The organism is Methylorubrum sp. GM97, from assembly GCF_024347855.1.
GTDB lineage: Bacteria > Pseudomonadota > Alphaproteobacteria > Rhizobiales > Beijerinckiaceae > Methylobacterium > Methylobacterium extorquens.
Window position 1 is genome coordinate 1341052 of record NZ_AP025942.1, and the last position, 55503, is coordinate 1396554.

50 protein-coding genes, 1 tRNA gene and 1 pseudogene (2 of these 52 cut by a window edge) are annotated in these 55503 nt (G+C 68.5%); 25 read left to right on the forward strand and 27 right to left on the reverse strand.

Going from position 1 to position 55503, the window contains the following annotated elements:
* From MSPGM_RS06315 to MSPGM_RS06345, 7 genes are all read left to right on the forward strand, one after another.
* Window positions 1-211: the final stretch of a hypothetical protein gene (locus MSPGM_RS06315; protein ID WP_261926220.1), read on the forward strand. Its footprint begins 350 nt before the window's first position; the window shows 211 of its 561 coding nt (coding positions 351-561); its start codon lies off the left edge, out of view; it ends in the stop codon at window positions 209-211.
* Window positions 212-449: 238 nt separating this feature from the next.
* Entirely contained in the window at window positions 450-1292 is an 843-nt protein-coding gene (locus tag MSPGM_RS06320) for a hypothetical protein (protein WP_261926221.1), read from the forward strand.
* Window positions 1289-1873, forward strand: a complete 585-nt coding sequence (locus tag MSPGM_RS06325) for a hypothetical protein (RefSeq protein ID WP_261926222.1) — start codon at window positions 1289-1291, stop codon at window positions 1871-1873. The genes MSPGM_RS06320 and MSPGM_RS06325 overlap by 4 nt, the downstream gene beginning before the upstream one ends.
* 11 nt (window positions 1874-1884) lie before the next feature.
* Entirely contained in the window at window positions 1885-3612 is a 1728-nt protein-coding gene (locus MSPGM_RS06330; RefSeq protein ID WP_261926223.1) for a type IV secretion system DNA-binding domain-containing protein, read from the forward strand.
* A 206-nt stretch (window positions 3613-3818) separates the two neighbouring features.
* The gene (mobF, locus tag MSPGM_RS06335; RefSeq protein ID WP_261926224.1) at window positions 3819-6566 is read left to right on the forward strand and encodes a MobF family relaxase; all 2748 of its coding nucleotides are present in this window, start codon (window positions 3819-3821) and stop codon (window positions 6564-6566) included.
* 52 nt (window positions 6567-6618) lie between these two features.
* The gene (locus MSPGM_RS06340; protein WP_261926225.1) at window positions 6619-6774 is read left to right on the forward strand and encodes a hypothetical protein; all 156 of its coding nucleotides are present in this window, start codon (window positions 6619-6621) and stop codon (window positions 6772-6774) included.
* Window positions 6775-6916: 142 nt separating this feature from the next.
* A complete protein-coding gene (locus MSPGM_RS06345) occupies window positions 6917-8584 on the forward strand; it encodes a recombinase family protein (protein WP_261926226.1) in 1668 nt (555 codons plus the stop codon).
* On the opposite strand, the gene MSPGM_RS06350 is transcribed toward MSPGM_RS06345, so the two are convergent.
* Window positions 8555-8631 (reverse strand) — tRNA-Arg (locus MSPGM_RS06350). The two genes, MSPGM_RS06345 and MSPGM_RS06350, sit on opposite strands and share 30 nt — an antisense overlap.
* Before the next feature lie 276 nt (window positions 8632-8907).
* Between MSPGM_RS06350 and MSPGM_RS06355 the strand changes: the two genes are divergently transcribed.
* Entirely contained in the window at window positions 8908-9336 is a 429-nt protein-coding gene (locus tag MSPGM_RS06355; RefSeq protein ID WP_012752328.1) for an RNA polymerase sigma factor region1.1 domain-containing protein, read from the forward strand.
* 119 nt (window positions 9337-9455) lie between these two features.
* Here the strand turns inward: MSPGM_RS06355 and MSPGM_RS06360 are convergent, their stop codons facing one another.
* The 3 genes from MSPGM_RS06360 to MSPGM_RS06370 all read right to left on the reverse strand — a co-directional run bounded on the left by MSPGM_RS06360 (window position 9456) and on the right by MSPGM_RS06370 (window position 11281).
* Window positions 9456-10211, reverse strand: coding sequence for a DUF72 domain-containing protein (locus tag MSPGM_RS06360; protein ID WP_082289743.1), 756 nt, complete (start codon window positions 10209-10211; stop codon window positions 9456-9458).
* Window positions 10199-10531: a hypothetical protein gene (locus MSPGM_RS06365; RefSeq protein WP_003604823.1), complete on the reverse strand. Its 333-nt coding sequence runs from the start codon at window positions 10529-10531 to the stop codon at window positions 10199-10201. The genes MSPGM_RS06360 and MSPGM_RS06365 overlap by 13 nt, the downstream gene beginning before the upstream one ends.
* Before the next feature lie 543 nt (window positions 10532-11074).
* Window positions 11075-11281: a DUF6494 family protein gene (locus tag MSPGM_RS06370; protein ID WP_003604821.1), complete on the reverse strand. Its 207-nt coding sequence runs from the start codon at window positions 11279-11281 to the stop codon at window positions 11075-11077.
* A 479-nt stretch (window positions 11282-11760) separates the two neighbouring features.
* On the opposite strand from MSPGM_RS06370, the gene MSPGM_RS06375 reads away from it, so the two are divergent.
* The gene (locus MSPGM_RS06375; protein WP_261926227.1) at window positions 11761-12234 is read left to right on the forward strand and encodes a tripartite tricarboxylate transporter TctB family protein; all 474 of its coding nucleotides are present in this window, start codon (window positions 11761-11763) and stop codon (window positions 12232-12234) included.
* Here the strand turns inward: MSPGM_RS06375 and MSPGM_RS06380 are convergent.
* A protein-coding gene (locus MSPGM_RS06380) for an IS3-like element ISMex5 family transposase (protein ID WP_209688052.1) occupies window positions 12231-13414 on the reverse strand; the annotation gives its coding sequence in 2 pieces (ribosomal slippage) (window positions 12231-13150 and window positions 13150-13414; 1185 coding nt in all). The genes MSPGM_RS06375 and MSPGM_RS06380 overlap by 4 nt on opposite strands.
* A 176-nt stretch (window positions 13415-13590) precedes the next feature.
* On the opposite strand from MSPGM_RS06380, the gene MSPGM_RS06385 reads away from it, so the two are divergent.
* Window positions 13591-14562 carry a tripartite tricarboxylate transporter substrate-binding protein gene (locus MSPGM_RS06385; RefSeq protein ID WP_261926228.1) on the forward strand — a complete coding sequence of 324 codons (972 nt, stop codon included), beginning with the start codon at window positions 13591-13593 and terminating at the stop codon, window positions 14560-14562.
* A gap of 310 nt (window positions 14563-14872) precedes the next feature.
* Window positions 14873-15686, forward strand: a pseudogene (locus tag MSPGM_RS06390) (oxidoreductase).
* Window positions 15687-16482: 796 nt separating this feature from the next.
* Here the strand turns inward: MSPGM_RS06390 and MSPGM_RS06395 are convergent.
* Window positions 16483-17487, reverse strand: coding sequence for an IS481 family transposase (locus tag MSPGM_RS06395; protein ID WP_261925852.1), 1005 nt, complete (start codon window positions 17485-17487; stop codon window positions 16483-16485).
* Window positions 17488-17869: 382 nt separating this feature from the next.
* Entirely contained in the window at window positions 17870-18508 is a 639-nt protein-coding gene (locus MSPGM_RS06400) for a 2,3-bisphosphoglycerate-dependent phosphoglycerate mutase (RefSeq protein WP_003601935.1), read from the reverse strand.
* Between the two features lie 271 nt (window positions 18509-18779).
* Here MSPGM_RS06400 and MSPGM_RS06405 point away from each other — a divergent pair, with 271 nt between their 5' ends.
* Complete coding sequence (locus MSPGM_RS06405) at window positions 18780-19247, forward strand: 5' nucleotidase, NT5C type (protein ID WP_012752338.1); 468 nt, start codon at window positions 18780-18782, stop codon at window positions 19245-19247.
* A 223-nt stretch (window positions 19248-19470) separates the two neighbouring features.
* Here the strand turns inward: MSPGM_RS06405 and MSPGM_RS06410 are convergent, their stop codons facing one another.
* Window positions 19471-19716, reverse strand: coding sequence for a hypothetical protein (locus MSPGM_RS06410; RefSeq protein WP_012252957.1), 246 nt, complete (start codon window positions 19714-19716; stop codon window positions 19471-19473).
* 1069 nt (window positions 19717-20785) lie between these two features.
* Here MSPGM_RS06410 and MSPGM_RS06415 point away from each other — a divergent pair.
* From MSPGM_RS06415 to MSPGM_RS06430, 4 genes are all read left to right on the forward strand, one after another.
* On the forward strand, window positions 20786-21217 hold the full coding sequence (locus tag MSPGM_RS06415; RefSeq protein WP_003601940.1) for a hypothetical protein: 432 nt from the start codon (window positions 20786-20788) through the stop codon (window positions 21215-21217).
* A gap of 113 nt (window positions 21218-21330) precedes the next feature.
* Window positions 21331-22095: an SDR family NAD(P)-dependent oxidoreductase gene (locus tag MSPGM_RS06420; RefSeq protein ID WP_003601941.1), complete on the forward strand. Its 765-nt coding sequence runs from the start codon at window positions 21331-21333 to the stop codon at window positions 22093-22095.
* Window positions 22096-22179: 84 nt separating this feature from the next.
* Window positions 22180-22359, forward strand: a complete 180-nt coding sequence (locus tag MSPGM_RS06425; protein ID WP_003601942.1) for a hypothetical protein — start codon at window positions 22180-22182, stop codon at window positions 22357-22359.
* A 57-nt stretch (window positions 22360-22416) separates the two neighbouring features.
* Window positions 22417-22659 carry a hypothetical protein gene (locus MSPGM_RS06430; RefSeq protein ID WP_003601943.1) on the forward strand — a complete coding sequence of 81 codons (243 nt, stop codon included), beginning with the start codon at window positions 22417-22419 and terminating at the stop codon, window positions 22657-22659.
* Window positions 22660-22746: 87 nt separating this feature from the next.
* Here the strand turns inward: MSPGM_RS06430 and MSPGM_RS06435 are convergent, their stop codons facing one another.
* Together MSPGM_RS06435 and MSPGM_RS06440 are read right to left on the reverse strand one after the other, a co-directional pair.
* Complete coding sequence (locus tag MSPGM_RS06435; RefSeq protein WP_003601944.1) at window positions 22747-23637, reverse strand: alpha/beta hydrolase; 891 nt, start codon at window positions 23635-23637, stop codon at window positions 22747-22749.
* Between the two features lie 955 nt (window positions 23638-24592).
* Window positions 24593-28087 (reverse strand): PAS domain S-box protein, encoded by a 3495-nt coding sequence (locus MSPGM_RS06440; protein ID WP_261926229.1) that lies wholly within the window; start codon window positions 28085-28087, stop codon window positions 24593-24595.
* Between the two features lie 525 nt (window positions 28088-28612).
* On the opposite strand from MSPGM_RS06440, the gene MSPGM_RS06445 reads away from it, so the two are divergent.
* Together MSPGM_RS06445 and MSPGM_RS06450 are read left to right on the forward strand one after the other, a co-directional pair.
* Complete coding sequence (locus tag MSPGM_RS06445; protein ID WP_003601946.1) at window positions 28613-30028, forward strand: cytochrome P450; 1416 nt, start codon at window positions 28613-28615, stop codon at window positions 30026-30028.
* Window positions 30018-32453, forward strand: coding sequence for a putative bifunctional diguanylate cyclase/phosphodiesterase (locus MSPGM_RS06450; RefSeq protein ID WP_003601947.1), 2436 nt, complete (start codon window positions 30018-30020; stop codon window positions 32451-32453). Before MSPGM_RS06445 ends, MSPGM_RS06450 begins: the two co-directional genes overlap by 11 nt.
* Before the next feature lie 171 nt (window positions 32454-32624).
* Here MSPGM_RS06450 and MSPGM_RS06455 read toward each other — a convergent pair whose 3' ends face one another.
* Genes MSPGM_RS06455 through MSPGM_RS06475 form a run of 5 tightly spaced genes read right to left on the reverse strand, consistent with a single transcriptional unit; the run spans window position 32625 to window position 38863 of the window.
* Window positions 32625-33464, reverse strand: a complete 840-nt coding sequence (locus tag MSPGM_RS06455) for a DUF1194 domain-containing protein (protein ID WP_003601948.1) — start codon at window positions 33462-33464, stop codon at window positions 32625-32627.
* A gap of 12 nt (window positions 33465-33476) precedes the next feature.
* On the reverse strand, window positions 33477-34457 hold the full coding sequence (locus MSPGM_RS06460) for an FAD:protein FMN transferase (RefSeq protein ID WP_012752348.1): 981 nt from the start codon (window positions 34455-34457) through the stop codon (window positions 33477-33479).
* A gap of 4 nt (window positions 34458-34461) precedes the next feature.
* Window positions 34462-36579 carry a 4Fe-4S binding protein gene (locus MSPGM_RS06465; RefSeq protein WP_012752349.1) on the reverse strand — a complete coding sequence of 706 codons (2118 nt, stop codon included), beginning with the start codon at window positions 36577-36579 and terminating at the stop codon, window positions 34462-34464.
* Window positions 36576-37589, reverse strand: coding sequence for a YVTN family beta-propeller repeat protein (locus MSPGM_RS06470; protein WP_012752350.1), 1014 nt, complete (start codon window positions 37587-37589; stop codon window positions 36576-36578). The genes MSPGM_RS06465 and MSPGM_RS06470 overlap by 4 nt, the downstream gene beginning before the upstream one ends.
* 47 nt (window positions 37590-37636) lie before the next feature.
* The gene (locus MSPGM_RS06475) at window positions 37637-38863 is read right to left on the reverse strand and encodes an ABC transporter substrate-binding protein (RefSeq protein WP_003602760.1); all 1227 of its coding nucleotides are present in this window, start codon (window positions 38861-38863) and stop codon (window positions 37637-37639) included.
* A gap of 161 nt (window positions 38864-39024) precedes the next feature.
* Between MSPGM_RS06475 and pedF the strand changes: the two genes are divergently transcribed.
* The 3 genes from pedF (at window position 39025) to MSPGM_RS06490 (ending at window position 42386) form a co-directional block, all read left to right on the forward strand.
* The gene (gene pedF, locus MSPGM_RS06480; protein WP_003602763.1) at window positions 39025-39447 is read left to right on the forward strand and encodes a cytochrome c-550 PedF; all 423 of its coding nucleotides are present in this window, start codon (window positions 39025-39027) and stop codon (window positions 39445-39447) included.
* Between the two features lie 14 nt (window positions 39448-39461).
* Complete coding sequence (locus MSPGM_RS06485) at window positions 39462-40331, forward strand: substrate-binding periplasmic protein (protein ID WP_003602765.1); 870 nt, start codon at window positions 39462-39464, stop codon at window positions 40329-40331.
* Between the two features lie 291 nt (window positions 40332-40622).
* On the forward strand, window positions 40623-42386 hold the full coding sequence (locus MSPGM_RS06490; protein ID WP_003602767.1) for a PQQ-dependent methanol/ethanol family dehydrogenase: 1764 nt from the start codon (window positions 40623-40625) through the stop codon (window positions 42384-42386).
* Window positions 42387-42707: 321 nt separating this feature from the next.
* On the opposite strand, the gene MSPGM_RS06495 is transcribed toward MSPGM_RS06490, so the two are convergent.
* Entirely contained in the window at window positions 42708-44264 is a 1557-nt protein-coding gene (locus MSPGM_RS06495; RefSeq protein ID WP_410007711.1) for an MDR family MFS transporter, read from the reverse strand.
* 210 nt (window positions 44265-44474) lie between these two features.
* On the opposite strand from MSPGM_RS06495, the gene MSPGM_RS25475 reads away from it, so the two are divergent.
* Together MSPGM_RS25475 and MSPGM_RS06505 are read left to right on the forward strand one after the other, a co-directional pair.
* Window positions 44475-44612, forward strand: coding sequence for a hypothetical protein (locus MSPGM_RS25475; protein ID WP_375541392.1), 138 nt, complete (start codon window positions 44475-44477; stop codon window positions 44610-44612).
* Window positions 44613-44671: 59 nt separating this feature from the next.
* On the forward strand, window positions 44672-44914 hold the full coding sequence (locus MSPGM_RS06505) for a hypothetical protein (protein ID WP_003602770.1): 243 nt from the start codon (window positions 44672-44674) through the stop codon (window positions 44912-44914).
* A gap of 219 nt (window positions 44915-45133) precedes the next feature.
* Here MSPGM_RS06505 and MSPGM_RS06510 read toward each other — a convergent pair whose 3' ends face one another.
* The 5 genes from MSPGM_RS06510 to MSPGM_RS06530 form a co-directional block, all read right to left on the reverse strand.
* Window positions 45134-45790 (reverse strand): hypothetical protein, encoded by a 657-nt coding sequence (locus MSPGM_RS06510; protein ID WP_012752351.1) that lies wholly within the window; start codon window positions 45788-45790, stop codon window positions 45134-45136.
* Window positions 45791-45810: 20 nt separating this feature from the next.
* Window positions 45811-46104, reverse strand: a complete 294-nt coding sequence (locus MSPGM_RS06515; protein WP_003602774.1) for a hypothetical protein — start codon at window positions 46102-46104, stop codon at window positions 45811-45813.
* Between the two features lie 57 nt (window positions 46105-46161).
* On the reverse strand, window positions 46162-46290 hold the full coding sequence (locus tag MSPGM_RS06520; protein WP_003602775.1) for a hypothetical protein: 129 nt from the start codon (window positions 46288-46290) through the stop codon (window positions 46162-46164).
* 43 nt (window positions 46291-46333) lie between these two features.
* Window positions 46334-46834, reverse strand: a complete 501-nt coding sequence (locus MSPGM_RS06525) for a hypothetical protein (RefSeq protein WP_003602778.1) — start codon at window positions 46832-46834, stop codon at window positions 46334-46336.
* Between the two features lie 66 nt (window positions 46835-46900).
* Entirely contained in the window at window positions 46901-47644 is a 744-nt protein-coding gene (locus MSPGM_RS06530; protein ID WP_003602780.1) for a hypothetical protein, read from the reverse strand.
* A gap of 62 nt (window positions 47645-47706) precedes the next feature.
* On the opposite strand from MSPGM_RS06530, the gene MSPGM_RS06535 reads away from it, so the two are divergent.
* Window positions 47707-48030: a hypothetical protein gene (locus tag MSPGM_RS06535; protein ID WP_003602782.1), complete on the forward strand. Its 324-nt coding sequence runs from the start codon at window positions 47707-47709 to the stop codon at window positions 48028-48030.
* An 18-nt stretch (window positions 48031-48048) separates the two neighbouring features.
* Here the strand turns inward: MSPGM_RS06535 and MSPGM_RS06540 are convergent, their stop codons facing one another.
* From MSPGM_RS06540 to MSPGM_RS06565, 6 genes are all read right to left on the reverse strand, one after another.
* The gene (locus MSPGM_RS06540) at window positions 48049-48558 is read right to left on the reverse strand and encodes a hypothetical protein (RefSeq protein WP_003602785.1); all 510 of its coding nucleotides are present in this window, start codon (window positions 48556-48558) and stop codon (window positions 48049-48051) included.
* A complete protein-coding gene (locus MSPGM_RS06545; protein ID WP_012752352.1) occupies window positions 48555-50672 on the reverse strand; it encodes a M48 family metallopeptidase in 2118 nt (705 codons plus the stop codon). Before MSPGM_RS06545 ends, MSPGM_RS06540 begins: the two co-directional genes overlap by 4 nt.
* A 1038-nt stretch (window positions 50673-51710) precedes the next feature.
* Window positions 51711-52109: a cupin domain-containing protein gene (locus MSPGM_RS06550; RefSeq protein WP_003605512.1), complete on the reverse strand. Its 399-nt coding sequence runs from the start codon at window positions 52107-52109 to the stop codon at window positions 51711-51713.
* A 33-nt stretch (window positions 52110-52142) separates the two neighbouring features.
* On the reverse strand, window positions 52143-52889 hold the full coding sequence (locus MSPGM_RS06555; protein ID WP_003605511.1) for an SDR family NAD(P)-dependent oxidoreductase: 747 nt from the start codon (window positions 52887-52889) through the stop codon (window positions 52143-52145).
* Window positions 52890-53008: 119 nt separating this feature from the next.
* Window positions 53009-53923 carry a LysR family transcriptional regulator gene (locus MSPGM_RS06560; RefSeq protein WP_012752354.1) on the reverse strand — a complete coding sequence of 305 codons (915 nt, stop codon included), beginning with the start codon at window positions 53921-53923 and terminating at the stop codon, window positions 53009-53011.
* 173 nt (window positions 53924-54096) lie between these two features.
* Window positions 54097-54933 carry a 3-keto-5-aminohexanoate cleavage protein gene (locus MSPGM_RS06565; RefSeq protein ID WP_003605509.1) on the reverse strand — a complete coding sequence of 279 codons (837 nt, stop codon included), beginning with the start codon at window positions 54931-54933 and terminating at the stop codon, window positions 54097-54099.
* A 167-nt stretch (window positions 54934-55100) separates the two neighbouring features.
* Here MSPGM_RS06565 and MSPGM_RS06570 point away from each other — a divergent pair, with 167 nt between their 5' ends.
* A protein-coding gene (locus MSPGM_RS06570; protein ID WP_003605508.1) for a universal stress protein crosses the window boundary here: on the forward strand, window positions 55101-55503 show its 5' end (the start). 410 nt of this gene lie beyond the right edge of the window; 403 of the gene's 813 nt are visible here — the first part of the coding sequence; its start codon is at window positions 55101-55103; the stop codon falls past the right edge of the window.

Consider the following 55503-nt stretch of genomic DNA (forward strand, 5'->3'; position numbering starts at 1 on the left):
GGACGACCTGGAGCCGCTGTCGGCGCACCAGCGTCAGGCCATCCGCTGCGCGGCGATGGCAGCCTGCGAAGGGTACGGCCCCTTCATCGTCGCCATCGATATAGACGATGAGAGATCGTTCCTCAGGGTCGAGGCCGAGAGCCAATTCTTCCCGCTCGATCGCAGCTACTTCGTCTGGGCCGCCACACCGCCTGAGCAGCACGACCGGTAGGTCTCGCGATGAAGGGAGCCACCTCAGCTCCCGGGGATGGGGCGCGCCACCCGGCGAGCCGGCGGATCCCAACCCGGATCCGCCGAGGCATCCCCTACGCGATCCACACGCCCGAGGCGGATCCCCTTCCGAACAGACGGGCTGCGATTTGCCCCCCGGCGACCGCCTCAATTCATCCCCCACAATACTCTCACTGAGCCGGACGAGCCGGCTCGGACACCTGCCTCAGGAGGTCATCATGACCCTCAAGTCCAAGCTCAGGGCGGCGACGTCTCTGCTCCCGGTTCACGCACCCTGCCTCATCATCGTAGCCAACAAGCGCGGCGGTTGCGGCAAGACCACGACCACCACCACGGCGATCGATCTTCTGGCTCTGAACGGCATCGAAGCGGTCGCCTTCCAGGTCGACGATCAGCCCCAGCTCGCCAAGCTCCTCGGACGGCGCGTGATCAGCCTCATGCCGCGGCTCGGCGACGCCAGCCTGGCTCGGGCGCTGAGCTCACCCTTCTCCCCCCTATACGCCGCCTGCCAAGCGGCCGCCGCGAGCGGCGGCGTGGTGGTGGTCGATGTTGGCGCGAACATGGTCGAGCTGTTCGTGCGCTGGCTGCGCGATGTCACCCTGCAGGAGGATCTCGACGCTTGGAAGATGGCGGCCGTGCTATTGGTCCCGGCAGTGCGTGAGATCGCCGCCGTCGAGGGCGCGATCGAGACCCTGACCGACCTGCGCAAGGTCCTGCCGGGTGCGGTGCCCGTCTTCGTCGAGAACCAGCGCGACGAGACCTTCGCCACCGTCAAGCCGGCCTCCGACCTCGGCGCGCTCCTGCGCGAGCGCCTTCAGCCTGCACTCGACGGCTGCGTGCGGCTGACCATGCCAGTGATCGAAGGCGAGGCCTGGCAGGTGTTCGAGGCCGTGGGCCTGCGCTTCCTCAAGGTGCTGGCGCTGAGCCCGCCCGAAGTTGCCGCCCGCATCGAGGAGGACGTTGCCGACGCCAAGATCATGCGCAGCTACGTCGTGCGCTACCTCCGGGCGATGCATGCCGAATGCGCCAAGGTGCTCCACCTGCCGGAGGGCGGGGCATGAGCACCGACCGGGACGCCAATTCCGTGGCGCCCGAGGCCGGGGCTGATGGCGCAGCCGCGCCGTCGGCCCCGGTCGAAGCGCGGGTCGATCCCACGAGCTTCGCGGCCATCGAGGCCGAGGGCGCGCGGGAACGCTGGCTCCTGGCGCGGAGCACGGCCCGGTCGGTATTCACCGATCCGGCCCTGGTGACGCCGCGGCGCATGGCGCTGCTGGGCGAGCAGGGCCTCGCCACCTTCGTCGACGAGGTCAGGGCGGCGGCGCGGTACCTGATCCGGCGGGAACGGGAGAAGCGGGCGGCCGACGCGTATCCTGAGGAGCCCGCGTCAGACGAGGCCACCGGCGACCACAGCACCGAGCCCAAGCTGGGGACGACGGCCACTCGCCGACGCAGGCCGGCTGCCTTCCAGGCGCCCAAGCCGGGACCGCAAGTTGCGATCTTGCGAACGCTGGTCGCGCGCCTCCGTCCGGGCGCCGGCCTGCAGCGCTTCCTCGGCGACGCCCTGTTCTGGAGCGTGCTGCCCGCGGTGATCCTGGTCGGCGTCGTCATGGCCTACCGCTTCGCCTTCATTCTCCTCCGCTGAGGTTCATCCCGATGTCGATCCGCAACCAACCCCTGCTTCGTGCGAACCCGGTTCGTGCTTGGATCTGGGCGCTCCTCGTCGGGCTCTCCACCAGCCTCGCCCTGGCCGTCGCCCTGTTCGATCTCCTGCCGATGACGGGAGGGGTACCGCTGCAGGGCAGCGGACTCGTCGCGGCCGTGCATGCGCTGCCGAACCTGCTCGCGATCCTGCTCGGGTTCGAGTCGGCACCGACCGCTTTGGGGGCCGCTCGACCGGGCGTCGACCTCGCGACCCTGCTCGTGTCCGCCCGCTACCTCGCCGTGCTCTGCCTGCCGCTGGGCCTCGGTCTGGCCACGCATCGGCACGTCCTGTCGCGGCAGCCGCGGCGACTGAACGCGACCCTCATCGGCGGCGCGACCTACGCCGAAAAGCGGGACGCGCCGCGGCTGGCCGCCAGCCTTCTCGCCGCCGACATGCGCGCGACCGGGCCCGGCATCGAGCTCTGTCCCGACCTGCGCCTGCCGCGCAATCGCGAGATCCAGAGCATCCTGGTGGTCGGCCGTCCGCGCTACGGCAAGAGCACCGCCCTCCAGTTCATGCTCGACGGCATCCTGGCACGGCCCCGCGACAAGCTCGTCGTCTTCGACAGCAAGGGCGATGTCGCGGCCGGATGGCCGAGCGCCGACGTCATCTTCCTCGCCCCGCACGATACCCGCTCGTGGGCCTGGGCGGTAGGGCGGGACGTGCTCGGCGAGACCGGCGCGCGCGAGCTCGCCGCCGCCCTGATCTCGGTCTCGGACCGCGAGCCGAACTGGACGCTCGGCGGCCAAGAGATCCTGGTCGCCGCGATCCGGAAGCTTCAGGCCGAGCACGGCACCGGTTGGTCCTGGGCCGACCTCGACGAGGTGCTCGACCTGCCCGACGCGGCACTGCGGCAGGTCGCCCTCGATCACCATCGTCCGGCCCTGCGCTACCTGACGCTCGATCCGGACACCGAATGTTTCGACCGCACCGCGGCGAGCTACATCTCGACCGCGATGGCGCCGATCAACCGCTTGGTCCGCCCGCTCGCCCAGGCCTGGTCAGAGATCGGACCGCAGCATCAGATCTCCCTGCGGTCGTGGCTGCTCGACGAGGCCCCGCAGCGCCGGACCATCATCCTTCAAGCCGCTTCGCATCTTCCGTCGATCTCGGCGACCTGGATCACCGCGGCCCTGGAGATGATGGCCCGGCTCTGCGTCGGCCCGGCTCTGGCCGACAGCACCGAGCGCAGGCTGTGGTACATCCTCGACGAGTTCTCGACCGTCCCAAAGATTTCGGCGCTACCGGCCCTGCTGGCACAGGCTCCCTCCAAGGGCGTATGCGTCCTCCTCGCGTGCCAAAATCTCGAGCTGGTCGAGGAAAACTATGGGCCGACACTGACGCAGGCCATCATCCAGAACATGGATATCCAAGTCCTGTTCCGCCTCAACGCCGGACCGACTGCGCAGTACCTGACGGAGACCGGCATCCAGATGACGGATCTGCGGCGCTACGGTCAGCCAGGGGCGCAGGGCGAGTCGGATACGGGCGTGGACAAGCCCGAGACCGTCTGCCTCGTCACACCCCACGATCTGGCGACGCTGCCGCGCGGAGAGGCCTTCGTCACGGTCGAGGGCAGCATCCTGCGTCTGCGCTGGCCGAAGTCGACCTGGATCGAGCACCGTCCTGGCATGATCCAGGCGCCGTGGGTCACCGCGCAGGTCGCGAGCACACCCTGACGTCGCCGAAGCGGCGGACCGACTTGTCGCTCACCCTCGTCAAGACCCGCTCTTCGGTAGACCCGGCGCGGTGATCGTTCCGTGCTGGGTTCGCTCTCGCGTGCGAACCCGAGAGGGCTTGGCCGAATAGCCAGTCTGCCTGATTTGCCCCCGCCGCCGGCCGCGAGCCACGTGATCCCTAGGGAGCCTCTCTTCGGGAGGCTTCCGTGGTCGCAACCGTCGCCGCCGGCACATCGGCGTCATACTACCTCGCTCAGGTCGAGTACTACGCTGGCGGTCGCGAGCCCGAGGGCCGCTGGCTCCTGGCCGGGCCGGGCCTCGGAGTCGCCGCCGGCGCTCCGGTCCTTCGCGCAGATTTCGAGCGCCTGCATGCCGCCAAGGATCTGCACGGCCGACCGCTCCTCGGCAACGACGGCGGCCGGGCGGAGCGCGTCCGCGCCTACGACATCGCCTTCTCGGCCCCCAAGGAGGTCTCGATCCTCTGGGGGCTCGCTGATCCCGACCTGCGGCTCGCGATCGAGCGGGCCCAGGAGGAGGCGGTCGCGGCAGCCTTTCGGCTGCTCGACACGCAGGCCGCGTTCTGCCGCCGCGGCAAGGGCGGTCGCGTGCGCGAAGCGGTCCGGCTCACGGTCGCGCTGTTCCGGCACGGCGAGTCGCGCCCAGCCGAGCACGCGGACGGCCTCACCTTCGGTGACGCCAACCTACATCACCACGGATGCGTGATCGCACTCGCGCAGCGGGCCGACGGCAGTTTTGGGACACCGGACGGTAAGGCGTTCTTCGCCTGGAAGATGGCGGCCGGGGCCCAGTATCACCTCGAACTCTCGGCCCGGCTGCAGCGCCTCGGTTTCGCGATCGAGCCGGCCGGGTCTAATGGCGTGTTCCGGATCGTCGGCGTCGATCCCGCCCTATGCCGGTATTTCTCCGCCCGCCGCCACGAGGTCGAGGAGGAACTCGCCACCCTCGGCATCGCTCGCAGCGCCGACGCGCCGGCGCTGGCCGCGGCCAAGGCGCGGGCCACGCGAGCGGCCAAGCCCGCATCTGGCATGGGGGGCGACGCGGAGGATCGGCACGCCCTCTGGCGGGACCGGGCCACGGCGCGCGGCTTCGAGCCCGAGCGTATGATCGAGGCCGCGCTTCAGGCCGGTCTGGAGCCCGAGCGCGCGCTCACTCCGGAACAGTCCGAGGCCATGGTCCGCGCCCGCGTCGATGCGGTGCCGCGCGCGCTCACGGAAGCGCAGAGCCTGTTCGAGCACCGGCATCTCGTGGCCGGTGTCGCCGCAGCCCTGGTCGGGACCGGCGTCGACGCCGTCCGCGCCGAGGCGGAGGTCGCGCGGCTCGTGGCCGAGGGCGCGGTGGTCGAGCTCGGTCGCGACCGGCGCTGGCCCCACCCGATCTACTCCACGCCAGAAGTGATCGCCCTGGAGCGCGAGCTCCAGCGTATGGCGCGCGACCTGTCCGCGGTGTCGCTGCCGAACGTCCCCGATCCGACCCACGTCGCCGAACTCGTCCGGCAGTGTTGCCTCAACCCGGAACAGGCCAAGGCAGCGAGCCTGGCCACTGGCACTTCCGCCATCACCATCGCGGAAGGATCGCCGGGAAGCGGCAAGACCACGCTGCTGCGACCGGTCGCCGCCGCTTGGTCGGGGGCGGGCTGGCGGGTGATCGGCGCCGCCACGGCATGGAAGGTCGCGCACGCCCTGCGCGACGACCTCGGCATCGAGGCGCGAGCGGTCGATTCCTGGCTCGCGGGCGCCGAGCACGGCCGCCCGTTCCTCACCGACCGGACCTGCCTGATCGTCGACGAGGCCGGGCTGCTGTCGAGCCGGCAGCTCCACCGCATCCTCGCCGAGGTCGAGCGCGCCCGTGCCGCCGGTCTCGCCGTCGCCGTGCGGCTCGTCGGCGACCGCAAGCAGCTCCAGCCGATCGGCGGCCCCGGCCTGCGCATCGTCGCCGACGCGGTCGGCACCGCCCGCGTCGACACCATCGTGCGCCAGCGCGCGGCATGGGTGCGGGAGACGGTGACTTACCTCGGGCAGGGCCGCGCCGCGGAGGCGCTGGCGCTCCTCGACGCGCATGGCGCCGTCGCCGAATGCGCGCGGTCGCAGGATGTCGCCGCCGCGATGGTCGCGGCCTGGGGCGCGGCGCGGGCAGCCGATCCCGAAGCACCCGCACCGCTGCTGATCGCGCGCAGCAACGCGCAGGTGCTGGCGCTGAATGCCGGGGTCCGCGAGATCCTGCGTCGAGAGGGCGTTCTGGCGCCCGAGGATGCCGCGACGCTCACCGCGGTCACACCCTCCGGCCGGACCTACCGCCTCGGCCTCTCGGTCGGCGACCGCGTGCGCTTCCTGGCGCGCCTCGACGCGCTCGGCGTCGTCAACGGCACCGAGGCGGTTCTGACCCGGATCGACGCTGTCGGTGCCCCCGATCCGGACGCGGGCCTACGCCTGACTGCGCGGATCGGCGCGAGGGAGGTCACGTTCTCGCCGCGCGATCTCGCCGACGCGCGCGGATGCGTGCGGCTGGCCAGCGCGCATGCCACGACGATCTACGGCAGTCAGGGGGTGACGATCGAGTCGGCGCTGGTCTGGGTCGATGCCGGTCTCGACCGGCACGACGCTTTCGTGGCGATGAGCCGCGCCCGCGGCGCCACGCGGCTGTTCGTCGATCGCGCGGCCATCGACGCCCGGGTGCGCGACGAGCGCACCTTTTCCGATCGCGCGCGGCCGGTCGAGGCGGACGAGCGGCGCGCGACGCTCGCCCGACTGCTGGCGCGCTCGGGCGAGAAAGCCTCGACCCTCGACCTCTCAGACGGCGTGGCGAGCGAGGCCGAACCGGCATTCGAGGCCGGGCCGGTCGGCCGTCCGCCGGAGCCCGCAACCACTCCGAACGCCGGTGATGCGCGCAGAGCGCGGTCTCTGCGACTTGCGCGGGGGCTCGCGCGCGATGGCTGAGCGTGTCCCATCCTCGCGTCGATGGCGGCACGCGCCCCGGCCGCGTGCCGCCGTGACCGGGCCGCATCGCGGCGTACAGAAGCCCGAAGAGTGGACGGTCGTCGACGACCTGCCGCGGCCCGTGCCGGTCGGCCGCGCCGAACTGGAGGTGCTGGAGATGTATCTCGGCCCCGCCCTCGACGATCTCCTGCGCGCTCTGAAGCCATGACGGCACGGGAGACGATCCGGCAGGCGACGGGCGTGCGGATACCTGTGGAGGAGGGCCGGGCGCACTCTTGCTGCCGAGTCCCGCCCTCCTCAGCCTCCCTCCGTTCGATGACATCTGTTCCAGCAGCGCCGAGGCCCGCGCAATGACCCATCAGACCCGCAAGGCGCGCTTCGTGCCGGTGATCGAGGGGCCGCAGCGCGTCTGCTGCTACCTGCGCGTGTCCACCGGGCGGCAGGCCGAGGGCGACCTCTCGATCCCGGACCAGCGCAAGCAGGTGCACGCCTTCTGCATGGCCAAGGGCTGGCCGGTCGTCGGCGAGTACGTCGAGCCGGGCGCCTCGGCCACCGACGACAACCGCCCCGAGTTCCAGAGGATGATCGAGCGCGCGGGCGACGACGACCATCCCTTCGACGTCATCGTCGTGCACTCCTACTCGCGCTTCTTCCGCGACAGTTTCGGCCTGGAGATGTACGTGCGCCGCCTGGCCAGGGCCGGCGTGCGGCTGATCTCGATTACCCAGGAGCTGGGCGATGACCCCGCACAGGTGATGATGCGCCAGGTCATCGCCCTGTTCGACGAGTACCAGTCGAAGGAGAACGCCAAGCACGTGCTGCGGGCGATGAAGGAGAACGCGCGGCAGGGGTTCTACAATGGCTCGCCGGTCCCGCTCGGCTACACGGTCGCGGAGGTCGAGAAGCGCGGCACCCGGGTCAAGAAGCGCCTCGCCGTCGATCCGGTAGAGGCCGAGACGGTCAGGCTGATCTTCCGGCTGTACCGATTCGGCGACGGCGCCACCGGTCCGCTCGGTGTCAAGGCGATCACCTGCCACCTGAACGAGCGCGGCTTTCGTACCCGCGCCGGGGCGCGGTTCGGGGTCGCCACCGTGCACGGGATCTTGACCAACCGGGCCTACGTCGGCGAGGCTGTGTTCAACCGACGCTGCTCGAAGACGCTGGCCGAGAAGCCTGCGGCCGAACACATCCCGATCACCGTGCCGGCGCTGATCGAGCTACCCGAGTTCGAAGCAGTGCAGGCGACGCTGAAGGCGCATAACCCGCGCTCGACGCCGGCCCGCGTGGTCACCGGCCCGATCCTGCTGACGGGCCTGGCGACCTGCACGACCTGCAACGGACCGATGACGTTGCGCACCGGCACGTCGAAGTCCGGTAAGGTCCATCGCTACTACAGCTGTTCGAAGCATGGCCGGATGGGCAGGACCGGCTGCACCGGCCGTAGCATCCCGATGGACACGCTCGACACGCTGGTGACCGACCACCTCGTCACCGAGCTGCTGCAACCGGACCGGCTGCGGGCGACGCTGGCCTCACTGTGGGCGCTACGGGCCGAGAAGACGGCGCAGGTCGACGGCCGCGTGGCGGCTCTGCGCGGCGAGGTGAGCGAAGCGGAGGAGAAGTTGAAGCGGCTCTATCGAATGGTCGAAGAGGGGATGACCGATCTCGACGACATCCTGAAGGCGCGGCTGTTGGCGCTGAAGGAGGAGCGGGACCGGGCCCGGACCGCCCTCGACCGGATCTACGTTGCCGAGCGTGCGCCGGCCGAGATCGCGCCCGAACTCGTCGAGAAGTTCGGGCGGCTGATGCGCGCGAACGTGACGAGCGGTGAAATTCCCTTCCGGAAGGCGTGGCTGCAAGCGATCGTCGACAGGGTCGAGGTGGACGTAAACGTCATTCGCATCGTCGGCGACAAGGCGAGCCTGGAGGCCGCCGTCATCGGCGCGGCCTCATCAGCAGCGCCCGGTGTTCGCAGTTCTGTACGGAAGTGGCGCACCCGACACGATTCGAACGTGTGACCTTTGCCTTCGGAGGGCAACGCTCTATCCAGCTGAGCTACGGGTGCTGACCGTGGCTCGTGAGTAGCCCAACTGAGCGGCGGACGCAACGGTGCTGCGCGGGCGGAGCGAATGCCCTGATCGCTCAAAGTGATGGTAGCGTGGCCCTCCTCAGGCAAAGGTCACACGTTCGAATCGTGTCGGATGTGCCAGTAAGCGGTGGAGGGGCCGCTCAAGCGCCGGCAATGTGTCCGCGGTTGCGGACGCGGCGCCGATGGTGTGCCGTGGGTGCACCGCTCTATCCTGTCTGCTGTCGGCACAGCAGCGGCGTAGGGGCTGGGATGATGGGCGCAATCGATCGCGGGACGCTCGACCGGCTGATTGCTCTGGGCCGACCTCGCGGGGAGCTGACCGCCGAGGAACTCCGCGCGGTGCTGCCAGTCGACAGCATGGACGTGGATGCCCTCGTCCTGGTGATGCTGGAACTGGAGGAAGCCGGTGTGAGCGTCGAGCCGGAGGCGTTCGGGCCTCGGGCTGACCGGCCTGTGCCTCTCGCGCCGGACTTGCCCTCGTCCGCCGGCGGTGCTCGGCCACTGTCCATGAGCACCGTAAGCGTTGGGTCGGCAGCGATGACGGCTCAGCCCACGGGCGAAGTCACCGAGGCTCCGGAGCCGGCAGGCGATTCCGGCGAGAGGATTCAGGTAGACCGGATTGTCCTTCTCTCTGGCCTGGCGGCCTTCCTCGTCCTGGTGATGGTGCTGATTCTGCTGTGATCCGCGGCTCTCTGCTGCGGCCTGCATCGCGGAAGGAGGCATTCAGCCGTTCGCCGCCGACACAATGCGGTTGTGCGGTCAGCTCCCCGACGCGCATGGCTGGCAGCCGCACACGAGCTTCACATCCGTCGCCCGGCATCTCGGCTCAAGCGTTCCAGCGTCGAAAGCGCGTCACTCGTGGCCGCAAACTCCGCCGTGTTGTCGAAGATGCACCAGTTCGGCAGCCCGTCCTTCGCCTCAGCCGCGAGACGCTCCGCTAGTGCGTCGAGCACATCCGGCCTGTAGGCCGAGTAGTAGATCCGAGGAGACCCGTGCAGCCGATGGTAGGTCAGGCCTCGCCAGCCGCCTGGCTCGCCCGCTTGAGGCACCGGTGCCGGATCAACTGCAACGCGAGCAATCAGCAGGTCTGCTAAGAGCGTGTTGACGCTGGGCGTAAACCAACTCGGATGCCGCGGTTCGCAGACGATGCTTCCCGAGAATGTCCGCCTGAAGCGCTGCAGGAACTCACCACTCGTCCCGCTCTGAAAGGGAAGGCTCGGCGGCAGTTGCAGCAAGAGTGGGCCCAGCTTGAGGCCGAGCCCGGCGATCTCATCGAAGAATCGCGCGAGCGGTTCGTCCACGTTCTCGAGGCGCCGCTCGTGCGTGATTGTGCGTGGGACCTTCACAGCAAAGCGGAATCGTTCGGGCACCGCCGCGGCCCACCGCTCGTAGGTCGCGACGCGATGCGGCCGATAGAAGGAGGTGTTGATCTCCACCGCATTGAAGCGCTGTGCGTAGCGTTCGAGATGACTCCCGGTTTGTGGAAACCGATCGGCGTAAGCCCTCGGCACGTTCCAGCCCGCTGTCCCAACGGCAGTGACGCTCAGCAATTCCATCCCTTATCAGCCAGCTGTGCTGTCTTGGCGTTCCCCATCGGGTTCCAGTCGACATCGGTTGATACGCCGCATGCAGCAGCGGCCGCCATGAGACGTTGACGGACGTCCAAGCTCGCCGGAGCAACCACGTATCCCGCCTCACGATCGCCGATCATGATCGAGGCGACGCGTGGGGCCAAGTGCCAGTGCAGGCCGATCAGCGCACACAGCACGGCATCGAGTCTGTCCTGATCAGCCTTCCGCGGGGCTGCGATGCTGGCGAGGTCGTCAGCCCATGCTGAGAGCCCCGCGATCTGGTGCTCCTCGCTCAATCGCCGCATGGTAGCGACCACGTTGTGCCAATGAGCCAGCGCGAAGGTCTTCCGTCAGACTGGGTTTTAGCCCGGCGCGGTGAGCCGCCCGCAGAAGGCCAGATCGAGTGGCGGAATTGTTAGCGCCAGGTGGTCGAATGTCCTGACCGCCCAAGTGGATGGTAGCGCGGCCCTCCTCAGGCAAAGGTTACACGTTCGAATCGTGTCGGGTGCGCCAGGGAGCGGCGAAGGGCCCGCTCAAGCGCCCGGCAATGTGTTCGCGGATGCGGACGGCGGCGCCAATGGTGTGCCGTGGGCGCGCCACTGCTAGGCCAGCCGCTGCTACGCATCCGCCGTCGGACCGAGGCAACTCCCAATCGGTGATCCTTACCGATCAGCGCTCGAGTTGACTGATGGTATGCTCGATCCGCGGTTGCCGAGGAAGCGCCAGATCCGGATCACGTCGACGAACATGGACAGGTCGATGACATGCCCGAGCCCGCTACACGCTGGGCATGAAGCGCCAGACGCTTTCGGCCGGACCTGCCACCAAGTTCCCGTAAGCGATAGTGTTTAGCTGTCTGCACCCTCACCAAGCGAGATCGTCCGCTCGACGACGTGCTCGAGCGGCGCATTCTCGGCCGTGAGTGTCATACGCAGCTTCAACGTGCCGCCCTGCGCGAGGCCCTCGCGGGCGACACGTTCGATCTCACGCTGTGAGGTGACGCCGACTTCCTTCAAAAACTTGCGCAACTCGATGTTAAAACGATCTTCGTCCATGGCATTTCTCCCAGTGTGATGTGCTCAGTCGTCAACTCGCTGAGCCGACGATCGATGCCACGCCTGCGGCACACAGCTCCCCATCCTTCCGGCGCGGCATAACGAGCGCATAATGAGGGAGCTACGCGGCCAAGACCGATGGCGCAGGATGCGCCAACCATGAGAATTCGCAGAGGGCTCGACCCGCGGCAAACCTTTCGCTCCTAAGCCGGCGCGCACACGCATCTTCGGCATCGACCCGTCAACGCTGCCTCGAATGCTGATGTTGAAAGGAGCCGCGATAGCGCGTCCCCCGCCGGCCCTGTTGTCGATAACAGAAGGCTTGGGAGATAAGCGATTTCGCGGGTGTTATGGTCTTGCCGAAATTTAGCTCCCCAGCCTAAGATCTGGATAAAATTCCTCGTGGGAGGGTCCGGTCGTTTTCTTTGCGCCACGCGCATCGGGAGCACCGGTGCGGGCATGCCCGTTGAGAGGGGACGATGAGCGACCGATCGAGTGGCGCTGGGTCGGGCCATGCGCTTTCGCGCGTGCCGCAGAACGTGGCAGCTGGCCTTGGCCTCGTCCTGCTCGGAATGTCCGGCGTCTGGGCCGCGGGCGATCTATCGCGAGGCACCCTCGGTGCGATGGGGCCCGGCATGCTGCCGCACTGGGTTGCAATCGGCGTGGCCGCCTGCGGGGTCTTGCTTGCCGCGACGGGCTTCGTCCGTGGCGGTGCAGGGCTTCAGACGTTCGGCCTGCGCGGCCCGATCGTCGTCGTCCTGGCGATTCTCGCCTTTGCCGCGACGATCCGGCCGACCGCCCTCGGCCCCATCACGACGCCCGGCCTCGGCCTGATCGTCGCCGGCCCCCTCGCGGTCATTCTCGCGGGCTACGCGTCTCCTGAAGCGCGGTTTCGCGAGCTCGTGATCCTGGCGTTGATCGGCCCCCACGCGGTGGTCCAAGTTCTAAGTTAGTGCAGGGTCGGCCTTTGCTCCACGGGTCGCTTGGCCGGCGGAGCCGACCGAGTGAGCGCAGCCGGCCAAGCGGTGAAGGCCGGCACGAACACCTCCGGGGCCGGTGGTCGGTAGCCGAGCGAGGCGTGCGGGCGCACGCTGTTGTAGTGTAGACGCCAACTCTCGATCACGATCTGCGCCTCCTTGAGCGTGTAGAAGATCTCACCGTTCAAAAGCTCGTCCCGTAGTCGTGCGTTGAAGCTCTCGACGTAACCGTTCTCCCATGGCGAGCCGGGTGCGATGTAGGCTGTTCTGGCGCCGACACCGGTGATCCAGGCCTGCACGGACTTGGCGATGAACTCCGGACCGTTGTCCGAGCGGATATGGCTGGGCACGCCGCGCAGGATGAACAGGTCGGACAGCACGTCGATCACGTCCGCCGCCTTCAGCTTGCGTGCGACGCGGATCGCTAGGCACTCCCGCGTGAACTCATCGACCACGTTCAGCATCCGGAACTTGCGGCCCTCGTGCGTGCGGGCTTCGACAAAGTCGTAGGACCAGACGTGATCGCGACGCTCCGCCCGCAATCGCAGGCAGGAACCATCCCCGTCCCAGATGCGGCCGCGCTTGGGCTGCCGAGACGGGACCTTCAGCCCCTCGCGCCGCCAGATCCGTTCGACCCGCTTGTCGTTGACGAACCAGCCCGCCGCCTTCAGCAATGCACCGATCTTCCGGTAGCCGTAGCGCCCGTACTGGCGAGCCAGTTCCACGAGGTCGGCTGTCAGCGCGGCCTCATCCTCTCTTCCCCGCGGCACCTTGCGCTGCGTCGAGCGATGCTGCCCGAGCGCCCGACAGGCGCGGCGCTCGGAGACGTCTAGGACGTTCATGACATGCGCGATGCAGGCGCGTCGGCGCGCGGGGCTGGTCAGTTTCCCCGAGCGGCCTCCTGCAGGATCAGCTTGTCGAGGGTGAGATCCGCAATCGCCTTGCGCAGCCGCTGGTTCTCAACCTCCAGGTCCTTCATCCGTCGAACCTGATCGCTCTTCAGGCCGCCGTACTCCTTGCGCCAGCGGTAGTAGGTCACTTCCGTCACGCCGATGGCCCGGATCGCCTCCGCCACGCTCTGGCCCTGCGAGACCAGAACATCCACCTGCCGCAGCTTGGCGACCACGTCTTCCGGCTTGTGCCGCTTCGTTCCCATCTGTCCGTCCTCATCTGGCTCAAAAGCCATACCTCAGGGCGGACCACTTCAGTGGGGGCGGATCAGCCGTCGCTGCGGCGAAGCCGCGACGAGGTGTTTACGGAAGCCTGACCGGCTCGGCGCCCGGGGGGCGCAGGGATCTCCGGCGACAGGAAAACAAGAAAGGGATGAGGAACATGAGAAGGGCTTTCGCCATCGGCCTCCTGTCGGCGCTCGCCGCATTTGGCGCTGCGGCCGACACCTATCCCCAGCGCCCGATCACCATGGTGGTGCCCTTCGCGGCCGGCGGCCCGACCGACGTCATCGCGCGGATCGTCGCTGAGCCGATGTCACAGGTTCTCGGTCAGCAGGTCGTCATCGAGAACGTGACCGGCGCCGGCGGCACGACGGGCATCACGCGGGCTTCGCAGGCCTCGCCCGACGGCTACACCATCATGATGGGCCATATGGGCACGCACGGTGCAGCACCGGCTCTGTTCAAGGGCCTGAAATACGATCCCGCCAAAAGCTTCGATCCCATTGGCCTCGCCGCCGGCACGCCGATCGTCATCGTCGCCAAGAAGGCCATGCCGGCGCAGGACCTCAAGGGCTTCATCGAGGGGCTCAAGTCCGGTGGCGCCTCGATCAACCAGGCCCATGCGGGCGTCGACTCCGTCTCGCACTCGACCGGCGTGCTGTTCGACTCGATCGTCGGTGCCAAGCCCACCCTCGTCGTCTATCGTGGCACCGGGCCGGCGCTGAACGACCTGATGGCTGGTCAGGTCGACTTCATGACCGATCAGATCGTCAACGTCGCCCCGCAGATCGCCGGCGGCACAATCAAGGCTTACGCCATCGCGACGCCCGAGCGCTCCCCGAGCCTGCCCGATGTGCCGACCACCAAGGAAGCGGGCCTGCCCGACTACGAGGTCAGCGCCTGGAACGCGGTCTTCGCACCGAAGGGGCTGCCGGTGGATGTCAGGGCCAAGCTCGTCGCTGCCCTCGATGCCGCGCTCAAGGATCCGGGTGCGAAGAGGCGTATCCTCGAGCTCGGCGGCACGGTGCCGAAAGACGCGGAGGCTGGACCCGACGCGCTGCAGAAGCTCGTCGAGCGCGAGGTTGCCCGCTGGACGCCGGTCCTCAGATCAGCCGTCGACGCCAACCCTTGAGGCTTTCCTAAGGGCCGGCTCCGAGCAGAGTGCCATCGGAGCTGGCTCAAGCCGCGCGGACATCTCCCACATGAAATCCTGATTGCGGATTCACCGAACCCGAGCGAAAGGGCGCCCTGAACCAGATCCTATTGCAGGCCGCGCGGCGCATCGCTTTGCCGATGCGAAGAGGTGCCTCACACCCTACGCGTTCATCTGTCAGGCCTGGACGAAAGAGCCCAAACGCTTCAGGCTCGACCCGTCACACCACATCCGGGGACCGTTACACCGAGAGCGCCCAACAGAAATGCCGGCCTGAGAGGAGAACCTCGTGGCACAGCCCGAAACTAGGGTCGCAATCGTAACGGGGGCTGCCTCTGGCATCGGCCTGGAGACCGCCAGAGCCTTAAAGGCCGCGGGCTACCGGGTGTTTGGCACGAGCCGAAAGGTCGACCAAGTCGTGGAGGGCGACATTACGATGCTGCCCTGCGACCTCACCTCAGATGCGGCGGTCGCTGGCGCGGTCGAGACAATCTCCTCGCGGACCGGGCGGATCGACCTGCTGGTCAACAACGCCGGCTTCGGCATCAGCGGCGGCGCCGAGGAGTCCTCCATCGAGCAGGCGCAGGCCCTGTTCGACGTCAACCTGTTCGGGGCCATCCGCATGACCCGCGCCGTCTTGCCCTTGATGCGAGCTGGCGGTGGCGGCCGCATCGTCAACATCAGCTCGCTCTTCGGGCTCGTCCCCGCGCCCTACATGGCGCTCTACGCCGCGAGCAAGCACGCGCTCGAAGGTTATTCCGAATCCCTCGATCATGAGGTCAGGACACAGGGCATCAGGGTCGTCCTCGTCGAACCTGCCTACACGCGCACCGCATTCGACCGGAACCTCGTCTCTCCGGACGCGCCACTCGCCGTCTACGACGCCGCGCGCCGGTCAGGAGCGCCTGATGCGCGACGTCATGGCGGCCGCCGACGCGCCAGCGGCGGTGGCCGAGACGGTCGTGAAGGCGGCGAAAGCGACGCTGCCGAAGGTCCGCTATACAGTCGGCACGATGGCCCGGCGGGTTAGCCTGCTACGTCGTTTCGTGCCGGCAGGCGCCTTCGACAAAGGCATCCGCAAGCAGATGCGGCTTCCGCAATAACCGGAGCGCACTTCCACCGGGCATTCCCCAGGAGCGCTCCACGAGCCGCGACGCCGCAGGTGGACATCCGGACGTGGCGGCTCCTCGAAGCGCCGCTCATATCGACGTTGGCGAGACTCGTCCTTCCCAACGTTCTCGTCATACCGAGAGCACCCGGCGTGTTCCTCTTAAAGTCAAAGCGATCTGAGCCGAACGCACCAAGGTTGATTTCGGCCTCGCGCGAGATTTCCCGCTGGCCTTGAGCAAAAGAAAAGCCCCGCCAGGATCTGGCAGGGCTCATCAATTTGCAGCGTCAGTGCAGCGTGAGGGCTGGCTTATGCAGCGAGCTTAGCAGCCTGGGCCGGAACGTTCTCGTTGCCGGCCCGGACAGCACGGGCCTGGGCAGCAGCAGGAGTGGTCTCAGTGATGGCAACGAACTCGCCAGCGGCGCTACCATTCGGAGATACACGGTCAGCCATAAAGGCGACCAGGGCAACGTTGGCAGCACCAGCAGCGACAGCGGCAGCAGCGAGAAGAGCGATCATGGTAGGCGTCCCGTTTAATTGCTTGCGTTGGTAGGGTTATGCCACCGCCCGAGACTATCTGGTATACCAGATACCAAATGCCGATTATGCGCTCGGCGCATAGGTTGCCGCACCTCTTGGCTGAGACTCAACAATTTTGCATTATGCTGCTACGACGATCGCGATCAGACATTATCTTTCCGGCGGGCTCAGCCTCATCGCTCCACTCGTTCGCCTAATCATCACGAGCTGCGCAGCCCTCCGCTGCGCGTCTCCGTCAGATGCTCGGCTAACTAGATGTTCGGTCCCGGCATGTGGTGTGACGGATCGAGCCTGAAGCGTTCGGGCTCTTTCGTCCAGGTCTGGCAGATGAACTCATAAGGTGTGAGGCCGCGCAGGGTCTTGAGCCGGCGGCCGTAGTTGTAGGCATCCACGAACAGCTGCAGGTGCTGCCGCAACTCGTCATGGCTGGTGTAATGGTAGCGCTTGACCGTGGCGTCCTTGATGGTGCGGTTCATCCGCTCGACTTGGCCATTCGTCCACGGGCAGCGCGGCTTGGTCAGGCGATGCTCGATCTTGGTCTGCTCGCAGGCCCACTCGAACGAGTGCCAGCGGTAGATGCGTGGCTCGTCGCGTTCGGCCCAATAAGCTGCCGCCTTAGCCTCGGCCTCCTCGTCCACCGGATGGATGTCGGTGAACTGGATGCCATTATCCGTCAGCACCGTGTGGATCGTGTACGGCACGGCGGCGACCAGATCGTGTAGAAAGGCTGCCGCGATCCGTTGAGTTGCTCGTCCGTGCAGTTGAACGAATGCGAACTTGCTCGTGCGATCGATGGCCACGAACAGGTGCAGCTTGCCCTGTTCGGTGCTGACCTGTGCGATGTCGATGTGAAAGTAGCCGATCGGGTAGGCCTTGAAGCGCGACCGCTTAGGCTTGTCGCCGTCCACATCCGGCAGGCGGCTGATGCCGTGACGCTGCAGGCAGCGGTGGAGTGACGAGCGGGTCAGATGCGGCAGGCTCGGCTGCAGCGCGTAGAGGCAGTCGTCGAGCGGCAGCAGGGTGTGCCGCCGGAAGGCGACGATGACCGCCTCGTCCTCCAGGCTGAGCACGCTGGAGCGGGGCTCCTTCGGCCCCATCCGTGCATCCGTGCTGGTCTGGCGTGAGCGCCACTTCTGCACCGTCGTGGGGCTGATGCCGTAGCGCTTGGCAGCGGCCCTCACGCTCTCTTGACGAGCTTGGATTGCCCGACGGACCGTCTCAGTCGTCGTGGCGCTGCCGTGGAGAACTTGTCCCATAGCGCGTCCCTCCATGCGGCATCAGTTGTATCACCACACAGCGGGACCGAACATCTAGCTCACTCGCTGGAGGTCCATGAAATTGGCCGAGGCGTGTGAGGGGCTGGCGGTGTCCCTGCTGAGGTCGTGAGAGATCCGTACGCAGGCAGGCATGTCATCGGGTTGCACGAAGCAGGGGGCGGCCTCGAGGTCTCCCGGCCGGCGCAGTTCCCAGCTCATGTCGCCCTCGATGGTGCCAATCGGTGTCCAAAAGGGACTGACCGGCCACTTTGCATGAGCGCCGACACAGGGGCCGATGTCGCGCAGCCGGTCGGGTCGAGCGGAGCGGCATCCGCCTCGACTCGCCCCTACGCGAGACGACCCGATTTCTTAGGCTTCCTCTCTAACTCGAACAAGCGATCGCAGCTGCCCGGACGAGCGTTTGATCATCTGCGTTGCTGCGGTAGATGAGCATCTCCGCTGTGCCGATGTTGACATCTTCGATGTCTGCGGGGGCGACATGATCGAGTCGCATGAGCAGGGATCGTAGCGAGTTTCCGTGAGCAACGACGAGCACGCATTTGCCGCTTCGAACGCGAGGTGCGATGGCACGCTCGAAGAACGGCCACAGGCGCGCTGCCGTCATGGCCAAGCTCTCGCCGCCGGGCGGCACCGCGTCGGAAGATTTCCGCCAGGAGCGGACCTGCTTGACGCCGAACCGGGCACGAGCCTCCGTCTTATTCAAACCGGCAAGCGCGCCGTAGTCTCGTTCATTCAAGGCCGCGTCCGCATGCACGGGTAGGTCGGTTTGGCTCAGTTCCTCAAGGATCAGGGCGAGCGTGTGCTGAGCACGCTGAAGCCGGCTCGTGAACGCGTGGTCGAAGCGATATCCGAGCGTCTTCAGCCTGCGGCCGGCGGCACGCGCTTCGTTGACGCCGCGAGCGGTCAGGGCAGGATCTCGCAAACCCGAAAACAGCTCCCGCTCATTATCCTCGCTCTGGCCGTGCCGCACGAGCACGAGAGTATGTGTGGTGCTGTCCATGTCCGTCCGCCCGCTTGGTGCCGCCGTCGCGTCTCGACGCGAGGTCGCGACGGCACGCGCGGAGGTCCCCTATGGCTCCGCCCCGTCGCTGTCCGGCTGCGACGCCTATGACGTTGGCGGTCCGGCGCTTCAAGTCTCGATCCGAGCGCTGAGCCGAGCGCAGTGTCGCGCTTCATGTTGCCCGTGATCCGAAACCCGCGCCGCCTCGTTACCCATCTGGCCGCGCTCGCGCGACCGCCAAGGCAGGACAATGAGAGGGTGGGGCGCGGGGATGCCGACGGTGTTTCTTGACTGCGACGGAGTCTTGGCCGACTTCAACGGCGGAGCGTCACGCGTACTCGGGATGTCGCCGGAGGATTTTCAGCGCCGGTTCGGGATGAGGCAATTCTGGAGCCGGCTGGCGGCGGAGCCTGACTTCTTCGCGGAGCTTGCAGTGTTGCCGGACGCGCGGGAGCTCTACGAGGCCGTCAGGTCCTGCGAACCCGTCATCCTCACTGGTCTGCCCCGCGGGAACTGGGCCGAGCCGCAGAAGCGGTGCTGGGCCGAGCGCCACTTCCCCGGCACGCCGATGATCACGACGACCGCTGCGCTGAAGCGCGAGCATTGCCGTCCGGGCGACGCGCTGGTCGACGATTGGGACACCCATCGGCACCGCTGGGAAGAGGCCGGTGGCGTCTTCATCCATCATCAGGGCGCGGCCACGTCGATCCGAGCGCTGCGCGCCCACGGCTTCCTCTGATCACCCGGGGCTGAGGCACGCTCAACGAACGTTCGGGCAGCGCGAGAGGGAGCTAGCAGCCGACGACGCGTCTCCCGTGCTCTCGCCGTTCCTCAGAAGCTCACGGAGCGAGAATTGCTGTTTGCCCCGTGGCCGTCCGGAAGCGACCGGATCGGCATCGGAACCTGACTGTTGCGGAAGGTCACGAGCATCCGCGCAATCGCGGCTGCCGTCGCTCTGGCTGCTAACGCTCGGCGCGTAGGCTTTTGAGGAAGCGTCGGGCCACCTCCCGCACCGCCTCGTCGTCTCGATCGTCGCCATGGGCTTTGTCCCACAGGTGGTCGAGGCTACCGTCGAGTTCATCCAGAAGATCGGGATGACGCTTGGCGACGAAGCGGATTGTGCCGAACAGGAGATGCTCGATCGCCATCTCGCGACGGCGCGCGTCGATGGCTTGGTCGGAGGCTGGGGCAGACGATGGGTCGGACATGTGTGCACAACGACGTCTCCCTCTTCTCGGTTCGCGCTCCGCACGTGCTGTAAGTGCCGCATCTCGCCCGGCGCCGATTTTCGGAAAATGAGGGGAAGCGGCCTCTCATGGCACAGGCTCGCCGAGGCGTGCGGGGGAGCGGATCGTATCGGACCGCGTTGAACGGGTATCCCCGATGCTCAGGATAACCGCGATGGACGTGAACCGATTGGACGAGACCGAAGCCGTTCTGGCTCGAACCGATCGCGCGTGGCGATCCGAGATGGTCCGCCTCTACGGTCCCGACGGCGTCCTCCGGTTCGGCTACGGTTGCGAGGGACGGGGGGAAGACGGCACACCCGTTCGGCGGGCCTTCGAGGCGCGACAGCACGCGATTGCGTCCTGGCGGCGGGAACGGCGTGCGCAGGCCTGAGAGCGAAGCGGGGCCGTACCGACCTTGACCAGCGCTGTCTTAAGCCTGTGGTCCGCCTACTGGGCGGCGATCTTCGCGCAGGTCGCCCACCTGCGAGCGCTTGATGATGGCGTGGGCGTCAGCGCGTTTGCCCGACTCTCGAGAAGCCTCCTGGCCGTGGGGTTCGGGTTCTTCCTGATCGCCAAGCTCATGTGAGGGCGCGTGTCCGGCAGATGGCGGATTGGGCGCGTTCCGGCGCATGGAGCAACGCTGCGGCAAGCGTGAACGAGTGGGTGCCATCCGGCATTCAGCCTCTGCGGCGCCAGAAGCCGGAATGAATCACGGGCGGGCTCGGGCAGCCATCCTGTGGACCATCTCGCCGTCGCCGACGGTGCCGCCGCGACCAATCTCGATGCCAGGATCCACGACAAAGGACACCACGACGGACGGTGGGCGAAGCGACCCTGCCGGCGGCGACTGGTCGATGAACTTGCACGGCGAGCGCCGGGTTGGCCCCTCAAGGCGCGGCCGATGACCTGCCGGCCGGCCCGACCAAGGATCTCGCCGATGGCTCGCCCTGATGTCGATCCCGATCGTCCTGGAGCACACAAGCGCAGTGGGTCGTCCGGCGGTGTCCTGGTCCGAGGTCTGTTGGCAGGGGCGGCTGGAGTGGCGGCCATGACCATCGCCGAGAAGATCGAGCAGAGCCTGACCGGCCGGCCGAACTCGTTCGTGCCGGCCCATACGCTGCAACGGCTGCTCGGTCGCTCGCAGCCCGATCGAGACGATATCGTGATGAACTGGGCCATGCACTGGGGCCAGGGCATCGCCCTCGGCCCGCTTCGAGCCCTAATGGCCGAGCACGGCATGCGAGGTTCGGTCGCCTCCTTCTTGTTCCTGAACGCACGGCTGTTCAATGATCAGGCCCTAGAGAACGTCACGGGAGCCGGTGCCCCGCCGTGGACCTGGCCACTCGACGAGCAGCGCATCGATCTCCTGCATAAGGCGATCTATGCCTTCGTGACCGGCTACGTGGCGGACCGGCTCGCGACGGGCGAGGACCGAAACAGGGAGCACGGACGCGCCTTCTACGACGAGGGCGCCCCTTGATGGCCTTGCGATCGAGAACGAATGCCGCCTCGCCCGGTTAGCCTCGCGAGATGACCTCGAACGCCCGCAGGGGCCGCAGCGACCGATGAGCGACGACGTGGGGAGCCCAGCACATGACCCGGTTCAGCGGCAAGGTGGTGATCGTGACGGGATCAGGCTCCGGCATCGGGGCCGCGACGGCGCGGCGCTTCGCGCAGGACGGCGCATCGGTCGTGCTCAACGGCCGCACGCGGGAGAAGCTTGAGCGCGTCACCACCGATCTCGAACCGGATCGCGTCCTGGTGCAGACCGGCGACGTGTCCGATCAGGGTGATGCCGAGGCTCTGATCGCCGCCGCCGTCGAGCGCTTCGGCCGTCTCGACATCCTCGTCAACAATGCCGGCGTCGTTCCGACCGGCCCGCTCCTTGAAGCGTCCGTCGCCGATTGGCGCAAGGTCATGGCCATCGACGTGGACGGCGTGTTTTTCTGCACGCGCGCCGCCCTGCCGCACCTGATCCGGAGCGGCGGCAATATCGTCAACGTCTCGTCCGTATCGGGGCTCGGCGGCGACTGGAACATGAGCTTCTACAACGCGGCCAAGGGTGCGGTGTCGAACTTCACGCGCTCGCTGGCGCTTGAGCTCGGCGAGAGAGGCGTGCGGGTCAACGCGGTCAATCCCGGCCTGACCTTCACCGACCTGACCGAGGACATGAAGGGGGACACGGCCCTGATGAAGCGCTTCGCGGAGCGGATCCCCCTCGGCCGTGGAGCCGAACCCGATGAGGTTGCCGACGTGATCGCCTTCTTGGCGAGCGAGGATGCGCGCTACGTCACCGGCGTGAACCTGCCGGTGGATGGCGGCCTCACGGCATCGAACGGGCAACCGAAACAGGCGTGAGACCTCGCAGGGCGTGTCTCTCAACCTGCGCGACCGCGACGCTTGGACATGCGACGTCGGACGACCCGATATGGAGGATACATCATGGACCTGCAGACCACGATCAGGGACGCCATCGTGACTGAACTTCAGCGTCAAGCGGAGGCGACGGATGCCGCACCGAAGGTCAGCCTCGCGGAGGACGGCTTTGTCGACATCCATGGGCGGATCGATATCGACGCGTTGATCATGGTGATCACGGGCTCCCTCGCCGGAGGACCGTAAATCCGCTCCCAGCTGAGCAACCGCGACGGCCGCAATACTGATCAGGAATGGTAGACAATGAACAAGGCCTACGGTGTGCAGGTGACGGCGCGGGGACCGGACGGAGGCGAACCAAGGACCGTGCCGGTTCTGGTGGTCGCAAGCGACGAGCAGGACGCCCTTCTGGTCGTCTCCGAGGCGGTCGGTGCCGACGCCGAAGCCGAAGTGCTGCGCGAACTTACCGACGCGGAGATCCGAGAGCACGGTCTCGATCTGGAGCAGCGCGGGGCCGCGAAATCGCTCGCGGTGTTGAAACTCTGAGATGTTTGAGCGGTCGGAACGCTCCCGGGCTGAGGGCCGAAGAGACGGCACGCAGTCGAGGGGAGCGGCCTGTCGCGTCCCGGCTGTTCAACGACCGTCGAGACGGCTCTCGATGAAGGTCCCGGCGCTCGCGAGGGAGCGTCGGCCATCCGCGACATCCTGGTAGAAGAGATGCCACGCGTGGATCATGTGAGGCCAGATCTCGAGGTGTACGGCAATATCGGCAGCGCCCGCGAGGGCTGCAAGCCGCACGGAATCGTCCAGGAGCGTCTCGGCGGAGCCGACCTGGATCAGCATCGGCGGAAGCCCCGCGAGATCGGCGTTGATCGGTGAGACGAGAGGCCCCAGCGCATCGGCACCGTTCAAATAGAGGCTCGCGAGCTCGGAGAGATAGGTCCTGCCAAGCAGGGGATCGACGGCAGCCTTGGAATCCATGCTAGCCCCTGTCAGCGCAAGATCGACCCAGGGCGAGCTCAGCCAGAGGCATCCGGGCAGAGGCAAGCCCGCCTCTCGTAAGGACAGGACCGTCGCGAGCGCGAGGCCGCCGCCCGCGCTCTCGCCCGCGAGTGCGATCCGTGCCGGCGCGATGCCCGAAGCCAGGAGAAAGCGGTAGCCGGTGAGCGCGTCGTCGAGCGCGGCCGGGAACGGGTGCTCCGGCGCGAGGCGGTAGCCGAGCGCCAGGGTGCTTGCCAGCGCTTCGCGGCCAGCCTGCGCGACCATGTGGCGGTGGCTCTTCAGGGATCCGGAGACGTAGCCGCCCCCGTGCAGGAATAGAATGACGCGTTCGCCATTGGCCGCGGGCGTGCTCGTCCACTCCGCTGGCACGCCATGAGCATCAATCGGCTCGACCCGAACATCCGGAGGCAAGGCGTAGTCGGCGGCGAGAGCGTCGACTCGAGCGCGCCGCTCAGTCAAGTCGGCAGGTCGCGGATGGGCAGCGAGGCGAATCCGGATCACGTCAATGTCGCTCGGCGCCACGTGTCGCTCCCAGCCTGATGACGGGGTGTCACCTCAACGCCAGATGGGCGACGATGACGCTTGCACCGCCACGATAGTAGACGGGCGCCGGCACGCAACGCACCCCCGCCGGATGATGGCGCCGGGGTTCATGCGGTTTAACTCGGAAGCTGTCTGTTGCTTGATGTGCGAAGGACGCGAGATCAGCCCATTCGTCCCAAGGCTGTTCGCCAAGGATTGGCTCCCGACAAGCGCGGCAACAAAAGGCATAGCCCCTTTAGAGCAATCCAAACTTCTATGACTTCGCATCCCATCCCGTCCGTTGGAGCATGTCAGCGGTAGGGTGGAAGCGTCCGGACCTAGAGCTTGTCTAGGACGCCGTCTTATGTGCGCAGGTGCCGGGGAGGCAAGTAGTCAACGTTACGTCGGAGGATGTGTGACGACGGACGCGCCGTTCGATCCGACATCCATGACGGCGCAAAGACGCCGCGCAGCCGATGCAGCCCGTTTGCGCCGCGGCGAAGCCACCAACGATGACCAGCGAATATAGCGGCAGCTGAGTTATTGAAGGACCTAGAGGCACTTGTCGAGTGCGACTGACCTGCCGCGCTGGGCTTCCGGAAGAGGCGAAATCATCGCTCAAGATCGGACTGACGGCGTGGCGTTCAAGCGGCAGGTCGCACAAGCGTATCTCACGCGGAGCGCTGCGTGGGCTTGCCCAGCGCCACGATCGTTCGCTTAATTCGATGCGAGCCTGGGAGGCGGAAAACTTCGAAGAGGGCGTGCAAGCTTCCGACCTCCTGCTTCGGCCTGTCGCGCTACGTCAAACCGCCGTGCATGCCCGCTTAGAGCGCATTCCGGCGAAGTGGTCACCGGTTCGTCGAAAGAACGCGCGTCAAAACGAAGACAGAGAGACGCCGGCCCGATGCCATCAGGTCGGATACGGCTCTGGGTGCGCGCCGGAAAACGCCGTCGATCAATGTTCGGTCATGAGCTGGGCGAGACTCGAGGCGAGTTCGTCCTTTCGGAACGGCTTGTTCAGCCGCGCCAGGTCTGGGTCCACGCCCTCGCGCTCGGCGTAGCCGGACACCAGCAGGACGGGCATGCCAGGTTTGGCCGTCCGTATCGCGCGGGCCAGGTCGGTTCCGCTCATACCCGGCATCAGGTGATCGGTCACGAGAAGGTCGAAGTGCTCGCCCGTGTAGACAAGATGGAGAGCCTCCTCCGCGGAAGTGGCTTCCACCACCGCGTAGCCCAGATCGGTCAGCATATCCGCCGTGCTGATCCGCACGACTTCCTCGTCATCGACGAGCAGCGCCGTTCCGCGCGTCGCCGGCAGCTCGGACGTCCCAGCCGCGGGCCTAACCGCTTCTTGCCCCGCCGTGCTTTGCGGCAGCCAGAGCTCGATATTGGTGCCGAGCCCGGGTCGGCTCTGGATCACGAGTGCGCCGCCGAGCTGGGACGCAAGCCCATGCACCATCGAAAGTCCGAGACCCGTCCCCTTGCCGACGCCCTTGGTCGAGAAGAACGGCTCGACGGCGCGTGCGATCGTCGCCTCGTCCATGCCCGTGCCCGTGTCAGCGACCGACAAGCAAAGGTACGGGCCGGGCCGTAGCTTGGTACGATGACCCGCTCTTACGTCTTCCACCCGGGTCGAGATGCGGAGCGTGCCGCCGCCCTCCATCATGGCATCCCGCGCATTCACGGCAAGGTTCAAAAGCGCCATCTCAAGCTGGTTCGGGTCGGCCTTGGCCGGCGGCAGGCCGTCCGGGGCCTCCACCACGATCTTGATCTGCGGACCGGTGGTGCTCGCGACCAGTTCGCCCATGCCGGTGACCAGCTTCGCCACATCGACCGGCACCGGCTGCAGCGGCTGACGACGCGCAAACGCGAGCAGCCGCTGGACCAGCGTCTTCGCCCGCTCGGCCGATTGCATCGCACCGGCGATGAGGCGCTGCTCGCGCTCATTTCCGAGCTGCTTTCGTTGCAGCATGTCGAGCGAGCCGATGATCGGCGTCAGCAGATTGTTGAAGTCGTGCGCGACACCGCCGGTCAGCTGACCCATCGCCTCCATCTTCTGCGACTGGCGCAGGGCGTCATGCGCCTCGGCGAGTTGCGCCTCCCGGCGCAAGCGGTCCGTGACGTCGGTCACAAATTGGTAGAAGCCGACCAGCTCGCCGCTTTCGTCGCGTAGGGGCCGGAAGTTCACCTCGTAATAGGGGCGGACACGGGTCGGGTCGCCGTAATCCTCAACGAAGGTGACCGGCTCGCCGCGCATGCCCTGGGCCCAGCCAATCCGAACCTGCTCCTGGTGCTCCGGCTGGTCGGCGAGCAGCGCCAAGATGTTGTCGCCTGCCTTCGGGCGTACGCCGTAGATGCGCTCGAACTCGTCGGCATTCGCGGCATTGATGGCAAGGATGTTGTAGTCGAGATCGATCGCCATGATCATGACGTCGGTCATCTCGACGAGCTTTGCGAGCATGTTACGCTCGGCAAGCGCCTCGGCGACCCGCCGCTCAAGCGTGTCGTTCAGCTCGCGAAGTCGATCCTCGGCGCGCGCGCGTTCGATGGCGGCTTTGACGCGCTCGCCAACCTCACGGAACAGACCCTCTTCGGAGGATGTCCAATTCCGGGGCTTGGCGCTCTGCAAGGCAAGCACGCTCACCCACCGCTCGTGCTCGAACAGCACCACATCGAGGTAGGCCCCGACTTGCCGGGCAAGGAGCCCCGATCGCGCGTCCTCACTGAACCGCAGGTCCGTGCGGACGTCGTCGACTTTGACGATCGGGCTATCGTGATAGGCGCGCAGCAGATCGGGTCCGAACGCCGCCAGGTCGTGCTCACCGACGAGCGAGCCGACCCCCCTCGTATAGTCGCGCTCGACCCGCATCAGGCTGTCGAAGAACTCGGCGTAGAACACCCGGCTCAGGCTGAAACGCTCGGCGAGACGCTCGGCCGCCAGCGAGGCGATGTCCGCCGGCGTCTTGAGCGAGCGCATCGCGTCCGAGAGCGAGAGCAGGAACGCCTGCCTCGCCTCGCTTTCGCGCAGTTTCGCCTGAGCCGACGTCCGCTCGATCGCGTCGGCTGCCTGGCGGGCGAGCACGTCGAAGAGCTTGAGGTCGCGCTCCGGAGGCGTGTACGGGTGCTTCCAGTGCGTCGAGAGCATGCCGATGGGCTTGCCCGAACGGGACAACAGCGGCGTCGTCTGGATCGCGCGCATCCCCGTCCAGCGGTAGGACTGAAGGTCGCCGCTGCCATGGGCCAAGCCGCTATCCTCCACGTCGGGCACGATCACGCGTGCGCCCGTCGTCATCGCAAGGCCGCACGTGCTCTCGGAACGCGCGTCCACCGTCTGCCAGTAGGCCGCCGAGCGCGGATCGTAGCCACGGTGCGCCAGGAGCTTGAGGTCACCGGCTGCATCCAGCATCTGGATGCTTGCGCATTCGGACCCCATCAGGTCGGCGGCGGCGGTCAGGATCGCGTCGTAGAGCGCCTGCGGAGCCTCATCGCCGACCAGCCGGGTGCTCACCTCCTGCAGCCGCCCGAGCGCCGCGACTTCGGCGGCCAGCGCCGCCTCCGCCTCGTGCTCGGCGGTTCGGTCGCGGAACATGTTGAGATAGCTGCCGCCGTCCGCGTCGAGACGCATCATGAGCCCCGAGGCCCAGAACCGGCTGCCGTCCTTGCGCATGTGCCAGCGTTCGTTCAGCGCTCGCCCGTCGCTCCTCGCCCGGTTCAACTCGGCCTCAGTCCGGCCCAGGGCCCGATCTTCGGGGGTGAACAGGATATCTCCAGGCTGCCCGATCGCATCGCGCTCCGTAAAGCCCGTGAGACGCTCCGCGCCCGTGTTCCACGTGGTGATGATCCCGCGATCGTCGAGGCGCACGATCGCGTAGTCTTCGGCACCTTCGACGATCTGTCGGTAGCGAGTTTCGCTCTCGCGCAGCGCCTGTTCGGCGCGGCGCTGGTCTTCCGCGGCCGCCTTGTTGCCGGTCACCTCGCAGAGCGGATGAAAGACACCTTCGACCGTCCCGGTCTCATCATGCAGGGGCTGAAAGCTGCCGGTGAAGAACCGCTGCTCGACACGCCCTGACGGCGTCCTCAGCGGCACCGCATACTCGTCGATCCGGACCGTCTGGCCATCGAACACACGATCGAGGATGGGAGCGAGGAACGCCTCGTAAGCGTCGCTCCAATTCTGGGCCACCGGCTGGCCAAGGGCGTCCGGGTGCCGCTCCGCCGCGATCGGAATGTACGCGTCGTTGTAGATCTGGACGCGCTCAGGCCCCCAGAGGATCGAGACCGGACCCGGCGACGTGAGCATGATGTTGACCGCGGTCTTCAGGGTCGGCGGCCAACCCTCAATCGGCCCGAGCGGAGTCGCGGACCAATCCCGCGAGCGGACAAGTCGGCCCGTCTCGCCGCCGTCGACGACGAAGGCATGCTTGGCAATGGAGGCCAGAACCGAGGCCACGAACGATCCTTTCCGTGGGCGCCCCCGAACAGACGGCGACGGATTGGCTCGACCCTTACCGCAGGAGGATAACGTCGTCATGAGCGAACCTGTCCGGCCGAGCCTGATCGGCGGCACCGAAGCGTGAGCGGACCGTATCGCTTGCCGCGGCGTGAGGAAACGTTCGCTTCCGTGCATCGAGCGATGCTTTCGCCCAACACTGAATTCAGACCTTTAACTTTCCGCCCTAATCTGGCACTGTCCACGATTTGCCACGGCAATCAACAGCACAATCCAAGTTTTCGAGGTGAAATATGCTAAATTATATCCTTGGAGACGCAAGATACCCAAAGCGCACGTCGGGTAAGGTTTCCATCCGGCAGCCGAGCGTAACGTGAGGTTTATTACGGAGCGCAGTGCGTCAATCGAACGTTCATCACATGAATTCGTCGTCGAAATAATGTCTGGTCTGACCGTATCCGCGAGGGACGAACTGCGAAAAACTTAACGATGGTGGCGGAGGGTCGCAACGGAGAGGTTGCCGATATGTCATCCGCAGGAACGTTTCGGATATGTGAGGCGGGCGGTCCGCCGCTTCAGGAGGCGCTCGCCGAGGCGGTCGCGTTGCCGTCCGTGCTTGCCACGATGCTTCGCAGCCTGATCGAGGCGTGGCCCGACGAGGTTTACACGCGACCGCTCGTGACAACGCGCTTCCTCGGCCAGCGGACGACGTATGTCTGCGCGCCCGGGCATATCCGCAGCCTGATCGTCGATCAGGCCGGAGCTCTGGAGCGCGAGCCTTTCATGCTGCGGGCGCTGGCGCCGGCCCTCGGGTCCGGTATCCTGACGGCGGACGGCCCGCACTGGCGGGGGCAGCGCAGAACGGCAGCCCCGATGTTCCGGCCGGACCGGGTCCGGGCCTTCATCCCCGCCATGGCGGAGGCCGCCCACGCCACGCGCCTGCGCTGGCTCGGCCAGATGTCCGCTCACGGATCCGCGGATGCGCGCTTCGACGGCGAACGGGACATCCTGCCGGAGATGATGCGCACCACCTTCGACGTCATCGTTGCGACGATGGTATCGGGCGACAGCCAGTTGAAGGTCGAGCCGTTCGGACGGGCGATCGACGCCTATCTCGGGCAGACTCCCTGGAAGATCGCGCTCTCGATGCTGCGGGCGCCGGCCTGGATGCCGCATCCGGGGGCGCGGGCGGGAGCGAGGGCGGTCCGTTACCTCAGGAGCGAGGTGGCCCGAACGGTCGAACGGCGCCGTTCGCGCGGCGAACCCGGTGCCGACCTCCTCGGCCTGTTGTTGCAGGCGAAGGACCCGGAGACGGGGGAACGCCTGTCCGACGAGAGCCTAATCGACAACCTGCTGACCTTCGTCGCGGCCGGCCACGAGACCACGGCGCTGGCCCTGACATGGACCTTGCGGGTGCTGGCCGACCACCCGGCGGTCGAGGCTCGCATCCTCGATGAGATCGCAGGCCTCGGTGCGGATCCGGCCCCCGAGGCGCTGGACCGGCTCGCCTTCACCCGGCAGGTCGTCCTTGAAGTGATGCGCCTGTACCCGCCGGCACCGCTGATCGTCCGTCGGACGGCGGAGGAGGTCCGCCTCGGCGACACGGTCATCCCGGCCGGGGAATCGGTGCATGTGCCCGTCTATGCCCTACACCGGCACCAATCGCTGTGGGATAGGCCGGATGTCTTCGATCCGGACCGGTTCGCGCCGGAGCTGACGGCCTCGCGCGATCGCTACGCCTACCTGCCGTTCGGCGCCGGGCCGCGCGTCTGCATCGGCATGGGCCTCGCGCTGACGGAGTGTCTCGTCATCCTCGCCACGCTTCTGCCAGCCTTCCGCTTCGTGCCCGCGAAGGCGGAGATGCCGGCGACGCAGTTTCGTGTGACGCTTCGGCCTAAGGGCGGCATGAAGATGAAAGTTGTCCCGCGTCATGCCCACTGATCCCGTCCCCGAGATGCGCCGCGACGGCACGACGACATCGGACGACACCACGACATCGACGCAGAGCTTCAGTGCCTTGATCAATCGGCTTCGGCGCATCGACACGCTCGACGGGCTGCCGGCGCGCTACAGCCTGCAGGTTCGCGCCGGATTGCTCGACGAGACCTTGAAGCTCGCCAACTACTCCGCTGTCACCCACCTGATCATCGCGGTCGCGGTCGCCTACTTCTTCTGGGATTCGGCGCCGCGTGCCTATCTGCTTGGTCTGCTCGCCGTCGTCGCCGTGGTGATCGCGGCGACCATCTACACGACCTGGCTCTACCAGCGCCTCTACGGCGACGCCGTCACCGAGGTCGGCGTCGGGCGCGGCTACCGGATCTCCGCCGGGTTCGCTCTCGCCCTGGGTCTGGCCTGGGCCACCATGCCGGTCGTGCTCTTCTGCTCAGCCAGCAGCGACGAGCGGCTGCTCGTCGTCAGTATCGCCGCCGGCCTGATCTCGGACGCCTATGTCGTCGGGCCGCTCCTGTCGGTCTCCTACCTCTTCGCGATTCCGGTGATCGTCGGCAGCTTCATCGGGCTGGCCCGCAGCGGCGAGCCGATTGCTCTGAGCATCGCCGTCCTGCTCCTCGTCTACGCGACCTTCGTCGGGGTGAGTGTCCACCGGATGAGCCGTCTCTCGCGTCAGCGCATCCTGGACCGCGTCCGCGTCGAGGATCAGAGCGAGACCATCGGCCTTCTCCTCAACGAGTTCGAGGAGAACACGAGCGACTGGCTCTGGGAGACGAACGAAACCGGCCGTTTCCAGCACGTGTCGCCGCGGATGGCCGACGCTCTGGGCTGCCCGATCGAGCGGCTTCAGCGCAGTTCGTTCCGGGATCTGCTCCGCGCCGGGGAGGACCGGGACGAGGATCGGACCCCAGACCTGCTCAGCCATCTTCGGCAGGGCAAAGCCTTCCACGAGTGCCTCGTCGCGATCGAGACCCCGACCGGCCTGCGGTGGCTCGCGTTGAGCGGCAAGCCCTTCACCGATCAGCGCGGGACCTTAGCAGGGTTCCGCGGCGTCGGCTCCGACGTGACGCAACGCCGGGAGGCGGACGCCCACATCGCCTATCTCGCCACGCGCGATCCTCTGACGGGACTGTCGAACCGGGCCGTTTTCCACGATGTGGCGGGGGAGGCCTGCACGGCTTCCATGAGCGGAGGCCCACGCGTCCACCTGCTGTATCTCGACCTCGACGGCTTCAAGAAGGTCAACGACACGGCCGGCCATTGTGCGGGTGACGACCTCCTGCGGCAGGTCGCCGACCGCCTGTGCGCCAGCGTCGATGCGAACGCGCAAGTGTTCCGCCTCGGCGGCGACGAGTTCGCGATCCTGCACCTTAGCCGAGAGAGCGCGGAGGCGGAAATCTTGGCCGAGGCTGTCATCGCGTCCCTGCACCGGCCCTACCTCATCGAGGGCATGCAGGCCGAGATCGGCGTCAGCATCGGGATCGCACGGGCACCGCAGGACGCGACCGAGCTTCAGGACCTGATGCGGAAGGCCGACCTCGCCCTCTATACCGCCAAGGAGGCCGGCAGGGGCCGCTGGCAATGCTTCGAGGCCGATCTCGAACGCCGCGTCCAGCGCTGGCGGGAGCTGGACAGCGCCATGCGGGCCGGCCTGACGAACGGCGAGATGGAGCTGCACTACCAGCCGCTCGTGAGCCTGCAGGACGGCGAGGTCGTGGGATGCGAGGCGTTGCTGCGCTGGACCCGGCCCGGCCTTGGCCCCGTCTCGCCCGCCGAGTTGATCCCGATTGCCGAGAGCACCGGCTTCGTCATCACGATCGGGCGCTGGGCCTTGCGGACGGCCTGTGCGGAAGCCCTGACATGGCCTGTGCCGATGCGGGTTGCCGTGAACATCTCATCGACCCACTTCCGTCTCCCCGACTTCTTCCAGGAGGTCGAGGCGGCCCTCGACGCGACAGGGCTCGCGCCGGAGCGACTCGAGATCGAGATCACGGAGTCGATCTTCCTCGCCAACACACCGCATGTCCTGGAAAACCTTCAGGCGCTGCGTGCGAAGGGGGTGCGGATCGCTCTCGACGATTTCGGGACGGGCTACTCGTCGCTGAGCTACCTGACCCAATACCGTGTCGACAAGATCAAGATCGACCGGGCCTTCGTGCGCGACCTGAGCAGCCGGCCGGAATGCCTGGCCGTGATCAAGGCGATCATGGTCATCGCGGGCGACCTCAGGATCGACGTCACCGTCGAGGGCGTCGAGACGGAGCAGCAGGCGGAACTGCTTCGGCTGCGGCGCTGCAACAGCGCGCAGGGCTTCCTTTACAGCCCGGCCCGCCCCTCCGGCGAGGTCACCGGGCTGATCGAACTCATCCCCCAGGCCGTCAGGCAGGCGCGGCAACCTGTCCGGAACGTCGCCTGACGGGACGGCGCGGGAACGTCGGCCATGGCGGCGGGCTTTTGCCGGCCGCCGACCTTGGTCCCTGGATCGCCCTCGTACCGAGGACCTTTCCTGCTCCGAACGGCAGGGCGTTCCGCCAGATCCCGTTTCGCTTGAACCCGTCGCCTGATTGCGAGCGCCGACGAAACGGGGTCACTCGTCGCGCCGACCCGGCGCGAGGCCGCTGACTTCGATCACGAATTTCCGCCGCAGGGCCCGCGAGAAGTCGCCGTAGCCCGCTGCTTTCAGGAGAAAGGCGCCGGGACCGGCCACGACGTGGGACCTGTACCACTGCGTCAGATCCGTGCGCTCCTGCGGGAGCGGCGTGGCGCGCAGTCCGTAGCCCGGAGCCCGGTAGGCTCCGGCGCCGACGACATCGTTCTCGCCCGGGACCAGGATCGGCAGGCCGTTGATTGTGGCGCCGGCCGCCAGAAGCGCCGTCCGCTCCGTTTCGAGATTCTCGGGATCGGTACAGTTGTCGATGCCGTCGCCCGAGACGTCGACAACGATCCGCTCCGCCGGAACCGGCATTGCCGGAAGGACGCTTGCGGTCACGGTGCGGAACATCTGGCCGAGACAGGTGAACTCGCCCGATTGCCGGGGCGTGACACGGACCTGGGCCGCGGCTGCGAACGCGTCGGCACGGCTGGCGATCCGCCGCCAGCCCACGGCGAGGCCCGCGCGGTCGGCCCAGGTGACCATGGCGAAGAGCGTGCCGCCGGGATGGCCGGTCATCGCCGCGATCACGCCCGGATCCTCCAGAGCCTCGGCGATGCCCTCCATCTGCAGAACGAAGCGGCTGTCATCGACCGATTGCGACACGTCGACGGAGACGACGAGGGCGACCGCGGCGGCGGCCGCCGGTTCGGCCCTGGCGCCGTCGGCGGTCGGGCCGATCAGGAGCGCCGTCGTGGCCGCGAAGCCGGTTCGGACGACACGGCGAAGCGTCCTTGCAAGGTCTCCGCGGAGGCCGGGTCGGATGGGGCGCATCATCGGTGCTCGCGATCAGGCTTTGCCGACGAAGCGGATGGAGCAGCCCGGCCACTGCGCCACGAGCCGCCCGCCTGCCTCGGGTCCGAGCACCATGCAGGCCGTGGACAGGCCGTCCGCGACAAGGCCGGTTTCGGCCGTGACGGTCACGGAGGCAAGGCCGCGCGGCGAGCGTCCGGTGGTGGGATCGAAGATGTGGTGGTCGGCGCGGTCAGGCGAGAAGCTCATGGCGTAATCCCCCGAGGTCGCGGCAAAGCCCGAGAACGGGGTGATCGTCGCCGTCAGTGCCTCAGGCCGGCGCGGATCGGCGATGCCGAGCTGCCACGGCGTGCCGTCGGGATGCGTGCCGATCGCGCCGAACTCGCCGGTATCGACGAAGGCGTCCGTGATGCCCCGCGCCCGCAGAGCCGCCATCACCCGGTCGGCGGCATAGCCCTGGATCAGGGCGTTCAGCGTCAGCGCCGTGCCGGGCTCCAAGACGATACGCTCCGGCCTCAGCACGACGCGGCGCCAGCCGATCCGGGCGAGGGCATCGCGTAGAACCTTCGGATCCGGCTGTTCTCCGCGCGCAGCGGCACCGGCCCAGGCCGGCCAGAGCGGCTGCACGGTGGGATCGAACGCCCCGCCGGTCCGCTGCGCGAGGTCGAGGGCGAAGCCCAGCATCGCCGTGAGATCGGCGGGTGGTGCATCGAGCCGCCCGGCGCGGTTGAGGTGCGAAAGGGCGCTGTCGGCGCGAAACAGGCTCGCGGCGGCCTCGACCGCGCGCATCGCGGCAAACCCGTCGGAGAGGGCGGCGTCGAGCGCGGCCGGGTCGGGACCGGCGGCGGTGAGCGCGACGGTGGTGCCGAAGGCGAGGCCCGCGCGGGTGCGGGTCGCCAATCCTCGCTCTGCGGCCAGCGTGCGGAAAGCGGCCGGGCCGCCGAAACCCGCCAGGGCGGCGAGCCCGGCCATGCCGAGGAGGACGCGGCGGCGGGGCGTGCGTGCAGGCACCGGCATGGCCTCACTCCGCCGCGACCGGCTGCGGCACGATCCGCTTTCCGCGCCGATGCGCCAGCACCTCCGGTACGCATTGACCGGGATCGTGGATGATCGTGACGCAATCCATGCACTGGAAGCACTCGGGATAGTCGATGCGGCCGTCGGGGCGGATCGCCCCGTAGCGGCAGCGCACCTTGCAGAGCTGGCACGGGCTGCCGCATTCGGCCCTGCGCGGAATCCAGTCGAGCAGCCGCAGGCGCCCGAGGACGGCGAGACTCGCGCCGAGCGGGCACAGGTAGCGGCAGAAGCCCTTGTAGACGAACAGGTTGAGGACGAGCAGGCCGAGCGCGTAGGCGACGAATGGCCAAGCCCGCACGAAGTACAGGGTGATCGCCGTCTTGAACGGCTCGGCTTCGGACAGGCTGTCGGCGAGCGGCGAGCCCGTCGCGGCGGCGATGAGGATGCCGGCGAGTAGGACGTATTTCACCTGCCGCAAGGCGCGGTCGAGCCGTGGTGGTACCGCGACCGGCCGTATGCGCAGGGGCTTGGCCAGCCACGCAACAAATTCCTGCAAGGCGCCGAACGGGCAGAGCCAGCCGCAGAACGTGCCGCGCCCCCAGACGACGAGGGTGGCGATGACGAAAGCCCAGAGCAGCAGCGAGGGCGGGTCGTAGAGCAGGAAGGTGAGGTCGTGCGTCACGGTCGCGGCACGCACGAGGCCGACGAGCGTCACGATGGAGAGCTGCGCCTGGGCGTACCAGCCGATGAAGAGCAGCGTGAAGGCGAGGTAGGCGAGCCGGAACACCGGAAAGCGGCGCCGGTCCGCCACGAGGCCGCGCTGGCGCGCCAGCACCGGCACCAGCCCGGCAAGGGCCAGGGTGATCACGCCGAGTTCGACGCCGCGCGCCCGCCACGGATCGGTCCAGCTCGGCCCCGCCTCCGCCGCCTCGCGGATGAACAGCTCGGCCGGGAGCGCGTAATCGGCAGAGAACTCGCGCGCGATTTTTTCCGGAAAGATCTGGCCGCGCTCGCGCACGATCTTCGCGCTCAGCGTCCAGGGCGCGGAGGGGTCGAAGCCTGCCGCTCCGGTGATGCGAAGGATCGTCCAGGGCCCGTCCGGCAGGCCGGGGGCGGCCCCGCGCCGCTCGATCGCCATGTCGCGGGCATTCACCGCGAGGCCGCCTTGCGTCACCGTCAGCCGGTCGGGGATCGAGCCGAGCACGAACTCGTCGCCGAGCGGGTTCTCGGGGCCGTGGCTCACCACCAGCACCGCGTGGTCGCCGGGCCCGAATTCGCGGGTCAGGGCGGCGAAGCGTTCGGCCCCGAGCAGGGCGCGGCCGATCGCCGGCACGTTGAGGTAAGCGAAGGTCAGGTAGACCAACGGCGCCTCGGCCGGGCCGTCACCGGCGCCCGCCACGCCTGCGTCGCGGAAGGCGGCCTCGGCCCCCGCGTTGGTGACGGTCAGCCGCCGGAGCCAGCCCCGCGCGGTCAACTCGGCCACCGTCAGGGCTTCGCCGGTATCGGGCCGCGCCTCGACCTTCAGGCCGAGATTGGCGGCCCCGAACCCGAGCTTCGCCCGCGCGACCGCGAGGGAGGCGGCGAGGATTGATTCGTTGATCACCCGCGTCGAGGCGGTGGCCATCGAGATGCCGTCGACCGTGGTCTGCGGCGCAGCACCCGAGCCGCGGGCGTTCGGCCGCCCGACCCGGATCGGGCGGCGGGCGGACAGGCCGACATACTGCTCCACGAAAGCGAACAGCGGCTCCGAGCCGAGCCCTTCCAGAAACACCGGCTCGTGGTGGGAGATCACCTTCACGTCGCGGAACGTGCCGTCGGGGGCGAGCGCCACGAGGAGATCGGGCGGCGTGCCGCCGAAACCGGGGATCGGCGCGAGGTCGATCGACTCGAAGGCGTAGGCGAAGACTTCGTAGCTGCCGGCCTCCTGCTTCAGGATCGGCCAGACCGGCAGCGTCGTGTCGCGCTCGCCCACGACGAGCGGCGCGGGAAAGTGGCGCTCCACCCCGGCCCGGTCGAGGGTGCCCGCCGTGGCCAACGGGACGGCCAGGAGCAGGGCAAGCAGTGCGAGCAGCGCTGACCGCAGGACGTTCGATGCGATGTCGCCGCGTCCAGATCGTGTCACGGGGCGGCGCCCGCGGCCCGCTCGGGCGTGGCGGCTGGGCGCACGGCGACACCCCAGGGGAAGCGGCCGACCTTGACGCTGCGGATCGGGCGCTGGGTCGCCACGTCGATCACGGTGACGTCGCCCGAGACGCCGTTGGTCGTGAACAGTCGCGACTCGTCCGGCGTCATCGCAAGCTGCCAGACCCGGCGTCCGACGAGGATGTAGTTCAAGACCTTGTAGGTCTTGGCGTCGATCACCGCGACGCGGTCGGAGGGGCCGAGCGCGACGAAGGCGAAGCGCCCGTCCCGGGTCAGGGTGATGCCCACCGGCTGGAGCCGGTCGGCGGCAATGCCCTTCACGGCGAATTCGATGGTCTCGACCACCTTGCGGCTGGCGGTGTCGATCACCGCGACCGTGCCGCCGATCTCGGAGGAGGCCCACAGCATCCGTCCGTCCGCCGAGAAGGCGGCGGCGCGCGGGCGTTGGCCCACGGGGGTCGCGTCGGTGGCCGTGAGCGTCGGCACGTCGATCCAATGGACCATGTTGGTGGTCTCGGAGGTGGTGACGGCGATCTTGCCGTCCGGGCTCACCGCCATGCCCTCGGGCTCGATGCCGACATCGATCTGCGCCAGCACCTTGCGCGTCTGCGCGTCCACGACCGTGGTGGTGGCGTTCTCCTCGTTGGCGATGAACAGGGTGCGGTCGTCGGGCGCCAGCGCGAACTGCTCCGGATCCTCGCCGGAGGGCAGGTTGTGGCGTAGCGCCCCCGTCTCGGGGTCGATCACCTGCACCGCGTCGGAATCGCTGGCGCAGACGTAGAGCGTGCGTCCGTCGCGCGAGAAGGTGAGCCCGCGCGGGCGCCGGCCGACGGGGAAGGTGCGGACCACGTCGAGCGAGGTCCCGTCGATCACCGAGACGGTGTTGTCGCGCTCGTTCGAGACGAAGATTTCCTCCGCCTTCGCCGATCCCGCCGCGAGGCCGAGCAAGCCGGCGCAGAGGAGAAGGCGTGCGGTCCAAGCGCGGCTCATGCGGAACCTTCCGTTCTCGTATGCGGCGTTAGCGGATGGCACGCGCATCAGCCCGGTTTCCGGAAAGCCCGGCACGCGCTCTCCGGCTCGTCGGGGCCGAGCGTGTCGAGTTCGGTGCGGTGGTGCTGGAAGCCCTCGATCGGCGCGGTCGCCGTCACCGCACCCGGCCAGAGCAGGAAGACCGGCTGGCGCAACTGCCCGTCCCAGGCGCGGAAGCTCAAGGGGCGCCCCTTGAAGCCGCCGACCTCGAAGCGTGGCGACAGCATGAGGGCCGCCACCGTGTCGGGATCGGTGCTGCGCGCCTGCACCGCCGCCTCGCCGAGCGCGTGCACCGCCATCCAGCCGGCGTAATCGATCGGGCGCATCGCCCGCCCCGCGAGCCGCCGGAACCGGGTCTGGAGCTGCACCGCCGCCCAGGCCTCGACCGGACGCCCCCAGGCCGCCGGGGTGAGGCCCTGCGTGCCGACCACGGGTCGGGCCGCGGCGGTGTTGTAGACGAGGTTCGCCCCGAACGCCCCCGCCTCGTCGGCCACCGCGACCACGTCGTGCTCCGGGCCGCGGGTGGGCAGCACGAATTCGCGCAAAGCGGTGTCGCGGGTGTCGCCCCCCTGCGGGTCGAAGCGGGATTCGGCCACGATCCGCGCGCCGAACTTCTTGGCGCTCTTCTTCACCGCTTCGGCATAGAGGGCGTCGGCCGGAGCCGGGCCGGAGAGCAGCAGGATGCGGGTCCAGCGCTTGTAGGCGAGGAACTGCACCAGTGCGTCGGCGAGCATCGCCCGCGAGGGCAGGACGTGGAGCAGGCGCGGCCGGCAATCGGCCTCGCGCAGGCGCGCATCCGGCGCGCCGACATTGAGGAACACGGTGCCCTTGGCCTCGGGCATGTCGGCGAGCGCCAGCACGTCCTCGGCCGGCACATTCAGAACGACGAAGCGGGGCGTCTCGCCAAGCGCGCGGAAGGCGGCGCGAAGATCCTCGTCGGGCCCGACGACGCGGCTGTCGAGGGTGAAGGTCAACGAGACGAACCGGCCGGTGGCGTTCGAATCCTTGAGCCCGAGTTCGGCGCCCTTCAGCCCCTCATCATCAGGGATCGGGTCTTCGTTGTTGAGGGGCGTCGCGCGCTCAATGCGCCGCTCGAGGTAGTGGATCGCCAGCGGCTCGGCCTGGGCCGCGACGGGCAGCAGGCCGAGCAGAATCAGCCCGACGCTGCGCGCCCTGCGCCGCGGCTTCGTTGCCCGAAGCGGGCCGCCGTGCCGTTTCCCGAGCCGCGCCAGCATCGCGCTCTGCTCGCCTCCCGATTGTTGTTGGGAGAGTGATACGTGCGAACGGGGCAGTCCCGGTATTGGACCAAGGTGCTACCGACCGCCCCCTACCAAAGCACAATGGGTTCGGCCGGGCGCGCTTGCTAACCCTCCTCTCAAGAATGGGAGGAATGAGAATGAAGGCTGCACCCCTCAAGGGCGGGCTCCTCGCCGTCGGCCTTGTCCTGTCCGTCTCCGCCGCCCTCGGCCATGGCGATGTGCAGCCGCAGCCCGTGGATACCGCCGGCCTTGCGCCTCTGGGCGAGACATGGCGCGAGGAGAATCCTTATCGCGGCGACGCGAAGGCGATCACCATCGGCGATTCCGGGTTCAACCAGAACTGCGCCCGCTGTCACGGCCTTCAGGTGATCTCCGGCGGTCTGGCGCCGGACTTGCGCTACCTGCCGCTCGGCAAGGAGGGCGACGAGTACTTCGTCGAGCGCGTCCGCCACGGCGCAACCACCAACGGCGTGATGAAGATGCCGGCTTTTGAGGGTGTGCTGTCGCAGGAGGCCCTGTGGGCGATCCGCACCTACATCGAAGCCAAGCACGAAGAGTAGAGAGCCCGTCGCCGATGCGCCCCTCGCGCCGCCGCGGCCTTGCCGCCCTCGCATGCCTGATCGCCGCCGGGGCGATCACTGGGATGGCCGCCGCCGCGCGTCCGCTCGACGAAGTGATGGCCTCCGGCGTCCTGCGCGTGGCGATCTACGACGACAACCGGCCCTTCTCGGAAGCGGGGAAGGCCTTGCCCCGCGGCATCGACGCCGACATCGCCCAGGCCATCGCCGAGCGGCTCAAGCTGAAGCTCGACCTGCGGGTGGTCGATGCGGGCGAGAACGTCGACGGCGATTTCCGGCTGAACCTGTGGCGAGGCGACCTCGCCGGCACGCCGCTCGCCGACCTGATGCTGCACGTGCCCCATGACCGCATCCTGGCCACCCGCAACGAGCAGATCTTCCTGACCAATCCCTATTTCGAGCAGCGGCTGGCCTTCGCCTATCACCGCGGCCGGATCGAGGGGTTCGAGGGCGTGCGCGACCTAGAGGGCCACAGCGTCGCGGTCGAGGGCACGAGCGCCTCCGACAGCCTACTGATGAACGCCGAGGGCGGCCGTTTCCGCGGCCAGATCCGGCATTTCCGCAGCTTCGACGAGGCGGCGAAGGCCTACCTCGCGGGCGAGACCCCGATTCTGGCCGGCACCCGCGCGGGAATCGAGGCGGCGCTGGCGGCGGCCGGCGCTGCGGGGGAGGACAATCCCGTGGTCGAGGTGCCGATCCCCGGGCTCGTGCGGACGCGCTGGGATCTCGGCGGCGCGGTGCGCAGCGATTCCCGCGACCTCGCCTACGCGGTCGGCGATGCCCTCGCCGCCCTGGCGCAGGAGGGACGCCTCAAGGCGATCTGCGCGACCTACGGTGTCACCTACACCGCGCCGCAAGGGTACTGATCTCCCCGCCGGCCTTCGCCAGCGCAGGCAACCTCGCCCTGCAAGCCCCGAAGGCTGTCGGCCCTGGCTGTTCGCCAGCGTCTTCGTCCTGCCTCGAAAGCGGGGCGGAAGGCTCTGCTCGCACAGACTACGAGCGGATCAGGACAGCGTTCGACCAAAGGCCAATAAGAGTTTGCTGAGAAGCGCTCTAGGCTTCGTCTCCAAGAGGCAGCCGGCCGAGTCGGTCAGGACAGAGAAGCCTCGCAGCCCCTGAAGAACAGGGGCCCCTATGATCCACGGAGGACACGCCACATGAGAATGCGGAACCATTTCCTGACGGCGGTGGGGCTCGCCGCCCTCAGCGTCGGCCTCGCCCTTCCCGCGATCGCCGAGGTGACCGAGCAGGACATCCTCAACGACGCCAAGACGACGGACGACGTCGTCACCTACGGCCTCGGCCCGCAGGCGCAGCGCTTCAGCCCGATCAAGACGCTCAACCGCGACAACATCAAGGGCCTCGTCCCGGCCTGGTCGTTCTCCTTCGGCGGCGAGAAGCAGCGCGGCCAGGAGAGCCAGGCGCTGGTCAAGGACGGCGTGCTCTACGTCACCGGCTCCTACTCACGCCTCTACGCCGTCGATGCGCGCACCGGCGAGAAGAAGTGGGAGTACAACGCCCGCCTGCCCGAAGGCATCCTGCCCTGCTGCGACGTGGTGAACCGCGGCGCCGCCCTCTACAAGGACAAGGTCTATTTCGGCACGCTCGACGCCAAGCTCGTCGCGCTCGACCAGAAGACCGGCAAGGTCGTCTGGCGCAAGGATATCGACGACTTCAAGTCCGGCTACAGCTACACCGCTGCGCCGATGATCGTGAAGGGCAAGATCATCACCGGCGTGTCGGGCGGCGAGTTCGGCGTGGTCGGCCGCGTCGAGGCGCGCGATGCCGAGACCGGCGAGGTGGTGTGGAAGCGGCCCGTCATCGAGGGCCATATGGGCGAGCTGAACGGCAAGCCCTCGACCATGACCGGCAAGGCCAACGAGTCCTGGCCCGGCGACACCTGGAAGTTCGGCGGCGGCGCCACCTGGCTCGGCGGCACCTACGACCCCGAGCTGAACCTGATCTATTTCGGCACCGGCAACCCGGGTCCGTGGAACTCGGCGCTCCGCCCGGGCGACAACAAGTGGTCGGCCTCGCGGCTCGCCATCAACCCCGACAACGGCGAGATCGTCTGGGGCTTCCAGACCACGCCGCATGACGGCTGGGACTATGACGGCGTCAACGAGTTCGTGCCCTTCGACATGCAGAAGGACGGCAAGACCGTGAAGGCCGGCGCCACCGCCGACCGCAACGGCTTCTTCTATGTCCTCGACCGCACCAACGGGGCGTTCCTGTCGGCCACGCCGTTCGTGTCCAACATCAACTGGGCCAAGGGCATCGACGAGAACGGGCGCCCGATCTACGACGACGCCAACCGCCCCGGCGACCCGGCCAAGTCCGAGGACGGCAAGAAGGGCAAGTCCGTCTACGCGACGCCGGGCTTCCTCGGCGGCAAGAACTGGAACCCGATCGCCTACAGCCCCGACACCCGGCTGTTCTACGTCCCCTCCAACGAGTGGGGCATGGACATCTGGAACGAGCCGGTGAACTACAAGAAGGGCGCCGCCTATCTCGGCGCGGGCTTCACCATCAAGCCGACCTTCGAGGATCATATCGGCTCGCTGAAGGCCATCGACCCGGCGACCAAGAAGGTCGTGTGGGAGTACAAGAACAAGGCCCCGCTCTGGGCCGGCGTGCTCACCACCGCGGGCAACCTCGTCTTCACCGGAACGCCCGAGGGCTTCCTGAAGGCGTTTGACGCCAAGACCGGCGAGGAAGTCTGGAAGTTCCAGGTCGGCACCGGCGTCGTCGCCTCGCCGATCACCTGGGAGCAGGACGGCGAGCAGTGGATCGGCGTCGCGGCCGGCTGGGGTGGCGCGGTGCCGCTCTGGGGCGGCGAAGTCGCCAAGACGACGGCTGGCATCAACCAGGGCGGCAGCTTCTGGGCCTTCCGCCTGCCGAAGGCGCTCGCCTCCCGATAGGTGGGTTTCCAAAGGGATCATCCTTTTGGCGGGGAGCCGGGGCAGAGCCCCGGCTTTCCTTTATCCAGGGCTCTGCCCTGGACCCGCGAAAGGACTTGTCCTTTCGAAACCTGAATTCTCCGTCGCACCGAGACGCGCGACAAAGGGCTCGCGTGACGCGGCGACCCTTGCGACATCACGGACGGGTGACTGGGTCAGGCAGGCGGTGCGCCGCATGAGACTGCTAACGCACGCTTCAGGCTCGACTTGCATCGACACGGACCATGCGCCGGTCGAAGGGCCGGCGGTCGATCCCTCTCGCCCCCGAAGAGGCAGGGTGAGTCAGTCCCTCTGACCGCGCCCGTCGCGCCCATGGCCAACGGTCTCCTGCAACGGGCGCTCCTCGACCAGGCTGAGGCAGCCGAGCGCCAGAACGAGGCCGAAGCAGGCGGCGAGGAAGACGAGGCGGAAGGTCTGCCCGAGCTGGCCGGCATCGGCTCCCCGGATCAGCACGGCCATGTCGTGCACCGCGCTTTCCCCGGCCCCGCCCGCCCCGCCAAGCACGAGCGTGCCGAAGATCGCGACGATCAGGGCCCCACCGAGCGAGCGGAAGAAGTTCATCGAGGCGGTGGCGATGCCGAGCTGCTGCGGCGCGACGGCGTTCTGGACCACGATCGTCGAGAGCGGCAGCACCGTGCCGATCCCCATCGAGAGCAGCACGAACAGGATTTCGGTGAACCAGAGCGGAAGCTCGGGCCCCATTAAGGCGAGCAGCCCGCAGGCGCAGACGCTCAGCGTCAGCAGCGCCAGGGGCAGGCGCTTGTAGTGCCGGAGGTAGGCCATCGAGCGGCCTGAGAGGGTCGCGCCCACGACGGTCCCGACCATCAGCGGCACCATCGCGAGGCCCGAGCGACTGGGATCGAGCCCGATGACGCCCTCGAGGAAGATCGGGACGTAGATGCTGAGGCCGATTAGGGTGCCCATGGCGAAGCAGGCGGCGAGCGTCGCGCTGGTAACGACGCGGTCGCGCAGCACGCTCAAAGGGATCAGCGGTTCACTCGCGGTCGCGAGGCGGACCGCGAAGGCCGCGCCGCTGAGAAGACCGAAGCCAGCGAGCCCGAGCACCGGCGCCGAGCCCCAGGGATAGCGAACGCCGCCCCAGCTCAGGGCCAGCATCAGGCTGGTCGAGCTCACGACGAGGAGCGCCGCGCCCGGATAATCGACGCTGTGCCGCCGCTCGTTGCGGGGTAGGAGCCTGAGCTTGTCGTTGGTGAGGATGAAGGCGGCAAGTCCGATCGGCAGGTTGATCCAGAAAATCGCCGACCAGTGCAGGTGCTGGGCGAAGAAGCCGCCGAGCAGCGGGCCGGCCACCGAGGACAGGGCGAACACGCCCGCGATGTAGACCTGATAGCGCGCCCGCTCCTTGGCCGAGAGGATGTCGGCGAGGATGATCTGGGACAGCGCGATCAGGCCACCGCCGCCGATGCCCTGAAGGCCGCGGGCGAGCGCCAGCGCGATCATCGTCGGGGCGAGCGCGCAGAGCAGGGAGCCGACGCTGAACGTGGTGATCGCGATCAGCAGCATGATCCGCCGGCCGTGGATGTCGGAGAGCTTGCCGTAGAGCGGCGTGACGGCGGTGGAGGCCAGGAGATAGGCCGTGACGATCCAGGGCAGGTTCGCGGCGTCCCCGAGTTCGAGCCCGATCGTCGGCATGGCGGTCGCCACGATGGTCTGGTCGAGGGCCGCGAGCAGCATCGCGGCGACGAGGCCGATGATGATGGAGCGGATCTCGGCCGGGCTGAGGCGCGGCGCTGTGTCGGCGCGATGGGGTGCGTTCAAGACCGGTTTGCCTTGGGTGGGGTTAGACTTGGGTGGGGTAGAAGCGTCGTCGAAGTTCAGGCGCGGGCTCGCGGGTGAGGCGGGGCCGCCCTTTCGGTCGAGCCACACAGGGCTTGATTGGGGCGGGAGGGAGGCGCACGGGCGGATCGCCCTGTCGGGCCGCCGACCGGTCCAGTGTTCGCAAGGAGAGGCATCGTGAACGGCGCGCGTGCCGCTGACGAGGCTCTGTTCGCCCCGGCCGCAGCCCGCAACGGGGCCGTCATTCTCGATGTGCTCCGAGATGCCCTGCCGCGCCGCGGTCGGGTCCGGGAGGTGGCGAGCGGGTCGGGCGAGCACGCGGTGCGACCGGCAAGCGGTCGCGCGCCGATTCGCGCATCCGGGCTGGCTGGCTCCGGCTGCCGAGAGTAGGGCATTCCGACAGGAGCGGCCGGAGCGCGGCTCGCCCCAGCGACAGGAACAGCCACACAATGCCGATCAAGGCTCTGAACGATCGTAAGAAGCTGTCGGGCGACTTCAACGAGGCCAACGACGCCTTCATCGACGCGGTGCTCACGGCGCTCCAAGCGGGCGAAATCCCGCTCGATCTGGCCCGGGCCTACCTCGCGCATCCGGTTGCCATGATGCACGCGGATGGCGCGCAAGCGGTGGCCAACTACTTCGAGCGGATTCTGTCGCAGAAGCCCAAGATCGACTGGACACCTGGCGATTGAGCCTCAGGCTTGCGCCGGTGACCGGACCGGGTCGAGGGAAACGATCTGCCCGGATCAGAGTGCGGTGAAGTCAAAAGGACGGGCGCGGAACCAGCCGTGCTCAGCAACGCCGGATCGCGGTGCAGCTGGCCTGCATAAAGGCGGCGCTCTCCGAGCGGATCGCTCGTCGGTGGCGTCGGGCGCAGGCCGCCGACCGGTTCTCGGTTGCGAGGGCATCCCTCACGCCTCCTCGCCGGTATGACCGGCCCGGAGCGTGTCCGCCTCGGCCGCGAGGTTGGTCCGGGCGGCTGTTTCGAAGCGGTCGCGAAAGGGGCGGGTCTGGTAGAGGTCGGGCCGGGCGAGGAAGCGGTCGAGCACGCCCGCGCGGCCGAACCGCCATGCCGCTTCGGGAACCGCAGCGTATTCCCGCCGGATCGCCGCCGCATAGGCCTCGTAGACCGGGCGGGGCGCGCCCAGCACGGCGAGATCGAGGTCGAGCATCAGCCGTGTGGCCGCGTCGTCGCTCGGCGCGTGCGCGGCGGTCGCCTGGATCATCGCCTCTGCCGCCCGGATCGGGCCAGATTCTGCGGCCGGTGCGGCATGAGTCAGCAGCAAGGCGGCGCTCCGCAGCTCGTTGTCGGTGCGGGCGGTGTCGTAGACCGCATCGTGAAAGAAGATCGCGAGATCGATCGCGTCGTGATCGAGCCCGGCGAAGTCCGGAAGCGCCCGCACCGCGTCGTGCCCTTCGAGCAGGTCCGCGATGTGGCGCCAGCCGTGATAGTGGCGCCCGGCCTCTCCGTACCCGGCATCGAGCGCCTGCCACGCCGCCTCGGCACCGTTCCCCCGCACCGTCCGGCCCCAGAGTTCGTCGAAGCGTGCGCGCCAGGGGGCATTCATGCGGTCGTTCACGGCGGGCCTCAGTTCACACGGTAGCAGGTCGAGGTCGCCTCCGCGTTGCCGCGCAGGCCGCCCGGCGGACGAACCTCGCAGACGATGTATGTGCCCTGCCGTTCCAGGGTGAAGCTCGGGCCAGTGGCCGAGACGATGCGGTGACCGCCGTTCAGGAGCGCGCTCATCGATTGGTCGATCGCCTCCCAGATGGTCGGAAGGCGCGACGGTGCAGCGGGTGGCGGGGTCTGCGCCCGCGCGGACGTGGCAGGAATGCCCGCGAGCACCAGCAGGACGAGGGCGTGAGAGAGGAAGCGTGGCATCGCGAACCTTATGCGGTGGGCGGGTCTCGGCCCGCGGGGGGATCGGCCGCTTGCCCCTCAGGGCGCGGCGGCCAGGGCGAGGTCGGCCTCCGGCAGCCAGCCCGTGACCGGCTTCGCGCCGCCCCGGTAGAGCGCCCGCACCCAGCCGTCCCGCCGCTCCAGGATCGCCACCGGATCGTGGCGCACGAGGTAGGCGCCGCGCTCCGGGGCCGGACCCGGGGCGGCCGGATCACAGGTTCTTTTCCAGCACCTGCACCACCGCCGCCACCCGGTCCTTGAAGTCGGCGACGTTGGAGAAGGGCCGCCAGTTCACGTCGAGGACGCCGCCATCGAACTTCAGACCGTTCGGGTAGTTCGAGGCCGGCGCCGTCTTCTCGTCGAAGCGGATACGGATCGATTTCAGCTTCGCCTGCAGCGCCTCGCGGCCCATCTTGTCCTTGCCGACCTCCTTCAGTCCGGCCGCGATCGGCTCGAAGATGGTCTTCTCGAAATAGCCTTCGTCGGCATAGTATTTCGCGTCGCCCGGCAGGGTGATCTGGTCCCACGCCACCTCGACCGGCACGGGAAAGCCCGCGGCCTCCTGGATCGCCTTCTCCTGCGCGGGGTAGCGGCTCTCGCGGTAGGCGGCGATCGCCCGGCGTTCGGCGAGCCCGAGCGTCGGCTCGGCCCAGGCCGCGGAGGCGCAGAGCAGGGTCGCGGCGGTAGCCAGCGCGTGTCGGCGTGAGATCATGCGGCGGTTTCTCCTCGAAGGGCGGCCCGCATCGCGGGCGCCGGGGGGTAAAGGGCAGGTGCGCCGTCACGGCGTCGGCAGGCATCGCACCGGGCCGTCGGCCTCGATGGCGAGACTGCCGGTCCAGACGAGCCGCACCGGGAAGGAGACGATGCTCGGGGTATCCTTAGGAGCCTTGCCGGCGCGGTAGGCTTGCGCGCAGGCCTTGGCCGGCACCGGCAGGGCCGCGACCGGTGCCGGGAGCTTGTCCTCGCGCACGATCCGCGCCCAGCAGGCCGCGCCCCCTTGCGGGATCGAGCAGGGGGCCTGCACCCCGCGGCGGAAGCCGAGCCGCAGCGTCGCGCCCTCGGCCGCGAAGCTGTCGATGCCGTCGTAGGTGGTCGTGTCGGTGAACAGCCTACGGCCGGCCCCGGCATCGATCACCACGAAGGGCATGGTGCCGTTGGTGCTCGCATCCTCGAACACGAGGAACCCGTCCGCACGCCCGATGAAGCGCTGGCCGCCGGTTTCCAGCCTACGCGCGCTGGGGCCGGGCGCGGCGCGGCAGACCACGGGCGGGCCGCCGCGGATCGGGATGAGCGCCGCATCCCCGGGCTCGGGGGTGCCGGTGTCGCTCTCGCGGATGACGAGATCGGGATAGACGGTGCAGGTGATTTCCCGGCCCTCCGCATCCGTGGCGGTCTCGACCTTGGCGGGCGGATCGAACCGCGCCGCGTTCCAGCCCTCGGCCGCGGCCGGGGCGAGGAGCCCGATCGAGAGCCCGACAAGGGCGGCGCAGGAGGAAAGAGGCTGTGCGCGTCCGGGTGTCATTCTCGGTCTCACGTCGAATCCCGGCCGAGCGGGGCCGCAACCATGAAGGGAAGAGCGTGACGATGACCCGATCGTGGACCGCCGCGCTTTTCACCGCGCTGATGCTCGCGCATCTGCCCGCCCCGACGCGGGCCGATCCGGCCCTCTCGCCCGCGGAGAGAAAGAGCCTGCCCGCCGAGGTCGTGACCTATCTGGATCGGCACATGGGCTGCAACCACTGGTCCGGAGAGGAGGCCTACGATGCGGCCCGCGGCCGGCAGATCGCCGCCGTCAAGACGCTGCGCTGCGACGCCATCGAGGCGGACGAGAAGCGGTTGCGGCAGCGCTACGGCCGCGATCCGGCGGTGCGGAAGGCGCTCGATGCGGCCGCGCATGCGGAGGGCTGATCCGGCTGGGACCGCCCCTCACCCGGCCGCACCGGAGGCGGCGCGCCGGTTGCGCACCAGCGAGAGGAGCGCCCCGACGATCGCCGCCGCGAGTGCGGCCATGATCACCGCGAGGGTGATCGTGCGGTTCCAGAGCCGGTCGAGGCCGAGATCGGTGGTGATGAGATCCGGGCGCGCCGGATCGGCCATCGGCCCGGCGCCGAAATCGCCGACATGCAGGCCGGCGAACACGTAGTTCACCCGACGTGTCACGGTGCCGGTGGGCCGGCGCAGGCTCAAGGTGAGGTCGCAGATATGGATCGCGATCTTGGAGCTGCACTTGCCGTCGCTGATCCGGGCCTCCGCCACCGGCTCGGCCGCCGCGCGGACCTGCCAGTCCGAGACCAGGGCCGGCGCGGTGTAGAGGGCGCAGGCCCCCAGCAGAGCGGCGAGCGCCACGACGCCGAACAGCACCCAGAAGGTGGCCATCCAGCCCTGGCCCTGGGGCGGCAGCCGCAAGGGTTCGGCGCGATCGGGCGATGCGGTCATGGAGCCTCGGCGCGTTGGGGGTCGGAGGAGGATCGCGGCGCACCGGCCGCGGTCTCGGCGAGGAGGCGCCGGGCCTGCGCGGCCATCTGGTAGCGGCCGATCAGCTCGGCGAAGTCCTGCGGCTTCATCCCGCGCGGCAGGCCGATCGGAAGCGTGACGATGCGGCGCTTCGCGTCGAGCTTGATCCCGTGCCGGCCGGGGCTGCGCTGCGGCCAGTCCGCCTCGGGCGGCAGCAGCAGGCGCGTAAGGATGCCCGTCTGGTTGAACGTCATGTCGAGGTCGGCGATGGCATCCCAGGGGATCGTCCGGTCGAGCCCCGGCGCCTTCAGCCCCTCGGGGCTGAGGATCAGCGTCACGGGCTCGCCCCGGCGCAGGATGAGGGCGCCGGCCCCGCCGAGGAGCGCGGCGAAGGCGAGCGCGATTGCGAGGACGACACTGTTATCCTTCGGGGAAATCCCCGGCACGCCGAACACCGTGATCGCGAGGGCGATGACGGCAAAGAGGCCGCCGCCCACCGCGAGCGCGATCCCGCGGGAGCGGTAGTTCGCGCGCAGCACCCGTTCCTCGGTGCCGACCTCCGCCGCCGTCGCTTCGAGATGGGCGCGGTACGCCGCGTCCTGCGCCCGCAGCGCGGCAAGGAAGTCGTCGGTCGCCGCCCGGCTGAGCCCGGCCGGGTCGGCGAAATAGGCGGCAAGCTGCCCGAGCGCCTGGGGCGGCGGCACGGCGCCGGCCGCGGCCAGGAGGTCCGCGTCGATGGTCCGCCCGAGGGCGGCGACGCGCTCGCGGGTCGGCGGGTGGGTATCGGTCGGGTGAGCCTGCTCCTCCTGCCAATGCGCCGCCGGGTCGTCGAGCCCCTGCGCGATCGCGCGGTCGAGGGCGGCGGCCACGAGGTCGGGCGGTGCGGCGTCGGGTGCGTCGGCGGCGGCCTGGAGCGTCTCGAAGATGCGCGGCCCCACCGCGCCGGTGCGCAGCAGCGCGCGGGCCGAGGCATCGATCGAGGTCACGCTCGCTCCCGCCGCGTCGGCCGCGAATTCCCGCGTCCGGCTCCAGTGGCGCACGGCGAGGTGGAAGCGCTCCATCACGAAGACGCCGAGGCGCAGCGACGGCCCGAGCAGCCCGAGCGATCCCTGATGGCCCTCGGCCACCGCATCGAGGGAGCGCTCGACGCCGGCATAGATCGGCAGGAAGCGCTGGCTGTAGGTGGTGTCGCCGCCGGCATAGTGGGCAAGTTCGTGGCCGATGATCGCCGCGACCTCGTCGCCCCGCATCAGGGCGAGATAGGGCAGCGGCAGGTAGAGGATCCGGCCGGTAACCCGCGCCCTGCCGGGCTCCAGCACCGCCGGACCGGCGCTGACGAAGAAGCCTTCGGTGAGCCCGACCACCACGGCCTCGGGCTTCAGGGCTCCAAGCCGCGCGGCAAGCCCTTCGAGGAGGCGCCACAGGCCCGGCGCCTGCTCGGGTGTCACCGTCCGGCCGATGATCGGCAGCGGATCGGGCTCGAAGGCGCCGAGCGCCCGGCGTAGGCCGAGCACCGTGCTGCCGGCCACGAAGACCACGGCCCCGACCGCGACGACGGCGATCGCTAGGAGCTTCAGCGCGCCGCCGTCGAAGCCGCCTTGGAGGAGAGCCGCCGCCTCGAAGGTCACGGCGGCGACGAAGCTCGCCGTCGCCGCCAGGATCTGGAGCGAGAGCGTCGCGGGAAACAGCCGGCGCATCAGCGAGAAGCCGCGCACCAGGGCATCGCGCGAAGCGCGGCCGAGGCGGCCCAGGACGGCGCCGGCGAGCAGCACGAGCAGGGAGAGCGCGGCGGCCAGCGCGCCGCCCGCGACGACGACCGGCGGCAGCACACGGCGCCAGTCCATGAGCCTGGCGAGGAACCCGGCCTCGTCGCGGGCCTCGCGCGCCTTGTCCAGGGCGAGCGGCCCGCCATAGGTCCGGCCCTCGTAGCGGAACTGAAGGCGGGGATCGAAGCGCCCGTCCCGCGGCGCCCGCGCCTCCATCTGCGTCACGAGGCCGGCCAGCCGTTGCTGTTCGGCCTCGAACGCGGCGTGATCGTCGGCGCCGCGCTGCACCTCCCACAGGCCAAGCAGCAGGAGAACGAGCGGCAGCAACACGGTGGCCGCGACGAGGCGTGCCAGGGCACGCGGACGCGAGCGCGCGGGCGAAGTCGTTGCTTCGGGGATGCTCGGCCTCCTGAAGCGCGGGCGGGCGACGGCAAGGCCCGCAGGCGCAAGGCTCGCAGGCGGATGAGCCGGACATGCGAAAAATGCCGGCCGACGACAGCGATGACGACTCCGCAGATGTCGTCAGTTCCAGGCTATTAAAGTTGTGCGCAAGACAGGAGAGGCCCGGATCGCTAGGATTTCTACCCTGCTGAGCCCATAGGTCAACCGAATGTTGTCCTGCCGGCGGAGGAGCCTCGACCCGGTGGGATCTCACGCCGGCCGGCGGGCGGATCAAGCTCGCAAGAGGCGCCGTGGCCGACCGTTACCGGTTGACCGTCAGTCGATCGCCGGGCTAGCCTCGCACCAGCAGAGTATTGCCATGGCGCAGCTCCGTCGAGGCATGGCCTCTTCCGGGCGCGCACCACGATCATAAGCCGGATAAAGAGCGCTGAGCGGCCCTTAAGTCAGCCCTTTCTCTTAGGAAAGGGGCAGAGATGGGCATGTGGCGCCGGGGCAATATCTTCATGCGCGCGATTTCGGCCGTTCCGCGGGAGGCTGCCGGCCGGCCGCTGCCGCATACCGTGCTCGCGCATAGCGCGTTGACCGGCCAGAGCCACCGCGTCGTCGATCCCGCCGCGCGGTTCGCCGGAGACGGCTGTTTCCACCTCGACCTGCGCGCCGACCGGGCGACGGCGAGGTCCGCCGCTGCCACATGGTTCCGGCCCGGATCGGCAACCTCTACGATCCGGATTTCGAGACGGCCCTGACGCCGCGGCCCTGCCCGCTGGCGCAGTGCCGCTGCCATCTCAGCTTCCGCGAGGGTTCGGGGCGGGGCTGCCGGAGTGGGCGCTTCCGCCCCCTTCGACGCCGCGGCGGGCACGCCCGGCCTCGCGGGAGGTCGGACGCGGATCGACACGCACTCTGCGTGACCGGACGAGGAGCCGCTCTCGGCGTCGTCTCGCCGAACGCGGACTTGCGGGTCGAAGTTCACGGCCCAACATACTGCCCTTCGGTGACCGGCTCCATCCATGTCACGGCCTTGCCGTCCAGGCGCTCTTGGATCGCGATGTGCGTCATCGCTGCGGTCGCCGTGGCCCCATGCCAGTGCTTCTCGTTCGGCTCGAACCAAACGACGTCGCCGGGCGCGATCTCCTCGATCGGGCCGCCTTCGCGCTGAACCCACCCACGCCCGAACGTGACGATCAACGTCTGGCCGAGCGGGTGCGTGTGCCACGCCGTCCGCGCGCCCGGCTCGAACGTCACGCTCGCCATCGCGACGCGGGCGGGGTCGGGCGCATTATGGAGTGGGTCGATCCGAACCGTGCCCGTGAACCACTCGGATGGTCCCGGGCCTGAAGCCTGGCTTCCGCTGCGCTTGATCTCCATTCGATCTCTCCTCTGTCGCTTCGGAAACGCCGCTCAGAGCGACCAGCCGCCGTCGACCGAAATCGACGCGCCGGTCACGAAGGCACCGAGATCCGAACACATCCAGAGGACGGCCTCGGCGATCTCCTCGGGTTTGCCCAGCCGCCCGACCGGCTCAAGGTCGATCGCCTTCTGGATGTCGCCGCCCGTGAAGCGCTCCATCATCGGCGTCTCGATGTTCCCGGGCAGAACGGCGTTCACCCGGATGTTCGCCTTCGCGTAGTCGAGGGCGGCCGATTTGGTGAGGCCGATCAGGGCGTGTTTCGAGGCGGCGTAGCTCGCCCCTCCCGCCACGCCCCTGATGCCCGCACCGGAGGAGGTGTTGACCACCACGCCACCGCCTTGGCGCAGCATCTGCGCGATCTCGTGCTTCATGCACACGAACGTGCCGCGCAGGTTGATGTCGAGGATCCGATCCCATTCGTCGAGGACGATCTCGTGGACGGGGGCAGCCTTGTTCTCGACGCCCGCGTTGTTGAAGGCGCAGTCAAGGCGGCCGAACCGTTCGACGGTCCTGGCGACCGCAGCCTCGACGTCCTCCGGCAGCGACACATCGCACCGGATCGCGATCACCTCGCCGCCATTCCCCTCGATCTCGGCGCGAAGGCGTTCCAGAGCCTCCTCCGTGCGGTCCGTGATCGCGACCTGTGCACCCTCCCTTGCGAATGCGATGGCGGCGGCGCGGCCGATGCCGCTGGCCGCGCCCGTGATGAATGCAACCTTCCCGTTGAAACGGCCCATGTCTCGATCTCTCGGCTGATGTTCCTGAGGAGCCTGACGTAGACATCGGGCGAGCCGCCGATCAGGCGTTTGTCCCTCAATGGAACGATGAGCAGAGTTCATCGTCGGACGTGCAGCCGCTACAATCCGAGCGGCTTCACCTCTCGGATCAGATCGGTGAGAAGCCGCAATCCGGTCGGGAGTTGGCGACGTCCGGGATAGTAGATGTGGAAGCCGGGCCCGATTGGCCCCCAATCCGCCAGCACGACGCGAAGCTCGCCGCGGGCGACCGAGGGTTCGACACAGGGCTGGGGAAGATAGGCGAGCCCGCCTCCTGCCAAGGCAAGAGACAGCCCAAACTGCGTGTTGTCGATCGTCACCGCACCGGGAACGTCGAGCGCGATCTGCTCGTCCGCTCTCTCGAACTCCCAGCGGTAGAGACGATCGTCGCCCAAGCGGATGCGCAGGCATCGGTGAGCCGCGAGGTCGCGCGGATGGTCAGGGGTCCCCTGCCGATCGAGATAGGTGGGAGCGCCAACGACCACCCAGCGCAGATCCGCAGACAGGCGCTGCGCCACCATATCCTGAGGGACCGTTCCGCCATATCGGATGCCGGCATCGGCTCCAGCGTCCACGACGTCGAGCAGATCGTTGGACACCCGGACGTCGATCTCGACCTGCGGGTGGCGCGCGTGGAAGAGGGGCAGCACGGGGGCGAGCAGCAACGTGCTTGCATGTTCGAGCACGTTGAGGCGGATCCGCCCGGTCGCCGCCGTCGGGTCTCGGTGCTGGTCGAGCACGTCGAGCGCGGAGCCGATCGCCGCGAATGGGGCGTCGAGCGAAGCGAGCAGATCTTCCCCTGCTGCGGTGAGGGTCACACTGCGGCTGGTGCGGTTGATGAGGCGAACGCCAAGGCGCGCCTCCATCGCCTTGAGCGCGTGGCTGAGCGCGGAGGCGCTGACGCCAAGCTCCAAGCCCGCCCGCCGGAAGCTGCGGTGGCGCGCGATGGCGAGGAAGGTCCCGAGGTCGGCCAATTCGGTTCGATTGATCCGCATCGGGGCAATGGAGTGTCTGCCCGCGGGAAAGCAATCCGTATCGGTCTCATGACCGCTTCCGGCCGGTGGCGGAACGCTCGCTTCGAGGCGGAAGGCCACGTGCTGCCGCCCCACCCTCAGCAGCCCTCAGCCGGATCAAGCCAATGGGGTTTCAGCCCTCGGGATCGCCGCCGTCAGGTGGGGAGGCCGAGGGCGGAACGGGCCTGCGCCGGGGTCGCGACGCGGCGGCCGTGCCGGGTCACCGCCGCGACCGCGAGGCCGACCAGTTCCGCGTTGCTGGACGCCAGCCGCTCCCGCGTGATCCGGATGTTGTCCTCCAGCCCGGTGCGGACCGCATCCGCCCCGCGGGCGAGCGCCCACTCGATCACGCGGGCCTGCTCGCGCCCGATCCCGGCGGCGGTCCAGGTCGCCTGCGGCAGCAGGCGGCGCAGCTCCCCGAGCAGGAGGTCGAGCAGGTGCTCCTGCGCCGGCAGCGCGTTCTGGACGCCCATGACGAACTGCACGTGCGGATGCGCATCCATCAGCCCGGCCTCGACGAGACGCTTGGCCCCGTACAGGTGCGAGAGATCGAAGATCTCGATCTCCGGCCGCACGCCGTAACGCTGCATCTGGCCGGCGAGGTCGGTCACCAGGGTGGTGTGGTTCTCGTAGACGATGGTCGGGAAGTTGACCGAGCCGGTCGAGAGCGAGGCCATGTCGGGCCGGTGCTGCAGTGAGAGGCCGCGGCTCGCCGGGTCGCGGCCGCGCCCGCCGGTCGAGAACTGGACGATCATGCCGGGGCAGTGCTTGCGCAGGCCCGCCTGCACGGCGGCGAACTTTTCCGGATCGGACGAGGGGGTCTCGTCGTCGTTGCGCACGTGGATATGGGCCAGCGCCGCGCCGGCCTCGAAGGCGGCCTGGGTCGATTCGATCTGCTCGGAGACCGTGATCGGCACGGCCGGATTGTCGCGTTTGCGCGGCACCGAGCCGGTGATCGCGACCGCGACGACGACGGGGGGCTGGCCGGTCATGCTGGTCTCAAGCCTCGCAGATGGGCGCGGCCGGCCGCACGTCGGCACGGCGCGGGCCCCCTCGACCCGCCTTGCGCTGGATCAAGGCACCCGTACCGGCCGGCGGCAAGGATGCCCTCACGAAGGATGGCCCCACCGAGCGGAGGGGGACGCCCCGGGAGGCGAGCATGGCTTACGCGAACATCCTGGTCTCGGTCGACCTCGACGAGGCCGCCGCCGACCGCATCCGGCTTGCGGCCTCTCTCGCGCGGCGCTTCGAGGCGACGCTCACGGGGGCGGCCGCCTGCAAGGTGCCGGCGCCGGATTACGTGCGCGATATCGGCGAGATCTACGACGAGGACCCACATTTCGAGGAGAAGGCGCGCGCCCTGCTCGCACAGGCGCACGCCCTGTTCGAGCGATCCACCGAAGCCCCTCTGCGCCGCGACTGGCGCGAGGCCCTGGCGGGTCCGATCTCCCATCTCGTCGAGCAGGCGCGGGCGGCCGACCTCCTCGTGGTGGGACGCCGCGGCTCGGACGACATCCCGCTCGGCACCCTCGGCGTGTCGCCCGGCCCCGTCCTGATGGAGG

What these genes read in the sequence shown, in the direction of transcription:
- MSPGM_RS06410 (WP_012252957.1), bottom strand. Translation starts at nt 19,716, where the DNA reads ATGTCCGACCCATCGTCTGCCCCAGCCTCCGACCAAGCCATCGACGCG.
- MSPGM_RS06355 (WP_012752328.1), top strand. Translation starts at nt 8,908, where the DNA reads ATGGGCGCAATCGATCGCGGGACGCTCGACCGGCTGATTGCTCTGGGC.
- MSPGM_RS06445 (WP_003601946.1), top strand. Translation starts at nt 28,613, where the DNA reads ATGTCATCCGCAGGAACGTTTCGGATATGTGAGGCGGGCGGTCCGCCG.
- MSPGM_RS06550 (WP_003605512.1), bottom strand. Translation starts at nt 52,109, where the DNA reads ATGGAGATCAAGCGCAGCGGAAGCCAGGCTTCAGGCCCGGGACCATCC.
- MSPGM_RS06400 (WP_003601935.1), bottom strand. Translation starts at nt 18,508, where the DNA reads ATGGACAGCACCACACATACTCTCGTGCTCGTGCGGCACGGCCAGAGC.
- MSPGM_RS06330 (WP_261926223.1), top strand. Translation starts at nt 1,885, where the DNA reads ATGTCGATCCGCAACCAACCCCTGCTTCGTGCGAACCCGGTTCGTGCT.
- MSPGM_RS06535 (WP_003602782.1), top strand. Translation starts at nt 47,707, where the DNA reads ATGACCCGATCGTGGACCGCCGCGCTTTTCACCGCGCTGATGCTCGCG.
- MSPGM_RS06565 (WP_003605509.1), bottom strand. Translation starts at nt 54,933, where the DNA reads ATGACCGGCCAGCCCCCCGTCGTCGTCGCGGTCGCGATCACCGGCTCG.
- MSPGM_RS06505 (WP_003602770.1), top strand. Translation starts at nt 44,672, where the DNA reads ATGCCGATCAAGGCTCTGAACGATCGTAAGAAGCTGTCGGGCGACTTC.
- MSPGM_RS06360 (WP_082289743.1), bottom strand. Translation starts at nt 10,211, where the DNA reads ATGGAATTGCTGAGCGTCACTGCCGTTGGGACAGCGGGCTGGAACGTG.
- MSPGM_RS06365 (WP_003604823.1), bottom strand. Translation starts at nt 10,531, where the DNA reads ATGCGGCGATTGAGCGAGGAGCACCAGATCGCGGGGCTCTCAGCATGG.
- MSPGM_RS06460 (WP_012752348.1), bottom strand. Translation starts at nt 34,457, where the DNA reads ATGCCGGTGCCTGCACGCACGCCCCGCCGCCGCGTCCTCCTCGGCATG.
- MSPGM_RS06415 (WP_003601940.1), top strand. Translation starts at nt 20,786, where the DNA reads ATGACCATCGCCGAGAAGATCGAGCAGAGCCTGACCGGCCGGCCGAAC.
- MSPGM_RS06320 (WP_261926221.1), top strand. Translation starts at nt 450, where the DNA reads ATGACCCTCAAGTCCAAGCTCAGGGCGGCGACGTCTCTGCTCCCGGTT.
- MSPGM_RS06510 (WP_012752351.1), bottom strand. Translation starts at nt 45,790, where the DNA reads ATGAATGCCCCCTGGCGCGCACGCTTCGACGAACTCTGGGGCCGGACG.
- MSPGM_RS06375 (WP_261926227.1), top strand. Translation starts at nt 11,761, where the DNA reads ATGAGCGACCGATCGAGTGGCGCTGGGTCGGGCCATGCGCTTTCGCGC.
- MSPGM_RS06530 (WP_003602780.1), bottom strand. Translation starts at nt 47,644, where the DNA reads ATGACACCCGGACGCGCACAGCCTCTTTCCTCCTGCGCCGCCCTTGTC.
- MSPGM_RS06385 (WP_261926228.1), top strand. Translation starts at nt 13,591, where the DNA reads ATGAGAAGGGCTTTCGCCATCGGCCTCCTGTCGGCGCTCGCCGCATTT.
- MSPGM_RS06370 (WP_003604821.1), bottom strand. Translation starts at nt 11,281, where the DNA reads ATGGACGAAGATCGTTTTAACATCGAGTTGCGCAAGTTTTTGAAGGAA.
- MSPGM_RS06425 (WP_003601942.1), top strand. Translation starts at nt 22,180, where the DNA reads ATGGACCTGCAGACCACGATCAGGGACGCCATCGTGACTGAACTTCAG.
- MSPGM_RS06485 (WP_003602765.1), top strand. Translation starts at nt 39,462, where the DNA reads ATGCGCCCCTCGCGCCGCCGCGGCCTTGCCGCCCTCGCATGCCTGATC.
- MSPGM_RS06540 (WP_003602785.1), bottom strand. Translation starts at nt 48,558, where the DNA reads ATGACCGCATCGCCCGATCGCGCCGAACCCTTGCGGCTGCCGCCCCAG.
- MSPGM_RS06450 (WP_003601947.1), top strand. Translation starts at nt 30,018, where the DNA reads ATGCCCACTGATCCCGTCCCCGAGATGCGCCGCGACGGCACGACGACA.
- MSPGM_RS06490 (WP_003602767.1), top strand. Translation starts at nt 40,623, where the DNA reads ATGAGAATGCGGAACCATTTCCTGACGGCGGTGGGGCTCGCCGCCCTC.
- MSPGM_RS06515 (WP_003602774.1), bottom strand. Translation starts at nt 46,104, where the DNA reads ATGCCACGCTTCCTCTCTCACGCCCTCGTCCTGCTGGTGCTCGCGGGC.
- MSPGM_RS06555 (WP_003605511.1), bottom strand. Translation starts at nt 52,889, where the DNA reads ATGGGCCGTTTCAACGGGAAGGTTGCATTCATCACGGGCGCGGCCAGC.
- MSPGM_RS06560 (WP_012752354.1), bottom strand. Translation starts at nt 53,923, where the DNA reads ATGCGGATCAATCGAACCGAATTGGCCGACCTCGGGACCTTCCTCGCC.
- MSPGM_RS06475 (WP_003602760.1), bottom strand. Translation starts at nt 38,863, where the DNA reads ATGCTGGCGCGGCTCGGGAAACGGCACGGCGGCCCGCTTCGGGCAACG.
- MSPGM_RS06470 (WP_012752350.1), bottom strand. Translation starts at nt 37,589, where the DNA reads ATGAGCCGCGCTTGGACCGCACGCCTTCTCCTCTGCGCCGGCTTGCTC.
- MSPGM_RS06405 (WP_012752338.1), top strand. Translation starts at nt 18,780, where the DNA reads ATGCCGACGGTGTTTCTTGACTGCGACGGAGTCTTGGCCGACTTCAAC.
- MSPGM_RS06325 (WP_261926222.1), top strand. Translation starts at nt 1,289, where the DNA reads ATGAGCACCGACCGGGACGCCAATTCCGTGGCGCCCGAGGCCGGGGCT.
- MSPGM_RS06430 (WP_003601943.1), top strand. Translation starts at nt 22,417, where the DNA reads ATGAACAAGGCCTACGGTGTGCAGGTGACGGCGCGGGGACCGGACGGA.
- MSPGM_RS06455 (WP_003601948.1), bottom strand. Translation starts at nt 33,464, where the DNA reads ATGATGCGCCCCATCCGACCCGGCCTCCGCGGAGACCTTGCAAGGACG.
- MSPGM_RS06395 (WP_261925852.1), bottom strand. Translation starts at nt 17,487, where the DNA reads ATGGGACAAGTTCTCCACGGCAGCGCCACGACGACTGAGACGGTCCGT.
- MSPGM_RS06420 (WP_003601941.1), top strand. Translation starts at nt 21,331, where the DNA reads ATGACCCGGTTCAGCGGCAAGGTGGTGATCGTGACGGGATCAGGCTCC.
- pedF (WP_003602763.1), top strand. Translation starts at nt 39,025, where the DNA reads ATGAAGGCTGCACCCCTCAAGGGCGGGCTCCTCGCCGTCGGCCTTGTC.
- MSPGM_RS06345 (WP_261926226.1), top strand. Translation starts at nt 6,917, where the DNA reads ATGACCCATCAGACCCGCAAGGCGCGCTTCGTGCCGGTGATCGAGGGG.
- MSPGM_RS06525 (WP_003602778.1), bottom strand. Translation starts at nt 46,834, where the DNA reads ATGATCTCACGCCGACACGCGCTGGCTACCGCCGCGACCCTGCTCTGC.